Source organism: Shewanella sp. 4_MG-2023, assembly GCF_030548015.1.
Taxonomy (GTDB): Bacteria; Pseudomonadota; Gammaproteobacteria; order Enterobacterales; family Shewanellaceae; genus Shewanella.
The window spans coordinates 57,672-115,342 of the sequence record NZ_JAUORL010000009.1 but is presented as its reverse complement, the minus strand read 5'-3'; the positions used below and the strand labels follow the sequence as shown (position 1 = coordinate 115,342).

45 protein-coding genes and 1 pseudogene (1 of these 46 only partly in view) are annotated in these 57,671 nt (G+C 42.5%); 19 read left to right on the top strand and 27 right to left on the bottom strand.

The annotated features are described in order from the left end of the window. Positions 1-20: 20 nt before the first annotated feature. The 3 genes from Q4546_RS07155 to Q4546_RS07145 form a co-directional block, all read right to left on the bottom strand. Complete coding sequence (locus Q4546_RS07155; RefSeq protein WP_303445983.1) at positions 21-3,620, bottom strand: S8 family serine peptidase; 3,600 nt, start codon at positions 3,618-3,620, stop codon at positions 21-23. Between the two features lie 83 nt (positions 3,621-3,703). Then, positions 3,704-7,480 carry a S8 family serine peptidase gene (locus Q4546_RS07150; protein ID WP_303445982.1) on the bottom strand — a complete coding sequence of 1,259 codons (3,777 nt, stop codon included), beginning with the start codon at positions 7,478-7,480 and terminating at the stop codon, positions 3,704-3,706. Between the two features lie 206 nt (positions 7,481-7,686). After that, positions 7,687-9,771, bottom strand: a complete 2,085-nt coding sequence (locus Q4546_RS07145; RefSeq protein WP_303445981.1) for a winged helix-turn-helix domain-containing protein — start codon at positions 9,769-9,771, stop codon at positions 7,687-7,689. A gap of 782 nt (positions 9,772-10,553) precedes the next feature. On the opposite strand from Q4546_RS07145, the gene metK reads away from it, so the two are divergent. After that, positions 10,554-11,705: a methionine adenosyltransferase gene (metK, locus tag Q4546_RS07140; protein ID WP_102439707.1), complete on the top strand. Its 1,152-nt coding sequence runs from the start codon at positions 10,554-10,556 to the stop codon at positions 11,703-11,705. Positions 11,706-11,863: 158 nt separating this feature from the next. Here metK and Q4546_RS07135 read toward each other — a convergent pair whose 3' ends face one another. Then, entirely contained in the window at positions 11,864-12,466 is a 603-nt protein-coding gene (locus Q4546_RS07135; protein ID WP_303445980.1) for a flavin reductase family protein, read from the bottom strand. A 316-nt stretch (positions 12,467-12,782) separates the two neighbouring features. Here Q4546_RS07135 and Q4546_RS07130 point away from each other — a divergent pair, with 316 nt between their 5' ends. Next, positions 12,783-13,373 (top strand): GNAT family N-acetyltransferase, encoded by a 591-nt coding sequence (locus tag Q4546_RS07130; protein ID WP_157936101.1) that lies wholly within the window; start codon positions 12,783-12,785, stop codon positions 13,371-13,373. A gap of 47 nt (positions 13,374-13,420) precedes the next feature. Here Q4546_RS07130 and Q4546_RS07125 read toward each other — a convergent pair whose 3' ends face one another. From Q4546_RS07125 to Q4546_RS07115, 3 genes are read right to left on the bottom strand one after another with little or no spacing between them, the layout of a single operon-like run. Then, positions 13,421-13,786: a hypothetical protein gene (locus Q4546_RS07125; RefSeq protein WP_102439710.1), complete on the bottom strand. Its 366-nt coding sequence runs from the start codon at positions 13,784-13,786 to the stop codon at positions 13,421-13,423. A 50-nt stretch (positions 13,787-13,836) separates the two neighbouring features. Further along, on the bottom strand, positions 13,837-14,379 hold the full coding sequence (locus Q4546_RS07120; protein ID WP_303445979.1) for a GNAT family N-acetyltransferase: 543 nt from the start codon (positions 14,377-14,379) through the stop codon (positions 13,837-13,839). After that, positions 14,376-14,603 (bottom strand): hypothetical protein, encoded by a 228-nt coding sequence (locus tag Q4546_RS07115; protein ID WP_102439712.1) that lies wholly within the window; start codon positions 14,601-14,603, stop codon positions 14,376-14,378. Before Q4546_RS07115 ends, Q4546_RS07120 begins: the two co-directional genes overlap by 4 nt. A 193-nt stretch (positions 14,604-14,796) precedes the next feature. On the opposite strand from Q4546_RS07115, the gene Q4546_RS07110 reads away from it, so the two are divergent. Continuing rightward, entirely contained in the window at positions 14,797-15,213 is a 417-nt protein-coding gene (locus Q4546_RS07110; protein ID WP_102439713.1) for an META domain-containing protein, read from the top strand. A gap of 71 nt (positions 15,214-15,284) precedes the next feature. Here Q4546_RS07110 and Q4546_RS07105 read toward each other — a convergent pair whose 3' ends face one another. Both Q4546_RS07105 and Q4546_RS07100 read right to left on the bottom strand, forming a co-directional pair. Continuing rightward, the gene (locus tag Q4546_RS07105) at positions 15,285-16,622 is read right to left on the bottom strand and encodes a dicarboxylate/amino acid:cation symporter (RefSeq protein WP_102439714.1); all 1,338 of its coding nucleotides are present in this window, start codon (positions 16,620-16,622) and stop codon (positions 15,285-15,287) included. A gap of 196 nt (positions 16,623-16,818) precedes the next feature. Then, positions 16,819-17,040 (bottom strand): annotated as a pseudogene (locus Q4546_RS07100) (hypothetical protein); the annotation flags it as partial. A gap of 275 nt (positions 17,041-17,315) precedes the next feature. On the opposite strand from Q4546_RS07100, the gene Q4546_RS07095 reads away from it, so the two are divergent. Continuing rightward, a complete protein-coding gene (locus Q4546_RS07095) occupies positions 17,316-17,771 on the top strand; it encodes a GNAT family N-acetyltransferase (RefSeq protein WP_102439716.1) in 456 nt (151 codons plus the stop codon). 89 nt (positions 17,772-17,860) lie between these two features. On the opposite strand, the gene Q4546_RS07090 is transcribed toward Q4546_RS07095, so the two are convergent. The 3 genes from Q4546_RS07090 to Q4546_RS07080 form a co-directional block, all read right to left on the bottom strand. Continuing rightward, on the bottom strand, positions 17,861-19,228 hold the full coding sequence (locus Q4546_RS07090; RefSeq protein ID WP_102439717.1) for an L-serine ammonia-lyase: 1,368 nt from the start codon (positions 19,226-19,228) through the stop codon (positions 17,861-17,863). A 190-nt stretch (positions 19,229-19,418) separates the two neighbouring features. Further along, positions 19,419-20,711 carry a serine/threonine transporter gene (locus Q4546_RS07085; protein ID WP_102476924.1) on the bottom strand — a complete coding sequence of 431 codons (1,293 nt, stop codon included), beginning with the start codon at positions 20,709-20,711 and terminating at the stop codon, positions 19,419-19,421. 498 nt (positions 20,712-21,209) lie between these two features. Continuing rightward, on the bottom strand, positions 21,210-21,983 hold the full coding sequence (locus Q4546_RS07080; RefSeq protein ID WP_303445978.1) for a ribonuclease H family protein: 774 nt from the start codon (positions 21,981-21,983) through the stop codon (positions 21,210-21,212). Between the two features lie 102 nt (positions 21,984-22,085). On the opposite strand from Q4546_RS07080, the gene yjjX reads away from it, so the two are divergent. The 5 genes from yjjX to Q4546_RS07055 all read left to right on the top strand — a co-directional run bounded on the left by yjjX (position 22,086) and on the right by Q4546_RS07055 (position 26,906). After that, the gene (gene yjjX, locus Q4546_RS07075) at positions 22,086-22,643 is read left to right on the top strand and encodes an inosine/xanthosine triphosphatase (protein WP_102476923.1); all 558 of its coding nucleotides are present in this window, start codon (positions 22,086-22,088) and stop codon (positions 22,641-22,643) included. 81 nt (positions 22,644-22,724) lie between these two features. Then, complete coding sequence (locus Q4546_RS07070; protein ID WP_102439721.1) at positions 22,725-23,765, top strand: NADP(H)-dependent aldo-keto reductase; 1,041 nt, start codon at positions 22,725-22,727, stop codon at positions 23,763-23,765. A gap of 148 nt (positions 23,766-23,913) precedes the next feature. Then, a complete protein-coding gene (locus Q4546_RS07065) occupies positions 23,914-25,164 on the top strand; it encodes a cysteine desulfurase (protein WP_102439722.1) in 1,251 nt (416 codons plus the stop codon). A gap of 79 nt (positions 25,165-25,243) precedes the next feature. Then, complete coding sequence (locus Q4546_RS07060) at positions 25,244-25,690, top strand: SufE family protein (RefSeq protein WP_102439723.1); 447 nt, start codon at positions 25,244-25,246, stop codon at positions 25,688-25,690. Between the two features lie 34 nt (positions 25,691-25,724). Next, positions 25,725-26,906: a membrane dipeptidase gene (locus Q4546_RS07055; protein ID WP_303445977.1), complete on the top strand. Its 1,182-nt coding sequence runs from the start codon at positions 25,725-25,727 to the stop codon at positions 26,904-26,906. A gap of 1,025 nt (positions 26,907-27,931) precedes the next feature. Here Q4546_RS07055 and nqrF read toward each other — a convergent pair. The 7 genes from nqrF to cobA all read right to left on the bottom strand — a co-directional run bounded on the left by nqrF (position 27,932) and on the right by cobA (position 35,144). Continuing rightward, complete coding sequence (nqrF, locus tag Q4546_RS07050; protein ID WP_102438461.1) at positions 27,932-29,149, bottom strand: NADH:ubiquinone reductase (Na(+)-transporting) subunit F; 1,218 nt, start codon at positions 29,147-29,149, stop codon at positions 27,932-27,934. A 125-nt stretch (positions 29,150-29,274) separates the two neighbouring features. Continuing rightward, on the bottom strand, positions 29,275-29,883 hold the full coding sequence (gene nqrE / locus Q4546_RS07045; RefSeq protein WP_076540866.1) for an NADH:ubiquinone reductase (Na(+)-transporting) subunit E: 609 nt from the start codon (positions 29,881-29,883) through the stop codon (positions 29,275-29,277). Between the two features lie 5 nt (positions 29,884-29,888). Next, the gene (locus tag Q4546_RS07040; RefSeq protein ID WP_076540771.1) at positions 29,889-30,509 is read right to left on the bottom strand and encodes an NADH:ubiquinone reductase (Na(+)-transporting) subunit D; all 621 of its coding nucleotides are present in this window, start codon (positions 30,507-30,509) and stop codon (positions 29,889-29,891) included. Continuing rightward, a complete protein-coding gene (locus tag Q4546_RS07035; protein WP_102438459.1) occupies positions 30,509-31,279 on the bottom strand; it encodes a Na(+)-translocating NADH-quinone reductase subunit C in 771 nt (256 codons plus the stop codon). The genes Q4546_RS07040 and Q4546_RS07035 overlap by 1 nt, the downstream gene beginning before the upstream one ends. Further along, on the bottom strand, positions 31,269-32,486 hold the full coding sequence (locus Q4546_RS07030) for an NADH:ubiquinone reductase (Na(+)-transporting) subunit B (protein ID WP_303445976.1): 1,218 nt from the start codon (positions 32,484-32,486) through the stop codon (positions 31,269-31,271). The genes Q4546_RS07035 and Q4546_RS07030 overlap by 11 nt, the downstream gene beginning before the upstream one ends. Then, complete coding sequence (locus tag Q4546_RS07025; protein ID WP_303445975.1) at positions 32,486-33,847, bottom strand: Na(+)-translocating NADH-quinone reductase subunit A; 1,362 nt, start codon at positions 33,845-33,847, stop codon at positions 32,486-32,488. Before Q4546_RS07025 ends, Q4546_RS07030 begins: the two co-directional genes overlap by 1 nt. 484 nt (positions 33,848-34,331) lie before the next feature. Then, a complete protein-coding gene (gene cobA, locus Q4546_RS07020) occupies positions 34,332-35,144 on the bottom strand; it encodes a uroporphyrinogen-III C-methyltransferase (protein WP_102438453.1) in 813 nt (270 codons plus the stop codon). A gap of 238 nt (positions 35,145-35,382) precedes the next feature. On the opposite strand from cobA, the gene Q4546_RS07015 reads away from it, so the two are divergent. Continuing rightward, positions 35,383-36,282: a phospholipase A gene (locus Q4546_RS07015; RefSeq protein ID WP_102438451.1), complete on the top strand. Its 900-nt coding sequence runs from the start codon at positions 35,383-35,385 to the stop codon at positions 36,280-36,282. A 125-nt stretch (positions 36,283-36,407) separates the two neighbouring features. Here Q4546_RS07015 and Q4546_RS07010 read toward each other — a convergent pair whose 3' ends face one another. From Q4546_RS07010 to Q4546_RS06995, 4 genes are all read right to left on the bottom strand, one after another. Beyond that, a complete protein-coding gene (locus tag Q4546_RS07010; RefSeq protein ID WP_303445974.1) occupies positions 36,408-38,129 on the bottom strand; it encodes a hypothetical protein in 1,722 nt (573 codons plus the stop codon). A gap of 738 nt (positions 38,130-38,867) precedes the next feature. Continuing rightward, positions 38,868-39,641, bottom strand: coding sequence for a phosphoadenylyl-sulfate reductase (locus Q4546_RS07005; RefSeq protein ID WP_102476918.1), 774 nt, complete (start codon positions 39,639-39,641; stop codon positions 38,868-38,870). Continuing rightward, complete coding sequence (cysI, locus tag Q4546_RS07000) at positions 39,634-41,325, bottom strand: assimilatory sulfite reductase (NADPH) hemoprotein subunit (RefSeq protein WP_303445973.1); 1,692 nt, start codon at positions 41,323-41,325, stop codon at positions 39,634-39,636. The genes Q4546_RS07005 and cysI overlap by 8 nt, the downstream gene beginning before the upstream one ends. A 100-nt stretch (positions 41,326-41,425) precedes the next feature. After that, positions 41,426-43,210, bottom strand: a complete 1,785-nt coding sequence (locus Q4546_RS06995; RefSeq protein WP_102438443.1) for an assimilatory sulfite reductase (NADPH) flavoprotein subunit — start codon at positions 43,208-43,210, stop codon at positions 41,426-41,428. Between the two features lie 341 nt (positions 43,211-43,551). On the opposite strand from Q4546_RS06995, the gene Q4546_RS06990 reads away from it, so the two are divergent. From Q4546_RS06990 to Q4546_RS06970, 5 genes are all read left to right on the top strand, one after another. Then, complete coding sequence (locus tag Q4546_RS06990; protein ID WP_102438441.1) at positions 43,552-44,745, top strand: Re/Si-specific NAD(P)(+) transhydrogenase subunit alpha; 1,194 nt, start codon at positions 43,552-43,554, stop codon at positions 44,743-44,745. Between the two features lie 5 nt (positions 44,746-44,750). Beyond that, entirely contained in the window at positions 44,751-45,026 is a 276-nt protein-coding gene (locus Q4546_RS06985) for an NAD(P) transhydrogenase subunit alpha (RefSeq protein ID WP_102438475.1), read from the top strand. A gap of 5 nt (positions 45,027-45,031) precedes the next feature. Beyond that, a complete protein-coding gene (locus Q4546_RS06980) occupies positions 45,032-46,411 on the top strand; it encodes an NAD(P)(+) transhydrogenase (Re/Si-specific) subunit beta (RefSeq protein ID WP_076540751.1) in 1,380 nt (459 codons plus the stop codon). A gap of 203 nt (positions 46,412-46,614) precedes the next feature. After that, the gene (locus Q4546_RS06975) at positions 46,615-47,631 is read left to right on the top strand and encodes a sensor domain-containing diguanylate cyclase (RefSeq protein WP_102438439.1); all 1,017 of its coding nucleotides are present in this window, start codon (positions 46,615-46,617) and stop codon (positions 47,629-47,631) included. 218 nt (positions 47,632-47,849) lie between these two features. Then, positions 47,850-49,202, top strand: coding sequence for a MipA/OmpV family protein (locus Q4546_RS06970; protein WP_303445972.1), 1,353 nt, complete (start codon positions 47,850-47,852; stop codon positions 49,200-49,202). 106 nt (positions 49,203-49,308) lie between these two features. Here the strand turns inward: Q4546_RS06970 and Q4546_RS06965 are convergent, their stop codons facing one another. Continuing rightward, positions 49,309-50,343 (bottom strand): hypothetical protein, encoded by a 1,035-nt coding sequence (locus Q4546_RS06965; RefSeq protein WP_303445971.1) that lies wholly within the window; start codon positions 50,341-50,343, stop codon positions 49,309-49,311. Positions 50,344-50,348: 5 nt separating this feature from the next. Then, positions 50,349-51,779 carry a bifunctional D-glycero-beta-D-manno-heptose-7-phosphate kinase/D-glycero-beta-D-manno-heptose 1-phosphate adenylyltransferase HldE gene (hldE, locus tag Q4546_RS06960; protein WP_102531999.1) on the bottom strand — a complete coding sequence of 477 codons (1,431 nt, stop codon included), beginning with the start codon at positions 51,777-51,779 and terminating at the stop codon, positions 50,349-50,351. A gap of 103 nt (positions 51,780-51,882) precedes the next feature. Here hldE and Q4546_RS06955 point away from each other — a divergent pair, with 103 nt between their 5' ends. Then, positions 51,883-52,809 carry an LpxL/LpxP family Kdo(2)-lipid IV(A) lauroyl/palmitoleoyl acyltransferase gene (locus Q4546_RS06955; protein ID WP_303445970.1) on the top strand — a complete coding sequence of 309 codons (927 nt, stop codon included), beginning with the start codon at positions 51,883-51,885 and terminating at the stop codon, positions 52,807-52,809. Between the two features lie 206 nt (positions 52,810-53,015). After that, positions 53,016-53,981: a L,D-transpeptidase family protein gene (locus Q4546_RS06950; RefSeq protein ID WP_102438432.1), complete on the top strand. Its 966-nt coding sequence runs from the start codon at positions 53,016-53,018 to the stop codon at positions 53,979-53,981. 137 nt (positions 53,982-54,118) lie between these two features. Here the strand turns inward: Q4546_RS06950 and Q4546_RS06945 are convergent, their stop codons facing one another. After that, complete coding sequence (locus Q4546_RS06945; protein ID WP_303445969.1) at positions 54,119-54,358, bottom strand: hypothetical protein; 240 nt, start codon at positions 54,356-54,358, stop codon at positions 54,119-54,121. A gap of 64 nt (positions 54,359-54,422) precedes the next feature. Between Q4546_RS06945 and Q4546_RS06940 the strand changes: the two genes are divergently transcribed. Further along, positions 54,423-55,703, top strand: a complete 1,281-nt coding sequence (locus tag Q4546_RS06940) for a pitrilysin family protein (protein WP_303445968.1) — start codon at positions 54,423-54,425, stop codon at positions 55,701-55,703. Then, positions 55,700-57,313, top strand: coding sequence for a pitrilysin family protein (locus Q4546_RS06935; protein ID WP_303445967.1), 1,614 nt, complete (start codon positions 55,700-55,702; stop codon positions 57,311-57,313). Before Q4546_RS06940 ends, Q4546_RS06935 begins: the two co-directional genes overlap by 4 nt. Before the next feature lie 70 nt (positions 57,314-57,383). Here Q4546_RS06935 and Q4546_RS06930 read toward each other — a convergent pair whose 3' ends face one another. Continuing rightward, positions 57,384-57,671, bottom strand: the 3' portion of a protein-coding gene (locus Q4546_RS06930; RefSeq protein WP_303445966.1) for a GFA family protein. Its footprint extends 138 nt past the window's final position; the window shows 288 of its 426 coding nt (coding positions 139-426); its start codon lies beyond the right edge, outside the window; the stop codon is at positions 57,384-57,386.

The following is a 57,671-nucleotide window of genomic DNA, read 5'->3' as shown; positions in this document are numbered from 1 at the left end:
GTTTACAGTTAGTTTTTAAGCTATTTCTGAACACGTTTACGTTGGCGAATACAAGCCATGATAAGTAACATCATCCAACCCATACCCATAGCACCACCGCTACTGCTTTTAGTTGGTTCTTCGATTACCGGAGGTATAACTTCTGGCGCGGCTGCAACCGTGAGTGTGAACATGCTAAATGCTGATAACTCACCATCCGTTGCTGTCACTTTAATTTCAAATGTTCCCGCTTCAGTCAAGCTGCCAGATAAGCTCATGCCATCAATGCTTAATGTATCTAAGCCTGACACGCTATAAGTCAGAGTGTCATTTTCGGCATCAGCAAATACATCTGTTAAATCAACACTGAATGCAACACTGCCTGAGTCAGTAAGCTCAGTTTCAACATCGCTAAGTGGATTAGCCACTGTTGGAGCGGTATTAACAGGTACTTCAACTGGAGCCAAACCTTCAACTTTAATCAGTGTGCCACCAATGTTACGCACTAAATTTGACGTTGTCCCCAGTTCTAGTAAGCCGTAGTAAACCTCACCTTCTTCTAGCGGAGTTAAGGTTTGACTGTCATCAAGATAGCCATTAACTGTCATGCTGACATCAAACTCTTCGTCTTGGGCTACAGTACTTGGCGCATCAATGTCGAAACTGGCTTGAGAAGAATAATTAACATGAGTCACTCGCACTGTAACGTCATCAGGCTCATCAGCGACTGTGCCTTCATAGTTATGCGCAAGTATCCAGTAATTACCTGTGGTAGGTGTTGGAATAATACACTGTTCGTTAGAGTCAATTTCACCACTGATACACACTAATGAGTAATACAGTTCGCTTGCATCCGCTTTACCATCATTGTTCTCATCAATACCCACATATAAGTCCATGTCAGGTGAAGTTGTATCTGTGATTTCAACCACTAAACGTTTGGTATAGGGTTTAACAACAGTCGTTGTGGTAAATAACACCTCTTGATTGTATGCAGGGCTGTTACGCTCAACATCATTAGATGCACCGATCGCTGTGCCGCTAAAGCTTTGTGATTTAAATAAACCAAAGCCGTTAACTTGCAGATCATTACTACCAGATGTAACGATGTCATTGATCTCGATTGTATTATCTAGGTTGTTTAACTTAGCTGAAACGCTATCTACGATTTGCCCCGCTTTAAAGCCAATAGTGGCCTGTAAGTGAGTATCACTCATGTCATCAGCTGAATTCTTTAGATTAATGTAGCCATGCACCCATTCATCAACTAACTCTGCATTAGCGATAGCCTTGATCGTCAATACTTGAGACTCACCAGCGTTAAGTGCAAATGATGAAGGTGACACTTCAAAAGTAAAGCCATCATTTAAGTACTCATAACCCACTGTCCAGTTACTGCTTTTCGTCGCTGTGACTTTACGTGTCCAAGTACAATTTGAAATACACTCATTGTTAACCATCGAGCTTGTATTCAAATCACCTGGGTTACCGTCAATCGATGGGTTAGCTGCAAGATATTCTTCTTTAGTGATATCCATTAATAAACCCGCTTTTAGGGCATCATTAATACGGATACTACCGGCACCTTGAGTGAAGAAATCAGAGCGCTGTTTAACACCGTCATAGTCATCATCTTGGTAAGTCACCTGATAAGCTGTAGACATAATAGCCATTTGCGCTTGCGCAGGCGTCCATTGAGGATAAGCTGATTTGATCAAGGCAAGTGCGCCAGCAACATGCGGGCTTGCCATGGATGTCCCAGAGAATGACACATAAGGAATATGGCCAATCTCACCTTCAAATACTCTGTCCTCTGCATTTGCAGCATAGATATCCACACCCGGTCCAGCAATATCAGGAGCAAAAATATTCGGATATGGCAGGTTTGGTCCGCGAGAAGTAAATGCGCCGGCAATATCACCCAAACTATCATCAGTGCTGGTTACACTGGCAGCTATTGCTGCTTGGTGATCAGTCCCAGTTGCTAACCAGTCAGTCAATAATTGGCCGTCAACATCATTTAAATGAATAGCTGGAAGTACGTGGTTATCATCATTTACCGTATCTGCACCACCTTCCAGGTTAATCAAAATCATGCCACCCGCACCGGCGTCTCTGACAATAATACCTTTACGTACACGAGCGTTAAGGCCACGTTCACAGACAACAATTTGATCGCTAGTAAATGTGTCTGCTTCAAAAGGCTCAGTACACATAGCATTGGCTTCATCATAATCTTTAGCCTGAACCACCTTACCGGTAAAGCCTTTGGTAACACCACGGCCCGATAAATCAGCCAGAGAAGTGCCACCAACAGAGGTGAAATCAGTCAAACCTTTCTCGTCAAAACTCAGGTTATGGCTATAAGCTGCTACGGTTGTTACCCAAGGCGCATTACCAGGAGAGCCAATTGTGCTCGCTGTAGGTCCTGCGTTACCAGCTGCTGTTGCCACATGAATACCAGCTTCACGAGCATTTAGGAATGCCTCAGCGCTTACTGAATCCCACGGGTCAGTTGCAGAGCCGCCAACTGAATAATTAAGTACTTGCACGCCATTTTCAATGGCATGCTCAAGAGCTTGAATCGTAAATTCAGGGTAACAAGAGCCTACATCGTCACATACTTGGTAAGAGACGATATTGGCATGGGGGGCCACGCCACTAATCTCAGGAAACTCAAAGGCACTTTTTTCGGCAATGATATTGCCATCTTCTTCTTCCACTTGAAGGTAATAATTAACGTTTTTAACGACGTTACCTGCTGCCGTAGATGCCACATGTGAGCCATGTCCGTGGAAGTCATAACCCACTTTAGCTTTATCCGCTAGGTCATCATAACTTGGGTCATCTAGGTTATCTGCAACACTTGCCCGATAATCAACAAGCTCTGGATAACTCACAATACCAATCAGTTTGTTGTTACAAAATTCAGGGTATTGCTGACAATCGCCAAAGTATTGATTTTCGCCATTTGGATTAACAAATACATGGCCATCATCGCCCACTTTTTTGAATGAGGGATGCGTAGCGTTAATGCCGGTATCCATAATACCGACAATAATCCCTTCACCTTTGGTACCAGGGATATCATTGACACCTTGCCAAACTTTTTTGGCTCCGATAAATTCAGGTCCTGTAGAAGTCTGAATATAATGCATACCGACAGGTTCAACACTGTATACATCTTGATCTTTTTGGATGGTTTTAACTTCACTGGCATCAAGCTGCAGTGCAAATGCATTAGCAACTACTTGATACTGTTGTGTTGGCTTTAAAGTACGGTTAAGTTTACCGCTTAACCTTTGGGTAATTTGTGTCTGCTTTGACTCAAGGTAGCGTTTATAGCTCACACTGGCTTGAGATTTAAGATTTAATACGCCCGCTGTAGTTTTGTTACTTTGATTACTTTTGATGCTGGTTGCGGCATAGCCTGTAACCGAGCCATCGTAACTTGCTAGCGCGCTATCTTTTAAACGGACAAAGTACAGTCCGTCAGTACGCATTTTTCCGGCACGTTCTAGTTTTATTTTTTCTTGGCCAGGATTGATGCTGTTAAGCGGTTTGCCTGAATCAGCATGACTAGAAAATGCCAATACTGAACTCACAGCACTAAGAACCAAATATCTACTACTTAATTTCATTTGATAACCTATTATTCTTTTTATAAAGGGAAAGCCGAATTCGGCTTTCCCTACCAGGGTTAAACAAGCAAGTGTTTAGCCAGTTAGAAACGACGACGCAGTGCGATAAGACCTGCGAACAGCAGAGATAACATACCTAAGCTACCACCACTGTCTTTTTCATACGTTGACTCTACAGTTAACGTATGGCTCACTTCATTCACACCGTCAGAAGCCGTAACAGTTAGTTGATGACTACCTTCACTATCAAGTTCACCCGTGATTTGAGTGCCAGCGATAGCCAGTGCAGTAAAGCCTGAACCTTCAACTGTGTAGCTTAAGCTGTTACCTTCGACATCCATAAACAGTCCATCGATATCCATGGTAAAGCTTGCTGAATCGCCTTTTTTGAAGGTCAATTGAGGAGTCGGCATAGCAGCGGCAACGTCTTCATCAACTACTGGCGCAATATCATTCACGTCCGTGACCATCACCTTAATGCTTTCGGTTTCACCAACTGTGTTGCCTTTTTGAGCAAGGATTTTAAGTTCAAATTCTTGGTTATTCTCAAAATCAAGCGCTGATGGATTAACCACGTATAACTCATGAGTTTCTTGGTCAATCGCAAAAGGCGTACCTGTAACTGAATTAACGATATGCAATTCAAGCGGCTCAAAGTCTGTTGAACCGTAAGTAAAGAAGCCCTGAGTATCCAGCTCAATCTTTCCTAAAACAGTATTCATTTCAGCGCCTTCTGCAACGCTAAAGACTTGGTTAGCCTGTGCTTTTGCAACAATAGAACCATCATCATCTACCATTGCGTTATAGCCAATTTGCATAAAGTCATCGTTTACACTAACAACCATGAAATCTTTCGGTGCAGGGATCTGGCCGATACCACCTAAATCAGATGCGCCCACTGAAGCGATATAAACCTCTTCACCTGGTTGAGCAGTATAGGTTGGTGAAAACGCTAGCTCGCCAACTTCAGCATCTTGACCCATTGCCGCAAAACCAACATGAACAGAGCGGTCATTTGCTACATCGGTACACACATCCATGCCGGTAAACCAATCAAAGTAACAAGACTCTTCAACTGCATAATTACCACCTTTAATCGGGTTAAATTGTGCAATTGGTTCGTATTGTTCTTTACCTGTGTGGCGGTCGGTTTGAATATGGAAACCAAAGTTTTGGTCAAAATCTTCTACGCTATCAAGCTCGTGGTGATATAGGTCTTCAAGACAAACCTGAGAAACGATATTTTTGCCATTATTGGTAAAATACGTTGGTAGGGTAGATTCTTTCATACGACCATTTGGGTTGGTGTAGTCATAAGCAACGCTGTAATCAATTACATATGTCGCTGGTTGACCTTTGGCATTTAACGCAATACGTGGCTGGTTTACTTGCTGCGCTTCATCCCAAATGTAGCCATCTGAAAAACTCTCATTCCAACCATTTTCTAAAACAACCGATTCAAAAAATAGGTCATAAGCAAATAGCTGTGGGCCACGCTCTTGAAAGTTAGCCAGTGCCACATCTGCGCGGTCGAATAAGCTTACGGCAATATTTAGCTTCTTACCTGAAACCGTACACATGGCATCATCAAAAATAGCGCCACCAACAGCTTTGATTTTATGACCTTTAACATTTTCTAAATCAGGTCTAACGGTACGGTTTTGTAAAATTAACGGATAAGCTTGAAAGGTTGTTTCAGTCTTAGAATCATTAATGAATGAAGCCACATAACCTTGATAACTGCCATTACCAAACTCATCATCAGGGTATAATTCACGACCCCAAGCTAAGTGATTCCATTCTGTTTGGAAAGTGTCTGGGTTCCAACCTAAATAAGATGGAAATTCGGTTGCGTTTGGGCGTTTAGTAATCGAGGTGCTGTGACGCGCTTTTACCATCCAACCAAGGTTAAGCTCAGGCTTTCCTTCAGACATTAAGCTAATGTAACCATTTAGCTCAGTTGCTTTTAAGTTAGCGTCAGTATGATCCGCAGTGCTCATCAACGGCCATTGTGGCAGTTTATTAGCATCAACTATCATAGAGACAGGTATAACCACACTTGAATTAGCAGGGATATTCACTGATTCAGGCAAGTTAAGTGTTAATGCTTCATGGGCAGCTTTATCACCGACCATTTTAAACGATAAGCTGTAGGTCTGAGCGGTATCTGAGACATTGCGAACAGTGATATTCTTATGAACTGTTTTAGTATCTGCAATTTCATGCATACCAAATTGAACGTAAGGTTGATTTGAAGCGCTTTCCCAAGCCACTAAAGGCGAGCTGATTGCAGCATCTAAATCTTCAACACCATGACCGATAGAATAGATTTCAGCAGGGGTAATTTCATCACTTTCTAAAATACTATCGATATTAGCAGTGTTAGCTAAAACAGCTTTAATTTCAGCAGGACCAAAACCTGGGAACTGACTTTTAATCACAGCTGCAGCGGCAGCAATTCTTGCAGCACCTGCCATAGAGCCAGAGCGCATACCGTACTTAGCTGCAGTTTCATCTGCATTGGAAATATGCACCACTGGCTGATTGTCAGTGAAAGTGACAATTTCAGGCTTTAACGTTTGTGAGCCACGCACTGGGCCCATTGCAGCCCATTCAGGTACAACAAGTGTTTCACCATCGTCAGCATAGTTTACTGCACCAACAGTAATTGCCGAAGTCGCACTACCTTCTGCAGAAATCCAGTTACGGTGTTTAGCTTCAGCGTCACCATAAAGTGAATACTCAGCTAAATCTCCAGCATGAGTGACGACAGTCATACCTTGAGCTGATACACGTTCAATCATCAATTGCAGTAAGCTTACCGAGGCATTACCATCGATATCAAAGAATGCACCCGCGCCAGAAGCCTCTAGTAATGCAATATCGATACGGTCACTAATATCACCATCTTGGTTAGGGTCAAGAGCATGCTCAAAGGCTTGAACAAGTTTATCTAATGAAGGTCCTGACGCCGAAATATAAGTAGGGTCCCAACTTGCGCCCGATACGTTATAGACTTTATAAGCATGAAGTGATGCACCAGGTGCAAGTTGATGCACGATACTCGCAAGCTCTGTGCCCATACCTGTTGGATATTCCCAACCACTCCAATCCACATAGCTAAGATTTTGATCGATTGGGTTAGCGTCATTACCGTAGTTTTCGCTTGAAAAATCCCAACCACCTGCAACTACCGCTGTAGGGAAGCCGCTATATTCAATAGCGCCATTTTCTAAGGCTTCTAAATAACTGCCAGCCGGTGGAGGCGTTTCAGGGTCATTATTTTCGCCATAAACACCTGAACCACCAAATATTGGTAAAGTGTAATCAATACCGGTAGAAATGATTGCAACGCTAACACCAGCACCAGCCGATTCATTGCCAGTATATGGAGTCAGTAAGGCAACTTCTTCATCGGCCATTACCGTAGCATTTTGCTGAACAGACTGAGTCGCTTCAGTTTGCTTAACGCTGCTAGTATTGCTGGCACTGAAAATACGTTGCACTGCATCAAGCGCCTTAACTTGAGCAACTGAGCCGCTTTGCAGTTCAACATTGATTATATTCGCAACTAACCCTGAACGCGCTGTTAATATTGCCTGCGGATCAATGGCTTTAATTTGGTTGAATACTTGATCTTGTAATTTGCTAACTTCAGCAAGGCGTTGCGTGTAATCGCGTTTATCACCTTGGCGCTCGATAGCTGCGGCATTTGTTAAATATAGAGTATAGGTCGCGCGTTCTTGCTGCTGAGCGCTACCATATGCTGATACTGATTCGGTCTGAGCATTCGCATGTAGAGCACCCGACAGAATGGCGGTTGAGACGCATAATGCGAGCGTGCATTTATTAAATTTCATTTCCATTCCTTCACGTTATTTTTTGTTATTCGGCCTTTTTCAGGCTCTAACCAATTAATAACGTGCAAGGAACATTGTCACAACAACCTCAGATTCATTTAATACTCATATTTATATCTGCGCTTGTCTAGCTTATATCTTTTAATTATCTTTTTCATTTAAATACAGACACTTAACTACGAAAAACATAATACTAACAACACTAGTTAGAGGCGATAACCAACAACATCGGCCTCGTTAGCAACCTTTAATGTTAACAATAAAGACTGTTCATCAGCGCTTGATAAACCAAAAAACTTGCGCACTGTATTCGCTGGAAATGACATCACAGTTTGTATCTCGCCAGCAGCATTGATTCGTTGGATCAGGTCTTGTTTTACTGTGCGTTCGACGAAATATACAAAGCCATCTTCATAGTAAAATGAGCCAAAATCATATTTAGCTAAACGATCGGTAATCTGGCTAACTTCATTAGTATTGGCATCAAAACGCCAAATACCATTTAAATTAAACTTCGACATATACAGTATATCTGGGGACTCACCTTCAACAGCATAATTCCCTTGGCCAAACTTAATTGGCTGTAATTTATCATCAAGTGAATAACGATAAATGCCACTACTCTCATTTTCAGTGCCTTTAAAATAGATAGCCCTGCCATCTTTAGACCAACTGATGTTTTCGGCTGCAAGATCGCCAATATCAACTCTTTCAAATAGTTCCGACTGAATATTACCTAAATATAAGGTTTGTTTATCATTACGGTTGATGGTGACGGCAAACATCTCACTGGTAGGCGATACCCCCACGACCCCTGCATTCCCCATGCTTTTAGTCAGGTTTTTACTAGTGACTTGGTTATTTTTCCAGGTGGACCACAATTTTGAACGATTTGACAAAAATAAAATATCACCAGTCTTTTTTGAATAACGGGCATACATGTCTCGTGAAGATGAGGAGATTTTTCGCAGTACTTTTTGGTTTTGATAGCTCAGTTGTGCAATATACTCTTTTGAAATGTGCTCGCTAATAAATAGCGTCTCGGTCACATCGGAATAAGTGACGCTACTGATTAAGCCAGTAAATGGAATGGTATGCTGAACATTACCTAACAGATCAATTTTAGAAATCACTAAATTTGATCCTTCAATATGATTCACATAAAAGCTGTCATTTTGATAACTAAAGTCATAGTCAATAATACTGACACTATTCGCTATTAAATCAACAACATCACTTTCACCACGTTTTAATAGCAGGCTCATTTGAAGTGATGAACTTTTTTCTCTGATAAACGCAATTTCATCATTATTGGTCAATTGATGAGGCGAAAAGTCTACCTCGTTTTTACCGGGCTTGGTTAATTGTGTACTTTGCTTTGTCGACATCGAATATGAAAACAAAGCCACTCTATCAGTTAATTGCTTCGCAAAAATAAGTGTATCTTCATCATTTTTTGACCAGCTCAGTACTCGTTTAAATGGCAAATAAAAGCAGCCCTCAGTCACAAGATCATCGGTATTTTGCTGTAAATGCCTTACTCTTACTTGGCAAACACCACTAGCTAAAACTCGCACGTAAGCCAGTTTTTGATCGGACGGCGACCAAGCGGGAGAAGCTTCTTCACTATCGACAAACGAAATTAATTTCAGTGGCGAGTCATTGTTATTAAGCTCTTTAATATAAATTTTGCCCGGTTGCTGACCATTACGCCATTGCATCGCAAGGTATTTGCCATCATTGGACACGGCAATATGCTCTTCAACCCCTTCAAAATTGGTCACTTTACTTTTTATTGGTGACGCCAAAGCGGCTGCGGCTTCAGGCTCTGTAAAAGATTTGATAAATTGATAAGCGGAATAACTGAGTAGTATCACAAATGCGAGCACAAAAACTGCCAACACGGTATGTTTACGGCCTGCCTTTTTGTGAGTGATATCTGAAAGACTCGTCTCCTCATTAGCTGAAGAAATTAATGAAATCGGTAACACTAATTGGTAACCAAGTTTTGGTAATGTCAGCAGTAAATCAGCTTCAATATGTAAATCTTTAAAGGATTTTCGTATTAGCCATACTGAATTAGTGAAACCTTTTTCACCAACAGCTTGGTTACCATCCCAGATGGTATCAATTGCTGTTTGGCGAGAAACAATATGATCTGGACTATCAATAAACAGTTTCAGCAACTCAAACACTTTAGCCGACAACTTAATTGTCTTATCACCACAGCTTAAGGTCATTATGCTGCAATCTAACGTACACGGCCCTATTTGATACTGAAGTAATGCCATCAAGTCTCACCTAGTAATTTGTTATTATTATTATTTTCACTAGTCATCATAAATATAAATCAAATAAAAACCATTCTACGCACAAGTTGTTTGACACAAAATTAATTAAGCCACTGTTAATAAAAGAATTAACCAGTGTTACAACTTGTATCGAAATATAAACATTCACTTTATATAAATAAATATTATGAGTTATAGCTTGGTAGTATACAAAATAGCGTACCAGCTAACAATTAGGTTTACATTTATTTAACAAGCGATTTGTGTTGATATTGGCGCTTTTTTTAGTGATAAATGCTAAAGGCACAGCAGCATTATTTAAAATACAACTTACTTGTCTGATTTTATTCAATAAAGACACGAGGTTAACCACAGTATTTTTTCAGAGCTTAGCCTCTCTTAAGGCTTATCAAACTCTGTATAGGTACAATAAAGTGGAATCTTGCTGGTTTACATAAGGCTTAATGACCATATTTCTAGTAAGTCAATAAGGGGGCCTCTATTGATAAGCCCAAATCCACTGGCTAAATAAATTGTTTAATTTAGCATACAGCCTTAAAAAATATCACCACAAAAAACACATTAAACTAATACAATCATAAAGATAAGCACAACTAATTCCTAAACAAGCTTTTAGGTTGAATTTAATTATTTGCGGCATTGCACAATTTTTGACTTATTATCGTATTGGGGGGTGTTATCATTTTTAAATTCGACTAAAATAGACGTCTAGATGTAGATACCTCTACACGTTCAAATTCAAAAAGACGAGATTTCCCATTATGGCAAACCACTTGTTCACCTCTGAGTCGGTCTCAGAAGGTCATCCAGATAAAATCGCTGATCAGATTTCTGATGCAGTATTAGACGCAATTTTAGAGCAAGACCCTAAAGCGCGTGTTGCTTGTGAAACTTACGTAAAAACAGGCATGGTATTAGTCGGTGGTGAAGTCACAACTTCTGCATGGGTTGATATCGAAGAAATCACGCGTAAAACAGTGCGTGAAATTGGTTACACTCATTCTGATATGGGTTTTGATGCTGATTCTTGCGCCATTTTAAATGCCATTGGTAAGCAGTCTCCTGATATCAACCAAGGTGTTGACCGCAGTGATCCTGCAGAACAAGGCGCTGGTGACCAAGGTTTAATGTTTGGTTATGCCAGCAACGAAACTGACGTATTAATGCCTGCTCCTATTACTTACGCTCACAAACTTGTGAAACGTCAATCTGAAGTACGTAAAGATGGCACCTTACCTTGGCTTCGCCCAGATGCAAAAAGCCAAGTTACCTTTGCTTATGATGAAGGTAAAATTGTTGGTATCGATGCAATCGTTCTATCAACTCAACATCGTGAAGATGTTAGTCAGGAAGACTTAATCGAAGGCGTAATGGAAACCATCATTAAGCCAGTTTTACCATCACAGTGGTTAAACAAAGATACTAAGTACTTCATCAACCCAACTGGCCGTTTTGTTATTGGTGGCCCTGTAGGTGACTGTGGTTTAACCGGTCGTAAAATCATCGTTGATACCTATGGCGGCATGGCGCGTCATGGTGGTGGTGCTTTCTCAGGTAAAGACCCATCAAAAGTTGACCGTAGTGCTGCATACGCTGCACGTTATGTAGCGAAGAACATCGTCGCTGCAGGTCTTGCAGATCGTTGTGAAATCCAAGTTTCTTATGCAATCGGTGTAGCAGAGCCTACCTCAATTAGCATCGAAACATTTGGTACCGGTAAAGTATCAGAAGACGTATTAATTAAGTTAGTTCGTCAACACTTCGAACTGCGCCCTTACGGCCTAACAGCGATGTTGGATTTGGCTCGTCCAATTTACCAACAAACTGCTGCTTATGGTCACTTCGGCCGTAACGAATTCCCATGGGAAGCGACTGATAAAGCTGAAATCTTACGTGCTGATGCCGGTCTATAATTAGCCCTCATTACAGTATGTAAAACTAAAAAAACCGTCAATTGACGGTTTTTTTATATCTATAATTAGCTGATTGATTCAACTTGGACTATTTCGCTATAGTTTTATTTCGCTATAGTTTTATTTCGCTATCGTTCTGCAGAGCACATAAACGGTCACTACTTACGAGTAAGCTTAACCTTCTCTCTGATTAAGCAGTAATCACTGCCGGCCATTCTTCCTATGGCATCTAATTTGTCACTATCGATTCTAAAATCCTCAATGATGTCATCTTTAACATGAATAGCGACGACATTACCTAATATTAAATGGCCTGATAACGGTTCATTGCCCAAATCAATAATCTGATTAAGCTGGCACTCAAAGCTAATTAGCGCTTGCTTAACGAGACTCGGCTTAACTATAGATGCTGGGGCTTTTTCAATGTTGGCATACTCAAATTCATCTATATCCGCAGGAATATGATGGCAAGTTTCATTCATCACCGCTAAATCAGGATAGCTCACTGTATTGATGACAAATTCACCCTGTTGGCGAATATTAGTTAACGTATCCTTTTCCTGACCATCATCCATGCCCATAGGGTTGAAACACAGCACTGGCGGGTTAGCGCTGGCCACAGTAAAAAACGAAAAAGGTGCTAAATTGGCCACCCCATCAACAGAAATAGTGGAAACCCATGCGATGGGTCTAGGCGTTACTCCACCAATCAATAACTTATATATTTGTTGCTTACTTAACTGTTGTGGCGACAATAACATTAGGCTCTCGCAAATATTCTTAATAGGGTAAATCACATTCAACTTTAACAGTACTATGTCAGGTATGTACGCTGTATAGGTTTTAAAAATATGTTAACCCAACACATTTTGATCGGTTAAAGATGAAACTCCTTTGCAAGATATCAAACCGCTGTTCAGAATGACAATTGCTCAATTCTAACAAGGGAGTAATGAAGCGAGTCTTTTCTATCTAAGCCATCAATTAAACATTAAAATTGTGCCATCCAATAACAAAAGAATGAGCTTTCACCTTTCAGAACTTTATCGCTCTACATACTCAATAGGTAAAAATTTAATGCGTAAAACCCAATGGTTATTTGATGATGTCACTCAATTCAAAACGTCAATAGCACCAGCGATGACAGCCGGGCAACAAAAGTGCTGGTCAATGCTGAAACAGTTTTACAAACAACAGATGCCTTATTCAAAGCCAACAATGAAAGAAGATATAGCGGTGATCATGGCTCAAGATACTCAGTTACAGCAGTCGAATATTGATAAAGAAATGAATGAACCTGTTAATACAGTTTCTAGTGCCGCTATTGCTAAAGGAAAGAGTCGCAATAATCCTGACAATAGTATTATTGCGGTAGTAAGAATAAAGCCCATTGGCCAATATCAGTTGGTAACCGGCCTTGTCGTTGCTAGTGAGTATAGAGGCGGTGGACTTGCCCATACATTGCTAGCATTCATTGCTGAAAAACTAAAATGCGAGCAATGTTTTGTATTTTCCTTACCCCATTTAACCCAACTTTATCAAGAGCATGGCTTCAATGAGGTAAAACTGGCGACAAATGATATTCAACAACTTTATCTAAAACATCATTCACCACAAAAACCATTGGTGCTAATGCAGCTGCAGACTCAACTTTCTTCTAGAAAATAGTTTAAAAGCAACCGCTTGTTAAAAACTTCGCGTTAATAATCGTTTCGTTAACAGTGATCAAAATGCGCAGTTTCGACACACATAAAGGAAATCTGCTGTAATGATAAAACTGGTACATTCATCACTCGACCATTGTCAGTATCAAGTAGGTGATTGTCAGTACTCAGCACAATTTGCTCTTGATAACCATTTGAACGCCCGCATAAAATCCATTGGTCTTGCCATTTTACTGCATATATTGACTGAGCATTCCCGCTGGTTGTCGGCTGCTTATTAAGCTCAAATGCTTCACAATCCAAATCATTAGCCGCAAGCACACCCACTACAATTTTTAAATTCTCGAATGCTGATAGTCTTAACGACAAATAAGATGCAAATAACTCATTAAACAGCTGAGTTGTATTTTGTTCCATAGTGACCTCTTAAACCTCATCTTGATGTCTTTTTCGATGAGAGTACGATACTAATTAGCTAACACCAGTAAATAATAATCACGCTGCTGAAAGCCAAAATAATCGACCACTTCCATCGATGCCTTACGGGTATGTGCGGCAAAAGATAATGCATTATCTTCAGCAATGAAGGTGACCATATAAGGTAGCTTTTTGCCTACATGCCTTGCTAACTGACTAACCAGTTGTTCAAAAATACCTTGGCCGCGATGATTACTATGGATCCAAATAGGACCATATTGGCAACTGTTACTCTCAGATAAACGGCTATAACCCATTTCGATACTGGGTAAGCGCTTTAATATCGCTTGATAGATAGACCAAGATTTAAATAGGGACCAAGGGCCAGCAATAACATAACCAATAATCTTGCTATCGCAGCAAGCCAGCATTATCCAGCCTTGATTAATTAAGCTGGTAATTTGCGGCTCCGAAAAGTGTTGCCCTGCCATCTCCTGTCCATTTGCCCCTAGCTCATCATGCATATGAGTTAGCTCAAGCTGAGCAATTTCAGCGGCATCATCTCGTTGGGCTAATCGATAACTAACTTTCATTTATCTTGCTCATCATCAGTTGAGTTTACGGCTTGTTTTTGCGCCCAACTAAAAACCAGGGCTACCGGATAAGGCGCCATGATGACAAACCCAAGCCCAATTAAACACGCCACGACTAACATGCCAGAGACTTGACTAGCCACTTCAGTGAATAAATACAAACCAGCGCCGACGGCGACAAAAATCAATCCAACGGCATGCAAAATTTTAAAAATGTTACTCATTAAACTCACTCTTTTTGGCTAATAGCCTTATTGTATCGCCTTATCGGGCAGATTCGGCTGATTTAACATTTATTGATTAAATAAGGCGGTAATAAAATCAGTAAATTATCATTAATTATTATTCAAGATGAAAAAATCAATGTAACTCAGTATATACTATGGCTATTAACGACCCTATTTGGAAATGCCTCTCATGTTCAAACCTCTCCTCGGCGCGTGTTGTATTATTTTTGGACTCAGTGCTTGTCAAAGTGCGCCGCCTCCAGTTGAACAAGTCAATCTACTTGGCAGTTGGCATATTGAAACCGCGCTATCAAATCCTGTGATTGATAATAGCCCTGCACAAATTACCTTTGCTGAAGAAGGTAAATTATCTGGCAACAACAGCTGTAACCGCTTCTTTGGTGATTATAGCCAGCAACAAGATAAGCTAAGCTTAACGCCTGCAGGCACTACCAGAATGGCCTGTGTTGAAGTATTGATGCAGCAAGAGCAAAGTATTATGAAAGCAATGACGTTAGTCACCAATATCAAACAAGCGAAATCGGGTAAGCTATTACTAAAATCTCAAGATGGCGCCACCTTATTGGTATTGGCTAAACAAGATTAGCTTGCGATTAAACAAAAAAAGAGTGAAGCCATAGCTTCACTCTTTTTGTATCAATCGCTCACAGCATGATGCTAGCTAGGTATTTTTACCTGTGACTCAGTTTGTTGTAATTCAGTTTCTGCCTGCTGCACAATCATCGCAGACTGCTCCATATCCGCATTATAATGCTCAACATCAAGTTCATCTTCAGAGCGAGCAATCATAGTCGTTGCCACTAAGTCTCCTGAAACGTTAACCACTGTTCGCGCCATATCTAATATTCGGTCGATACCGGCAATAATTGCCACACCTTCAAGTGGTAAGCCTACCGTTGTTAACACCAAGGTCAACATCACTAAACCAGCGCCAGGCACACCCGCAGTGCCAATTGAGGCTAAAGTCGCGGTAAGAATAATCGTTATGTATTCAACCCAAGTTAAATCCACCCCAAATGCCTGAGCAACAAATAACGCAGTTACGCCCTGATAAAGCGCTGTGCCATCCATATTAATGGTGGTTCCCAGTGGCAATACAAAGCTTGAAATCTTTTTATTCACACCTAAGTTTTCACTGGCACACTTCATGCTCGCCGGCAGGGTTCCTGCTGAACTTGAAGTGGTAAATGCCACCGCCATCGCATTAGCAATGCCTTTAAAAAACTGCAGCGGATTGAGTTTGCCAAACACAGTTAATACTAAGCTGTAAAAACCAAGAATATGTAATGCACACCCCAAATAAACCGCTACAATGACTTTAATTAGCGGCAACAACATCTCTAAGCCATACTCACCTGCAACCCAAGCCATCAGGCCAAACACGCCATAAGGTGCTAACTTCATCACCATGTCAGTCAGCTTGTACATGGCTTCTGCTAAGCTTTCAAATAGCTTAATCGCAGGCTTGCCACGCTCGCCGATTAACACCAGTGAAATACCTAATGCCACAGCAAATACAATTACCTGCAGAATTTGACCACTGGCTAGTGCCGCGACAGGGTTAGTCGGCACAATATTAATCAAGGTATCCATTAAGCTTGGCGCTTGCTTTACATCGGCTGCAGCTGCAGCCCCTTTAAGACCAAGACCTGCACCAGGCTGCATGATATAACCGACAAGCAGGCCAATACTGATAGCAATCGAAGTGGTACCTAAATAAAAGGCAAAAGACTTAAAGCCAATTCGGCCCATTTTCGCCGTATCCTGCATCGAGGTCACACCAACAATGAGCGAGCAAAATACCAAAGGAATAATTAACATTTTGATGGTATTTACAAACAAAGTACCAATGGGTTTTAAATAGTTGGCATCTTCACCTAGGCTTACCCCAGTAATAATACCTAGCACCATACCTATGAGGATTTGTAACCACAAAGGAACTGACATCCAGCGAGACCAGGCCCGACCAAGAAGTGAAGGAGCATGTTTTGACATGATTTAAAACCCTGTAAAATTGATAGTTGAGTAATTAAGTACGCTGCTTATGATATGACTAACGAATGCACCGCTAAAGGTGGCATATATCACGATAAAAATCGGCGACGCATACTAGCATGACACCTCAACTACATTAGATGATCTAGGTCACCTTATAAGGTCTATACACTATAAATTACAGGGTTTAAGCGCATTAAGCTTCAAAAACAGTTTCAGCCTCATCAGTACCGACCTTTAGAGTATAAAGTGCTGCCGGAGGTCGCTCCCTTTCAATTAAGTAACTCCAGTAATCATCATCAAATCCCGCGAGAAAATTATTGCCCTCGCCACGTGATTTTAAGATTAACCACCACCAGACCATGCCCCAACAGCCAAAGGTGACTATGGTGAGCAAAAAATGCAACAAATGATTAATCGAAGGCTGTGTAAGCGATCTGACTGTAGTAGCATGAGCTAAGTGAATCCTATTAGGGTGGCTAAAATATCGCCTAACCCTAAATTGATAGCGTCGGTAAATCGATGAGCTGACAGCTTTATTAGCCTGAACCGTAGAATTTAATCCTGATTGACATTGAGCATGTGGCTTTGCCATAACTGCCCCCAAAAACAAAACAAGTATAATTATTAAGCATAGCAGCTTAGACTTTAGTCGAATAAAAATTAGCACTATTTTTATATCAAGGAGCCACAATGAAAATAAGAAAAGGCCAACTATCAGATTTATCAGCATTAGTTGAATTTAACCAAGCCATGGCAATGGAAACTGAGCAGCTTCACTTGGATAATGAACAGCTCACTAAAGGGGTGAGCACTATGCTAAGCAGCCCAGAAAAAGGCTTTTATTTAGTGGCTGAGATAGATGGTGACATCGTGGGTTCATTAATGGTCACCCTTGAATGGAGTGATTGGCGCGCAACTAACTATTGCTGGATCCAAAGTGTGTATATACGCCCGCAAAACCGCCGCCAAGGAATATATGGCAAACTTTATCAGCAAGTTAAAGCAATGGCTGAGGACATGGGCGGCGCGGCCAGTTTCAGATTATATGTAGAGCATGATAATCATGCCGCTCAGCAAACCTATAAGGCACTCGGCATGGAGCAAAGCCATTATTTGATGTTTGAACAGCTTCCAGAAGCTCACTAATCAGCGTCAACTATCAAAAAATCTCAATAAAAAAGGCTTTCAAATGAAAGCCTTTTTATTGAGTTCAAGCTGTTATCTCAAACTAAAAATTAAGCACAAAGGTTAGTCACTTTAATGGCTAAGCCGCCTTGACTGGTTTCACGGTATTTAGAGTGCATGTCTTTGCCAGTCTCATACATAGTCGCGATCACTTTATCTAAGCTTACTCTAGGCTCTGAATTACGACGAAGCGCCATACGTGAGGCATTAATCGCTTTAACCGATGCTATGGCATTACGCTCAATACAAGGCACCTGCACTTGACCTGCGACTGGATCGCAAGTTAAGCCAAGGTTATGCTCCATGCCAATTTCAGCCGCCATACACACTTGTGAAGGTGAGCCGCCCATTAACTCAGCTAAGCCCGCCGCCGCCATAGAACACGCCACACCCACTTCACCCTGACAGCCCACTTCAGCACCAGAGATTGACGCATTACGTTTATAAAGCGAGCCGACTGCCGCTGCTGCTAAAAAATAACGACTGCATTCTTTAGGGCCAACCTTTTGAATAAACTTATTATAGTAAGCTAATACCGCAGGAATAATCCCAGCAGCGCCATTGGTTGGTGACGTCACCACGCGGCCACCAGCAGCATTTTCTTCGCTCACAGCTAAGGCAAATAAGTTAACCCAATCAATTATTTCCATTGGATCATTACTTAAACGCTCACAGCGTAATAACTCACGATGTAACGCTGGCGCTCGACGTGACACTTTTAGCGGCCCCGCTAACACCCCTTCAGTATGACAGCCCTTTTCAATGGCGTTTTGCATGGTTTTCCATACTAAACTAAAGCCAGTGTACATCTCTTCTTCAGTGCGAAAACACAGCTCGTTTTGCTTCATCAAGCCGCTGATGCTTAAACCTGACTCTTTGCAGTGGGCCATGAGTTCATCGGCAAAATTAAAGTGATAAGGTACTTTTACCCCATTAGAGTGAGTTTGATTAAACTCAGCTTCATCAACAATAAAGCCGCCACCGATTGAATAGTAGGTATTTGAGTAAACACGCTCATCGCCAATCCAAGCATGCAACTTCATCGCATTTTCATGTAATGGCAGCGTTTCAGGATGAAACACTAATGCATCTGTAGGAAACGCCACATGATGAATCGCATCACCAATGATAATTTCTTCGGTTTTAGCCACTTGAGCAATGAAATGTTCAATAGCTTCAATATCCACAGTTTCAGGCTCATTACCGGCTAAACCCATAATAATAGCGATATCAGTATGATGACCCTTTCCCGTTAGTGAAAGAGAACCATAAACATCCACGGTAAATTTAGTAATTTGTGTTAGCTGTCCTTGTTCAATTAAATCATCAACAAACCGATTAGCCGCTTTCATTGGGCCTACGGTATGCGAGCTTGATGGCCCAATACCAATCTTAAAGATTTCAAATGCACTAAACATAGATGTACCTCAACACTTTTGTATCTAAGCGCGCGGTTTTGGCTATCATGTCAAATCAACATCGATTGTAGTTAATCAGTTGAGTTAACTTAATTCACTTGGACCAAAACAACACACTAAAACAGCAAAGATAAAACAGAAAAGAGGAGCATCAAAGATACTCCTCTACTACAGCAAAACTTGAATTAATTTAGCTCATTAAGCCAAATAGAATCGCTGTCATAGCCAGTAAACCAGCAATAACCACAAACACATTACTAATGCGGCCACGGTAAGCTTTTAGCGCAGGTACTTTATGGACAGCATACATAGGCATTAGATAAAGGATTGCAGCAATAATCGGACCGCCCAACGCTTCAATCATGCCTAAAATGCTTGGGTTAATAACCGCAACAATCCAGATGCTGAAGAACATGAAAGCCAAAATGAATTTATTTAGCTTAGCCTCTGATACTTCTTTATTACTGCTACGTAATTGCTTAGTGATCATGCCTTTTAAACCTTCAGTCGCCCCTAAGTAGTGGCCAAAGAAAGAAGAAATAATCGCAATAAACGCAATAATAGGGCCAAAGTAGCTCACAAAACCACTTGAGTGAACATTGGCTAAGTAAGACAAAATAGCTAAGTTTTCACTCTTTGCTTCAGCAAGTTGCGCTGGGCTTAATGATAAAACACAAGAGAACACGAACAGCATCACGAAGCCTACAAGCATCATTGAGGTGTTACGTAAAATCACATCTGCTTTTTTAGCTGCATTGTTGCCATGCTCACGCTTAAGTGACACAGAGAATTGTGAAATTGCAGGAGAATGGTTAAAAGCAAAGATCAATACTGGAATAGTTAACCAAACAGTACCAAAAAACTCACCTGCCGATGGCACCACTTGCAAAGCATCCATTTTCCAGTCAGGAATTAAGTAAAATGACATAAATGCCAAAATCGCAACCAGTGGGTAGACTAAAAATTGCGTCACTTTCAGCATGAATTTTTCACCCGCAACCATCACTGACATCATGCCAATAATAAGTAATGCCGATAATAAAAAACGTGGCGGTGAGGCAAAGCCAAGCTGGTGAACAATAAAGCTATCAACTGTGTTAGTAATACCAACACCATAGATAAGCACAATAGGAAAAATAGCAAAGAAGTATAACAGCGTGATCGCTTTACCCGCATTAACGCCAAAGTGCTCTTCTACCACTTGAGTAATATCACTACCCGGATTCTTAGAAGAGCACACAAAGCGAGATAAACCGCGATGAGCAAGGTAAGTCATAGGTCCAATAATAACGGCCATCATGACTAAAGGCCAAAAACCGCCCATACCCGCGTTAATAGGTAAAAACAAAATACCGGCGCCAACAGCGGTGCCAAATAGACTTAACATCCACGTAGTATCTTGACGACTCCAGCCTTTAACTTGAGTTTGCTCACCTTGAGTTGCTACAGCAACATCCTGCGCACTGATTGAATCTCTTTGCATGGAATAACCTTTGAGGTAACTAATTTGGCGCGGAGAATACAGTGTTCTTATTTGAGAATAGTGACCTAGTTCATTTTTTTGATCCCACACAGCAATAAGAGAGGCGCAATGTGCGCATGATCAAATATTAACTTGGTTACTAATACAGCTTCATTAACAACAATTAATTTAATTGCCAACATTAGATACAAATGATCAACTGCGAATGTACTGCAAAGTCACAAGCCAAAGGGGTTTAAACACTAATAACCTAGTGAATACTTGACTATTTCAATCAAGTAACTCAAGGTTTTTCGATGATAAAATAGCCTTATCACTGTCGAAAGGGAAACGAGAAGGTTAGCTTGAAATAGAAGATTAGCTTGAAAAAGAAAGTTAGCTGGAAATAGATAAGTAAGCTAAAAGCAAAGTTAATATTCACCCAGCAAAGCGTCGAATTTACATTTTTACAGCGGTAAATTCGACTCAACTGAAGTTATATACGATATAACAATATCGCTAGCCCGTTCTTAAACTTAATATGGCGGCGACATCCAGCGCCTTGTCATATTTGACAAACCCAGTCAGTTTTTTATCAATGGCATAAATCGACATACGGTCGGCCAATTCATTGCCTTCAATCCCCACATGAGCGGCAACGTGTTCAATCTCCATATCATCTTTAATGGCATCATAAAGTTCATGAGCCTGCTTAATGACTTCAAGATTGGCGATATCACCGGCAGTCTTGCGTTTCCAGCCTTTTGACTTCCAGCCATAAGCCCAATTAGTGATGCAATTAATCGAATATTGGGAGTCACTGAGTATTTTAACCGTTTGATTAGCCTTAATGGCCTTTTGTGCCACTAATATCGCTTGATAAAGCGCATTCAATTCGGCGCTATTATTGGTGCCATTGGGATTATATAAACCAAACCACAACTCAGCGACTGCGCCATTACGGTAAATCGCCATGCCTGAGCCCGCTTTACCAGGGTTGGGCTCACAGCCGCCATCAGTGAATATCATCACCTCATGAGTGGATAAATCAATCTTAGCTTTGCTGGTCGATGTTGTTTTAGTCGCAGTGCTAGCTTTACTTTTCGCGCTAAAAGCCGCTTTACCTATACTTTTACTTGCCGATGCGCCAAATGCCGCTTTAGCCTCTGCTTCAGTCGGGAAAGATTTGTATTTTGCTTGGGGAAATTTATCCACCTGCTTCTTGGTATAATCCCAACTGGTAAAAATGCCGGTCTCACGCCCTGCCCAAACCACATAAAACTTCTTCGCCATAATGACTTCTCTATAAAATCGCTTAAGATACTCAATGCGCACCAGTTTAGCGTATGACGTAGCAAAATCACCAACTGTTCAGTAAAACTTGGATACTAATTTATGCCTCAAGCACCATTAACGATTATTGTCGGCTCAAATAACCCCGTAAAAATCAATGCCGCCAAAGTGGCCATCAGTCAGTATTTTCCTGATCGTAAAATCAATTGCAGCGGCATGCATGCGCCCTCGTTAGTGGCCGATCAACCCATGACAGATGCAGAAACCAAATTAGGGGCCATTAATCGCGCCCAGTTTTGCCAGTCGCAATACCAATCAAATGCCCAAGAGGCTGACTTTTTTATCGCGATGGAAGGCGGTGTTGATAATTTTGACCATGGCCCTGCGACATTTGCTTATATGGCCATCATTCATAAGCAACAACTATCAGTTGGTCGCAGCGCGCTACTGCCATTACCCACTCAAGTTTACCAAGCGCTAGAGCAAGGTGAAGAGCTGGGCCATGTTATGGATAAACTCTTTAATACCCACAACATTAAGCAAAAAGGCGGCGCAATTGGATTACTCACTCACGGCTTAGCAACCCGCGAAAGCATTTACACCCAAGCGATTATTTTAGCGATGGCGCCTTTTATGAATGCTGAATTTTTCAACAATTAGTTTACCCATAGGAATAAGTTACTTTGTTTTATGGATAAAGATTGCTAACTTCGAAGTAACTCGTTTCCATAGGAGAATTAAATGGAATATCAACGCATAGCGCATTCTAGCCTTGATGTTAGCAAGATTTGTCTTGGTACCATGACATGGGGCGAACAAAATACCCAAGCCCAAGCTTTTGCACAAATGGATTACGCCATTGGTCGTGGAATTAACTTTATTGATACCGCTGAAATGTATCCTGTGCCACCCAGTGCTGACACCCAAGGTGAAACTGAGCGCATTATTGGTCACTACCTTAAACAAAGAGGTAATCGCGATAATTTAGTCATTGCATCAAAAGTGTCAGCTGCAGGCCCTAAAAGTGATTTTGTTAGACCAAACATGGCCTTAGATTGGGTCAACATCCACCAAGCGGTTGATGCATCACTAGAGCGACTACAAGTCGATACCATTGATTTATATCAGCTGCACTGGCCTGATAGACACTGTAATTACTTCGGTGAGCTACTTTACGACCAACTGGATGATGAACATCAAACCCCTATTTTAGAAACCTTAGAAGCATTAGCTGAAGTCATCCGCCAAGGAAAAGTGCGCTATATCGGCGTGTCCAATGAAACCCCTTGGGGCTTAATGCAATACCTTCGATTAGCTGAAAAGCATGGCTTACCCCGCATCGTCAGTGTGCAAAATCCTTATAGTTTGCTTAATCGCAGCTTTGAGGTGGGCATGTCTGAAATCAGCCACCGTGAAGAATTGCCTTTGCTGGCCTACTCGCCTTTAGCTTTTGGCGCATTAACAGGTAAATATGAAAATAATCAGTGGCCTGAAAACGCCAGATTAACGTTATTTAAGCGCTTTGCCCGCTATAACAGCACAGCAATGGCAATTGAAGCTACTCAAGCTTATGTGGATTTAGCCCGTGAGTTTGGTTTGTCGCCAACCCAAATGGCCTTAGCCTTTGTTAATTCAAGACGCTTTGTCGCTTCAAACATTATTGGCGCTACCAATCTTGAACAGTTAAAAGAAAATATCGATAGCCTTGATGTTAGTTTGTCCGCAGAGCTTATTGGCCGCATCAACGAGCTGTCTAACCTTTATCGCTTGCCTTGCCCATAACAAGTGTGAATAACAGGGGTTAATAAGACCTTTTGCCAATCAGCATATTGATGCTTGCAATAAGCGCTACAATCTATGAAGATCGTAGCGCTTTTCTTATGCTGAAGCGATAACTTCAGCGATTCATCATTAACTTAACGAGCTTTCAATGACAGTGCCTGTGGATACCGTTTTAATTAATAATGCCTTTGATCACCAAGCTATTCGATCTCAGTTTCCAATATTGGATCAACAGCTAGATGATAATCCATTGTGTTATTTAGATACGGCAGCCACCAGCCAAAAGCCTGTTAGTGTCATTGAGGCAATGACTCAGTATTATCAGCATGATAACGCTAATGTGCATCGCGCCGCCCATCAGTTATCAGCCAGAGCCACAGCCAACTATGAACACGTTCGTCATCAAGTTAAGCAATTTATTAATGCTAGCCAAACTGAAGAAGTTATTTTCACTCACGGCACCACTGAATCGATCAACATGGTCGCTGCAGGCTTAAGCAAACAGCTTAAAGCTAATGATATTATTTTAGTTGATAGCGCCGCCCATCACGCCAACTTAGTACCATGGCAACAATTGGCCAAAAATACCGGCGCTGTGGTTAAACCCATTCCACTGAATGAGCATTTATCCATTGATATCAATGCCTATTCAGCACTGCTTAGTTTAAAACCTAAGCTTGTGGCCATAAGCCATGTGACCAATGCGCTGGGGTCGGTAAATGATGTCAGCCAATTAGTTGAGCTTGCCCAGCAAGTAGGTGCACTCACTCTTGTTGATGGCGCTCAGGCCATCGCCCATATCGATGTCGATGTACAACAAATTAACTGCGACTTTTATGTGTTTTCAGGCCATAAAATGTATGGCCCCACTGGCGTTGGGATCTTATACGGCCGTTATGCCGAGCTCGATAAGCTTGAACCGCTGCTAACAGGCGGCGAAATGATAAAGTCGGTGAGTTTTGAAGCTACCACCTTTGGGGAACTGCCCAATAAATTAGAAGCGGGCACCCCAGCGATTTCAGCGGTTATCGGTTTAGGCGCAGCAATTAGTTTTATCAATGGACTGCCAAAAGCTGAGTTACTGGCCCATGAGCAAAGCTTACTGAACTATTTGCAAAATGAACTCAGAAACTTAGGCGATATAACCCTTATTGGTGCAACGCCGCATAATATTGGCGTGGTTGCGTTTAACTTGGCACAAGAGCATCATCAAGATGTTGGGATACTACTTGATCAACAAGGCATAGCCGTTCGTTGTGGCCACCACTGCGCCATGCCATTAATGCAGCAGTTAAACATTAAAGGTTGTTGCCGAGCATCCATTGGCCTCTATACTAATAAGCAAGACATTGACCTGTTTATCGCGGCGCTGGGTAATGTTAAAGATCTACTGTTATAGCCTGATGTTTTAGCCAGGCTTTTTAACCTTAGCTTTATAGCTGCAAATACTCTCCACCACCTGATAGTAAATTGAGAAAATGACTAACCAATTACCACAACCCCAAGAGCACTGTTTTAAACCGCTAGATAATAAGGTCGCACAAGCCGTCAGCGCGATTGAGTCAGCAAGCAACTGGCAAGATAAATACCGTCAAATCATGCTGGTTGGTAAAGCCCTACCGACACTTGATGATGCCTTTAAGCTAGAGTCAGCCCAAGTAAAAGGCTGCGAAAGCCAAGCGTGGCTTTACCATAAAGCGATTGATGGCAAACATTTTTTTTGTGCCGACAGTGATTCACGTATAGTTAAGGGTCTAATTGCTATACTGTTATATGCAACTCATACAAAAACCAGTGCCGCCATTAGTGCATTTGACTTAACTGAGTATTTTGAACAATTAGGACTTAGCGGCCAATTAAGCCCCTCTCGTACCAATGGGCTTACCGCACTCGCCAATGCAATTAAGCAATACGCCGCAAACTAATCAATAATGATTACGAGCGTTAAAAGGAATAACAATGTCTGAAAGCGCTTGTAACCAAAACAGAAGAACCCTACTTAAAGGGATCGCTGCAACCAGCTTACTTTGCCCGCTGTATAGCACTTCTGTGTTTGCCGCCTCCAAAAAGCGCCTCTATATTGATGGTTTATCATTTCTGCCCGAAAACCTAGCAGATGTTCGCGAATCAAAACTTGATGCTTACATCTGTGATATCTCCGCTATCGAAACTATTACACAGCCCGATGGCACCACCAATTACAAACGCACCTACCAAGCCTGTATTGAAAGTATAAAACAAGCTAAAAAAGTGGTCGATGATAACCCTTCAGTTTTATTACAAGGGCTAACAGGCAACGACATTGCCAAAGCCCGAAATGAGCAGCGCACCGCGGTGTACTTTCAAATCCAAGGCGCTGACTGTGTTGAAGCCGATGCCGATAACGCTAACAGTGGCGATAAGCCTTGGCCACAACTAGACCAATTTCACAAACATGGTTTACGGGTGCTGCAATTAACCCACCACTACGGCAACCGCTTTGCCGGTGGCGCATTAGACAATGATGGCTTTCAAAGCCTCAATAAGCCACTGACCGCTGATGGTAAGGCATTAATCGCCGAGCTTAATCGTCACAATATTCTTATCGATGTCAGTCACTCAAGTCCGCAAACCGCACTGGATACCGCTAAAGTCTCCACTAAACCCATAGTGCAAAGCCATGGCGCTGTGCGCTCCATCGTCAATAATGCTCGCTGCTCACCCGATGAAGTGATCCGCGCTATTGCCGACACTGGCGGTGTGTTTGGTATTTTCATGATGAGCTTTTGGCTCACCAATAAGCCTGTGCCGAGTATTGATGATTATATTCGCCAACTTGATAGGGTCGCTAGACTGGGCGGCATGGATGCAGTAGCCATTGCCAATGACTTTCCCCTGCGGGGACAAGAAAACTTACTGGCGTTAAATAACAATAACGCCGAAGGGGTAAAACAATACCTTGGTTGGTGGCAAAGTCTTGCTGATAAAAATGTATTAGGCTTTGACCATACCCCAGAGCATGTGGTTATCCCAGAACTTAACCATATCGACAGAATGAGTCGCATTGACGATGCACTGGCCAAAGCACGTTATAAGTCGAGCGACCGAGATCGTTTCCTCGGTGGCAACTGGCAAAGAGTGCTTAAACAAGTGTTGGTTTAATTTGCATCAGATTTAAGTTGTTGGTTTGCTTTCTGTATTTCCAAACTCCGTTTGGATTAACGTTGTGGCGCTTCGTTCACACCTGATTTATTTTTTTAAATATTTCCAAACTCCGTTTGGATTAACGTCGTGGCGCTTCGCCCACACCAGATTTAGGCTGTTGGTTTCCTTTCTGTATTTCCAAACTCCGTTTGGATTAACATCGTGGGTTTTCCACCCACACCCGACCAAAAGGGTATCAACAGCAATACCCTCTTGGATCACCCTGCCGCCCCTAACGAAAAATGCTGAAAAGCGCATAGTTTTCGATGGGGATCGATCCAGCTTTTAACTTCGTTTGTAGACTGCTTCGGTCTTATTCGAAAATGCTAACGCTTCCGATGGTGCATCCCTGCACCGCGAAAGCTATGCTCACATCCATGTGAGCATCACGCTATTTTCTTCAACGTCCTCAATTCAAATTGAGTCTTTTGGATTTTTAGCTTTATATCTTTTTAATCTTTTTAATCTTTTACTTGGCACTAATACAGTCAAATCGAAGAAGCAATAATCCCAGTGTAGATGCAGCAGCGAGCTTCCAAAACATGGATGTTTTGGCAGAGCCTACATGGATGTACTTGCGGCGTCTCGCAGTTGTATCTGCACATAAGCCTGCGGCAGGCAATTGGTTAAATCGAAGTTATGGTCTACGTAAAAAGTGCCAATATAAATGGAGAATAGAGTTGGTGGTCATGAAACATTTTGCCCCCTTTTTAATTTAGTCTTTAATCACAGGAGATGTTAACCATCACAATTTGACCTCATTTCACTTATGCATGTAATCTGTTATCAATATAAAAATAGCAGCGATATAAGGGAGGGTTACACCTTGAACCTAGCTTACAAGGTAAACATCAAGATTTTAAGCTCGACAAACTCTAGACTCGATAAATTTTAGACAAAAAAAGCTGAAACCTAGGTTTCAGCTTTTTTGTTTTGAAACGCTTACTGTTAGTTAGCTTACTTTGAACATTAGTAACTAAACACTAGCCACCAAAGTCATCTAGCAAGATATTTTCTTCTTCAACACCTAAGCTTTCTAGCATGCTGATCACAGAGGAGTTCATGATTGGAGGGCCACACATGTAGAACTCACAATCTTCTGGCGCTTTGTGATTCTTAAGATAGTTTTCCAATAATACCGTATGAATAAAGCCGGTATAGCCGGTCCAGTTATCTTCAGCTAAAGGCTCTGACAAAGCTACATGCCATTCAAAGTTGTCATTTTCAGCGGCTAAGGTATCAAAATCATCTTGGTAAAAAATCTCTCGCGCTGAACGCGCCCCATACCAAAAAGACATTTTACGTTTCGTTTGCTTACTCTTAAGTTGATCAAAAATATGCGAACGCATCGGCGCCATACCTGCACCACCACCAACAAACACCATTTCTGCGTCTGTTTCTTTGACAAAAAACTCACCGAAGGGCCCTGAAATAGTTACCTTGTCGCCAGTCTTTAGATTAAAGATATATGACGACATTTGCCCTGGTGGTAAATCATTGCTTGGCGGCGTAGCAATACGCACATTCAGCATGATGGTGCCTTTTTCGTCGGGGTAGTTCGCCATTGAATAAGCACGCAATACATCTTCATCAACGGTTGAAACTAGGCTAAATAAGTCGTACTTATCCCAGTCATCACGATATTGCTCAGGAATATCAAAATCAGCGTATTTCACCTCATGGGCAGGGGCTTCAATTTGAATATAACCACCGGCTTTGAAATGAACATCCTCCCCTTCAGGGACTTTCAGCAGCAGCTCTTTAATAAAGGTCGCTTGGTTGTCATTAGAAACTACCTCACATTGCCACTTTTTAACCCCAAAGATCTCTTCATCCACTTCTAGTTCCATGTCGGTTCGCACCGCAACCTGACACGCTAACCGGCAGCCTTCTTTGGCTTCTTTTTTGGTGATGTGGTCAAGCTCTGTGGCTAAGATATCACCGCCACCTGATTTCACTGTGACCCGACATTGGCCACAGGTGCCGCCACCGCCACAGGCCGATGGAATAAAAATACTGTTGCTCGCCAGTGCGCCAAGCAGTTTATCACCAGCAGGTGTGCACACACTTTTGTCTGCATCACCATTAATGCCGATGGTGACATCACCCGTACCCACCAATTTGCTTTTGGCGAATAAAATTATCATTACCAGCAAACTTACCACTATGGTAAACATGCCTATGCCAATTGCCATTTCCATTAAATGCACCTTCTCAACAGTTGCTGATAACAAGCAGTCTCATGGGTCAGTTTTACCAAAACCACTGATTCAAGCATGAGTGAGTCATCTATAAGCGAATTCAAATTTGTTTGCATTTTCACGCCTTACAAAGTGATGCCAGCAAATGACATAAAACCTAATGCCATTAAACCTGTAGTAATAAAGGTAATGCCAATTCCTTGCAGCCCTAGTGGGATAGCATGAAATTTCATCCGTTCACGCAGCCCGGCGAGTAAGACAATGGCCATCGCCCAGCCCACTGCACTACCTGCTGCAAACACCACAGATTCGCCTAAGTTATAATCACGGTTGGCCATGAAAATAACCCCAGCAAAAATGGCACAGTTCACCGTTAGTAGCGGTAAGAAAATACCTAAAGATTGATACAGAGTTGGAATGTACCTTTCTAAAAACATCTCCAAAATCTGCACTAATGCGGCAATCACCCCAATAAAGGTAATTAACTGTAAGTAGCTTAAGTTAAGCTCAGGGAAGCCTGCCCATGCCAGTGCACCTGGCGCAAGGATATTCACGTAAATCAGCTGATTTACCGGTACGGCTAATACCATCACCACAATCACTGCAATGCCCAAACCAAATGAGGTTGAGACCTTTTTAGACACCGCGAGGAAGGTACACATGCCTAAGAAAAAAGACAGTGCCATGTTGTCGATAAAGGCCGCTTGAATAAATAAATTAATATAGTGTTCCATTGCCATTATCCTCTCTTACGCTGCACAACATTGATCGCCCAAATCATCACGCCGATCAAAAAGAATGCGCTTGGTGGCAAGGTGAACATTTCATTGGCAAGATACCAACCACCGTTTTCGATAGTGGTAAATATCTCTTTGCCAAATAAGGTTCCGCGTCCTAGTAGCTCACGCACAAAGGCGACACTTAATAAAATCACCCCGTAGCCCATGGCATTACCTAGCGCATCAACAAATGCCAAATGCGGTGGGTATTTCATCGCAAAGGCTTCTGCGCGGCCCATGATGATACAGTTGGTAATAATCAAACTGACAAATACAGATAACTGCTTTGAAAGCTCATAAGCCACGTCCTGCAACACCATATCAACGATAATTACCAAAGAGGCAATCACGGTCATTTGCGCAATAATACGCACGCTGCTAGGGATAAAATTGCGAATGCTCGAAATGATCACATTGGAGCACACTAAAACAAAGGTCACCGCCAGTGTCATTACCAATGCGGTTTGCATTGAATTACTCACAGCCAGTGCAGAGCAGACCCCTAGCACTTGCATCGCCACTGGGTTATTGGCAAAAATCGGTGAGGTCAGAATTTGTTTAGTTGAGATAGTCGTACTCATTATTTCGCCTCCGTAGTGGCAAACTGGTTAAGAAAGGTTTGATAACCTTCTACACCAAACCAAAATTCAACCGCACGTTGAATGCCCATGCCCGTTCGGGTTGCGCCACTAACGCCATCAACACCGTGAATATCGCCAGCTTTAGCACCGCCTTTGATAACCTTGATGGAAATTTTGCCTTTATCATCAAATAGCTGCTTACCTTTCCATAAGTCAGTCCACTGGGGATCTGTTACAAAATCAGCAATACCAGGGGTTTCACCGTGTTCGTAGAAAATAATATTCTCAACGGTATTTAAATCAGGCTTAAGGGCTAAATAACCATAAATCATCGACCACAGTCCTTTACCATAAATGGGCATCACCACACTGGATAATTGACCATTAGCGTCAAAGACTTCAAATACGCGGATATTATCCGCACGGCTTTTAATTTTGGCGGTATCTTTTTTAGGTTTTGATGATGTATCTGGGTTTATCGCTGCCATACGCTCATCAAAATCAAGTAGATTGTCATGATCAACAAACTCACCCGACTCTAGATTGACCATTTTAGGGCTTACTCTTTGTTCAAATAATTCCCTAAAATCGCCGCTGCTGATATCAATATTGGCGGCCCGTAATACAAACTGCTGCACTTCATCACGCTTTTTAACCAGCTTACGTTCTTTTAAAATTTCAGCGGTACCGGTGATCATAAACGAACAGACTAAACTCAGGCTGATGATAAAAATCATCGTGCCAGCTATGCTATCTTTCTTAAAGGCCATGGCGTTTTAGTCTCCGTTTAATGTTGGCACGAGCCACCAGATAATCGAATAATGGCGCCCATAGATTTGCGAACAATATCGCCAACATGATCCCTTCAGGCAATTTCACGTTCAACACCCGGATCAGCACCGTCATAAAGCCAATTAATGCGCCATAGGCGTATCGACCACTGCGGGTATATGAGGCGGTCACTGGATCGGTTGCCATAAACATCATCCCCAGTGCAAAACCACCGGTAACTAAATGCCATGTCCACGGCATAGAAGCCATAGAGCTTTTCGCAGGTCCAACTAAGTTAAACAATATTGCTGTAGCGATCATGCCGAACATAACCCCTGCAACCACTCGCCAATCTGCCACTCGAGTTAGCAGCAATACACCGCCGCCAATCAAAATAGCTAAGGTGCTGGTTTCACCAATAGAGCCTGGAGTGAAGCCTAAAAATGCATCCATCCATGCAGGATCTGATAAGGCGCTAATCCAGCTAACATCGGCAAACATATTCGCGCGACTGGCTGCAGCTTGGGTTAAGGTGGTGGCACCTGAAAAACCATCAGCAGCAACAAATTGGCTTAAGGCTGCGACTTCTGTGGGGTAGGCAAAATAGATAAAGGCATAACCGGCTAACGCTGGGTTTAAAAAGTTATAACCCATGCCGCCAAACATTTCTTTGGCTACGATAACCCCAAAGGTCACTCCTACAGCAATAATCCATAAGGGTGTCGATACCGGCACTATGATAGAAAACAGTAATGCTGTAATAAAGAAGCCTTCATGTAATTCTTGGCGCCGCACTTTGGCAAAAACCACTTCCCACACTAAACAGACAAACAAGGTCATTAGGTAAATTGGCACATAATAACTCGCACCATAAGCCATTAAGCTGACAAAACCTGATTGTTCGGTTAACTGGCCAAACAGCATTGAAAACAAGCCAGCCTGCCAAGCCTCAGGTTGAGTTGCCCCAGCCATGATGGCAATTTGCGCTTGTAAGCCTAGGTTGTACATCCCAAAAAATATGGCGGGCAGTAAACACATACCCACAATATGCATGGTACGTTTTACATCAATGGCATCACGAACATGCACTTTACCTTTGGTACTGCGGCCACGAGCAATCCACAAGGATCGCAAGTAACTTTTCATCGAGTCGCCATGAGCATAATAGCGATCTTGATGATCCGGTTTCTTTTGTTGCTGACTCATTAACCTTCCCTCTCGATGATATCTAGGCAAGCACGTAACTCTTTACCAAAGTCATACTTTCCGGGACAAACAAAGGTACAAAGTGCTAAATCTTCTTCGTCTAATTCTAAAGCGCCTAATAGCTGTGCTTCATCGGTATCTCGCACCACCAGATCTCTCACCAACAAGGTCGGTAAAATATCCAAAGGCATAACGCGGGCAAGCTGACCAAAAGCCATCATCGCACGAGGAGAGCCACCTGCATGGGTGGTAAAATCAAACAGTTTTTTAGTACGGCTAAAACCTGACATCATGATACCTGTCAGTGAGAACTTTTCTTTATTACGGCGCACCCAAGGTAATAACTCGTGACGGGCGTTTTCAGTTAGTACACAAACTTGATTATGATAACGACCTAAATAGTTATAAACCCCAACTGCGGTATGGCCACAAAGTACGGAGCCCGATACCACCCGTGAGTGAATATCTTCAATTTCATTTTCGACTAGCTCACCCAAGTCTGCCCCTAATTGGGTCCGCACTAACCTTGGTTTTAACACATTGGGTCCAGCAAATGACACCACTCGCTCATTAAATAGCTCACCGGTTTGAAACAGCTTGCCAACGGCAATCACATCTTGATAGCCAATATGCCAAACTACCCGCTCAACACTTACTGGATGCAGCAGATGGATATGAGTACCCACCAGCCCAGCGGGATGAACGCCGCCAAATTGATATGACTCAACTTGAGCTAAATCATGGCCGGGTAACGCCTCACCTTGATCATGACACAGCATCACTTTACCATCGGTTAACCGGGTTAGTGCCTGCATTCCCACAGCAAATGCTTGTGGCTGCTCAGCGATAATCACGCGAGGATCGGCCGCTAACGGATTACTGTCCATGGCGGTCACAAAGATTGCCGATGGCCTAGTATCTAACGCGGGAATTTTTGAGAAAGGGCGGGTTCTTAATGCCGTCCATAACCCACTGTTAACCAGATTGGTTTGCACCGCTTCGCGGGATAATGCCAAAACATCATCGCTAGTAGCAAAACTCACGGCTTCATCGCCTTCGCAACGGATCACCACTGATAATAGCACCCGTTTTTCGCCCCTGTTTATGGCAATCACTTCGCCACTCGCAGGGGCAGTAAAGGTCACTCCGGCAATCTTTTTATCTTGAAAAAGCGCTTGGCCTTTTTTAACGATATCACCTTCTTCAACCAACATAGTCGGCTTTAAACCAACATACTCTTCGCCTAATATGGCAACTCTGGTTGGCTTTGCTGTGACGTCGATTATTTGTTGCGGCTCACCCGCGATAGGCACATCGAGGCCCCGTTTAATTGTTATAACCTGATTTGAGGATCCAGCCATTACTTGTAACCTTTAAAATTCAGATACCACATAATAAATAGATTTGTGACCTAAATCCGCTATTGAGGTCACACCTTTTAAATGAATTGTGAAATAAATGTACTAATAACACCTAAATTCGACCAAAAACTTGAACCAAGACCGATATTCAATTTCAAAACAGGAACTAAAGCACAAAAAACAGCATCTAAAACGCTACCCAATGCTGAACTACCCCATGTATCACAATTTAACATAGACACAGTTCACATTAATCTCAATAAAAGCTGTATAAGAATTACAGAAATCAAAATTTGCTAGGTAAGCACTGAGATAATAATTAAGTTTGAAGCAATAAGAATGACAAATATGGGATAAGTATGAAATGAACATGTTAATGGCAAGCCTGAGCAGCTAAAAACAAAAAATGGCCAAGACTGTCGTCTTCGCCATTTAAATTCATGCGGTCAAAATTATCGGTAAATATAGCTTAAGATCAAATCCGCTAAATACTCACTTGAGACTGAATTGGTGCAGCTGAGTACTCTTGAGGATTAAACCAATTGAGGCTGTCTGCCAATGACACCACCTCACCGATAATCATCAATGCTGGCATTTGCAAAGCAGGATCTGCAGCCAGCTGCGATAACTCACTTAACTTACCGATAAAGCGCTGTTGAGATGCGGTCGTCGCCTTAGAAACAATAGCCACAGGCGTATCACCATCACGGCCACTACTCATTAATCCATCACGGATAATCTCTGCGTTCAAAATGCCCATATAAACCACTAAGGTATTATTTGGATTTGCATAACCTTGCCAGTCCATCGGCCGACTTTGTAATTGGCAATGACCAGTAATAAACGTCACTCCTTGAGCAAAATCTCGGTGGGTTAATGGAATGCCAGCATAAGCAGCTGTGCCACTAGCAGCAGTAATACCGGGGACAACCTCAAAAGCAACCCCTGTTTCTGCTAAGGTTTGCAGCTCCTCACCGCCACGACCAAAAATAAACGGATCACCACCTTTAAGGCGTACCACGTTTTTGCGAGTGTAAGCTTTTGTCACCAGTAACTGATTTATTTCATCTTGCCCAGCACTATGCTTGCCAGCACGTTTACCCACAGCAATTTTTTCAGCGCTTTGTGGGATTAAATCTAAGATGTCTTGGCTAACGAGGGCATCGTACAGGACAGCATCGGCTTGCTTTAACACCCGATAAGCTTTGAGGGTGAGCAGCTCAACATCTCCAGGCCCTGCACCGACTATCCAGACTTTCCCTTTGGCCCCTTGACCCGGTATCGAAACCAATTCCATTTTTCAAAACCCCACAATGTTTACTTAGCATCAAATATAGCCCTTTATATATTCCATATATAATAGATAATACTTAGCTTTTATTCCATTTAGTTATATGAGACCTATTAAGTGGCATTTAAAAACCTTGGTAAACTAGCTGCACAGTTACCATACAAAGCCCAAGCTCAAATCATCAGTACTTTTCATTTTTAACCATAGTGTTAGTCTAGAAAAATATAATTAAAGGGAGCTTTTAATGAAACCAACATGGATCCGATTATGGTTTAGCGCAGCCATTGGTTTAGGAGTAAGCCAAGTGGCTTTAGCTGAAGACTCACTCGTTGATGAAAGAGTAAAAGACGAGCTTAAAACTTCAGAGGAGCGCTTTGTCATTACCCCCCATAAAGTTAATTACATTTTGCCATACACCTATAATGACAACCCTAACACTGACCCATATACAAACTTTACAACCAATGACGACAATGAAGAAGTCATCGATAACGCTGAGGCTAAGTTTCAGATAAGCTTTAAATTCCCGCTGTGGTATAACGTTTTTGGCGACAATGGCCACCTCTATTTCGCCTATACCAACCAGTCTTACTGGCAAGTCTATAATAAAGAAATTTCCTCCCCTTTTAGAGAAACTAATCATGAACCGGAAATGTTCATGCTATTCAATAATGACTGGCAAGTGGCAGGGTTAACAAATTCGTTTTGGGGTGTAGGGGCTGTGCATCAATCTAATGGTCAATCTGGTTCACTTTCACGCAGTTGGAATCGAATTTACGGCACCATGGTATTTGATAGAGGCCCTTTTGCATTAGGTCTAAAGGCGTGGTGGCGGATCCCTGAAGATGAAAAAGCAACACCCAGCTCGCCTGAGGGTGATGACAACCCCGATATTGAAGACTATATGGGCAACTTTGAGTTAACAGCCGTCTATGGCCTTGATGAGCATATGTTTACCTTAATGGGGCGCAATAATTTACAACACCCAAATAAAGGCTCCATTGAGTTTACTTGGAGCTATCCGATATTAGGCAATTTACGCTTATATACCCAGTACTTTAATGGCTATGGCGAAAGTATGATTGACTATAATCATCATAATCAGCGCATTGGGATCGGGGTTTCGATTGGTGATATTCTTTAAAATAGGCCATCACAAACAATAAAAACAGCCATAAAAACAACAATAAAAACAATAAAAAAGGTGAAGCTGCAGTTATATACAGTTCACCTTTTTTGTTATCAATACCCGACTAGCTTGTTAGCAACTTAGTAAGCTTTACTATCACCGCGAGTAGAGATTGAAATACCTTTATCGGTAATATCCAAGTTTACCTGCATGCGCATGTCATAATCTTTGAGCATTTCTAGTTCTTCTGGCACTTGCTCACCGCTTTCTTCAATGAGTGAAAATACCGGTTTCAGCACTTTTTGATAATCAATCGACATATTCGCTAAGCCATTAGCGACCAGCGGTTCTTTAGCCAGTTTATTAGCTAAGTCTTCACCTTTATCGCCACTGTAAATCACAATGTGCTGATCTTTAATAGCCATTTGAGCGCTTACCCCCATTGAAGGTGGCAGCATTAGCAATGAAGACACATCGATGGGATCACCATTAGTCTCCAGTTGAACTTGGGCTAACTGAGGCACAAATGGCTTAATCATGTTTAATAGCATTTCTGGGTTTTCAGCCGATAAGCTAATCAGTGCATCTAGGTGCTTAAAGCCAGGCTCACCATTTTCGTCAGTTAACGAAAAGTCGACTATGGTGGCACTCATGCCCTTAACCCCATTGGCCATGCCTGTCATCATGCCAAGCATTGCCGGATTTTGGCCGCTGATTTCATATTGCATTTGCGCTAGTGCTTCACACTGATAACTGGGCGTTTGTAAATCTTGCCAAATTTCAGTTAATGCTGGTGCTAATTGCGCCGCATCAAGCCCCAGTGCTATGGACATGGCATTGTCAGTTAGGCTATTAGTGAAACTAGGAATAAAACCACGCATTTTATTAAATGCACCTAATATCACTTGGTTGTTAGATTCAACCACCATTTGGGCATCAAACTGCGCTTGTTTACGGCTAACATTAAATGCTTTTAAGCCCATAACCGTGCGCGGCCAATTTGTAGCGATAGCATCAAGCTCTGTTTGACACTCAGCCGTTTTAAACTCTGCAAAAGGATCACTGCCAGTGCCATCTAACTCGCCTAATTTAGATAACTGTTTAGCCAGCATATTGCCATCAGTTGAGGTTAATCCTTTCACTAATTCCACATGGTTTATAAAGCTTATACTGTCGTTTAAAAAACCATGAGTCTTAATGATATCTTCAACAATGCCACTGTCACTAATTGGATTATCAACTTTGGATAATCCCAGCGCCGTTGCTAATAATTCTGGTTTATTGAAGGAGGTATTTAAGGTTACTGTTAACCAGCCATCTTGCTGGGCAACAACTAAATCAATCGATTCATCGTCATCAATAAGTGAATAAGCACGATACTCAAGGCCTTCAATGGTTGCCGTGGTGTGGGCTAAACCGCTTTCTTCTGACGCTTTGTCCAATACTTTCCAAATAGCCTGTTCATCAGTGACTTGCACCTTAAAAACAGGCAACGCCCCTAGCGTGTAGGTATATGACTCAATCTTGGCAGGCAAACCAAAGGTTGTTAAAAACAGTTCAGGGTCTTCAAGGCTAGTTAAATAACTTTTATATAAACTGACAAAAAATCCCTCTTGGGCACTTGAATATGGGCCAGCCTGCTCAATTTGCTCTAGTTGGGCAGCACCGTTTTGCCCCATAGGCATTGAATACAAATAATCTTCTAACGGAAACGGGGTGAGTTGTCCTGAAAAAAGTAAGGTATCTGCTGGGATATACGCGAGCATGTCGTTATCAGTTGTGGTGACACCATCGTTGTTCGATAGCATGTATGCGCCTGCACCAGCAGCGGCAATGGCAACTGCGATAGCCAGTTTTTTCATTTATTTGTGCTCCATAATTCACATGTAAGTAATAACAAGTCACTCTTCCTTGAGAGTAAATGCTTAGTTAATGCCGATAACTCAATTTGATCAAGCATAGCGATAACTTAGCACACTTTTAATTTGCAAATAAAATAATGCCTCGATAAAAGTGGCTTGGGGTTTGATAAGCAATAACCGAGTTAAGCAATTGTTTATAAGGTTTAAAAGTCTAATAAAAGGTTAAGCAGGTGCCAAAAAGATAGGATAAATAAACCATGAAGATAGCGATATCGATGAAAGGTTGGTTTCTCGGCTAGCCAATGATGGCTAACCGAGATAACCAAATGGATTATGCTTACGCTAGCAAGCCAATCACTACACACTCGTTTTACGAGCGAGGCTTTGGAGGTACGTGGCGTGCAAAAACATGCCTAAAGTGTCGACAAAACCATCTACGGGAACTTCTAAATTTAGACTATAGAATTAACAAATGCCTAATTGTTTTTGGCTAAATATCACGATATAAAGCAACAGAGGTAAATATCAGTCATTGGTTTTAATACTTTGGTCGAAAGCAATGTTACCTATTAATAATAAGCGCTCGCATTAGCAGTAAATATTAACCTTAGCGACCCATATGTTGCGTTCAACATCCCTATTGACACTTTTATTGAATCCCAAAAATATTAAACTCAAAAAAATATCAGCCTCATTGGACTGATATTTTTTATAACCAAATGACTAACCTGCAATTGGCTAAATTTCGTAATGTAATCCACATTCACGCTTCAAGCCATTAAAACGGGTTTCTTCTTCGCTCATGCCAAGCTCAAGCGGCTTGCTTGAGTGAGTATCACCCACAGACACGTACCCTTGCTCCCAAAGTGGATGATAAGGTAATTGATGCTCAGTGAGGTACTCATGGACATCTTTGTTACTCCAATCAATGATGGGCAGTAGCTTATATTTATCACCATGAATAGCTAAAATGGGCAGCGCTTCACGGCTACTGGCTTGCGAGCGACGTAGCCCGGCAAACCAAGTGCCGACATTTAGCTCAGCCAAAGCACGTTGCATAGGCTCCACTTTATTGATGCGATTATACTTTTCTAAGCCTTCGAGATCTTGCTCCCAAAGCTTACCGTAACGGGCTTCTTGCCATGCAGATGACTGCTGGGCGCGAAATACCTGTAGATTTAAATCTAGTCTTTGGGTTAACTCATCAATAAATTGATAGGTTTCAGCAAACAAGTATCCTGTATCCGTCAATATCACCGGAATATCTGTCTGCGCTTGGCTTACCATATGCAACATAACCGCCGCTTGAATACCAAAACTTGACGATAAAGCATGTTCGCCAGGCAAAAAAGCTAATCCCCAAGTGACTCGCTCTTGCGCGGTTAAATCGGCTAAAAAGCGATTCACTTTTTCTAGCACTATTTTTTGCTCAGACTTGGGAGCTGATAATAGTGCTTGCAACTCATTGTGATTAATCATCGTAATGACCTCTGTTGCTAACCCGTTAGCCATGAAAATCTACAGCGGCATCGTTCACGGCTTTAATTATGCCAAAGCGAACTGTAAAGTTACCGAAGGTTTCACCTGCATCACGCTCAAGTACATACAAGCCGAATAATCTGTCTAACTCAGCTAAAATTTCAGCTTCTTGAATATTCTCTTTGTACATTTTATTAAGGCGTGTGCCTTCAAAGCTTGCACCTAAATACAAGTTATAACGTCCAGGCGCTTTACCTACTAAACCAATTTCGGCTGCGAACGGTCTCGCACAGCCATTAGGGCAACCTGTCATTCTCACCACAATGGCTTGCTCGCTAATACCATGCTTAGCTTGCAGCGCATCAATATGGTCAATAAACTCTGGGAAATATCGCTCCGCTTCGGCCATGGCTAATGGACAGGTAGGCAGCGCCACGCAGGCAATTGAATGGCCGCGGGTTTGACTGATAACCTTGCCAAAAAAGCCATGCTTACGGGCTAAATCTTCAATCGCAGCTTTATCTTCTTCTGCAACCCCAGCAATAATCATGTTCTGGTTAGAGGTCATTCTAAAATCACCTTTATGGATTTTGGCGATTTCTCTTAAGCCTGTTTGCAGCGTCTGACCAGGTTCATCTTTAATACGACCACTTTCAATGAACAAGGTTAAATGCCAGTTGTTATCTAAGCCTTGAACCCAACCATAACGGTCACCGCGATCGCCAATCACTACCTCACGTTTAGGTTCAAAACTCACCCCTGCACGCTTTTCAACTTCTGCTTTAAATTCTGCAACGCCATGATCGACAATGGTGTACTTCAAACGTGAACGCTTACGATTGACACGGTTACCCCAGTCACGCTGAACTGTCATAACAGCTTCAGCGAATTTAATCACATCGTCAGTTTTAATAAAGCCAAAATCATCCGCTAGACGTGGAAAGGTTTCCACTTCACCATGAGTTGAGCCCATACCGCCACCAGCAACTAAATTAAATCCGACTAACTCACCCGCTTCAGCGATGGCAATAAAACCTAAGTCATTGGTATAAACATCAACATCATTGTCTGGGGGTACTGCTACAGCCATTTTAAATTTACGTGGCAAGTAGGTTTTACCGTACACAGGTTCGTGAGTTTCAGTATCAAGCAGCTTTTCTTTATCTAACCAAATTTCAGCATAGGCGTGAGTATGAGGCAATAAATGATCTGACAACTCTTTAGCCACTGCATAAGCCTGTTGATGTAACTTAGATTCAACAGGGTTTGGGTTACACATTACGTTACGGTTAACGTCACCACAGGCCGCAATAGAATCTAACGCCGCTCTATCAAGGCCTTGGATCAGCGTTTTTAAATTACGCTTTGGAATGCCGTGATATTGAAAGGTTTGACGGGTGGTTAAACGAATACTGTTTGATGTCGTTAGCGTTGATGAGATTTTATCCACATCCAACCATTGCTCAGGACTACAAATACCACCTGGTACACGGGCTCGTAACATGAAACTGTATAAAGGCTCTAGTTTTTGTTCTTTACGCTCATTACGTAAATCACGATCGTCTTGCTGATAAAAGCCGTGGAATTTGATCAACTGCTGATCGCCATCACTAAACGAACCGGTAACTTGGGTGTCTAAGCCTTCTTTAATGGTGCCGCGCAGGTAATCACTGTCGGTTTTTAAATATTCATTTACTGCTAACTTTTGCTCACTCATCCTGTGGCCTCTATCGATGCTTTTATGACGCTGGTGATATCAAATCACCAGCGTGTATATTATTTTCGTTATGCTTATTTCGAACTCATGCGGTATTCATTTAGTAAACGTCTTTTTGATAACGTTTCGCACTGCGCAACCCTTCAAGGTAATCCTCAGCGCCCTGCGCATCTAAACCACCATACTTAACTGCGACATCTAGTAAGGCTTGATGGACATCTTTTGCCATACGCTCTGCATCGCCACAGATATAAAAATGCGCGCCATTTTGTAGCCATGCCCAAATCGCTTCACCTTGCTCTGCAATCCGGTGTTGCACATAAATTTTATGTTGTTGATCACGTGAGAAAGCCACATCGAGGCGCGATAAATCACCCGCTTTTAGGTACTGTTGCCACTCAACTTGGTATAAAAAGTCTTGCTCAAAATGCGGATTACCGAAAAATAACCAGCTATCGCTGTTAACGCCGTCTGCTGCACGTTGTTGCATGAAGGCTCTAAAAGGCGCCACACCAGTGCCAGGGCCAACCATAATAACTGGAGTGTCGCTATTTTCTGGCAAACGAAAATGCTTATTCGGTTCAACGTAAACCTTAACTTGCTGACCTTCTTCTGCAGATGCTAAGAAGTGCGAAGCGCCGCCAAAACGCGCTTGACCCGCACGCTCATCTTCAACCAGTGCCACGGTTAAATGCACTTCGTTTTCCACTTCCGCTTGGCTAGAGGCAATTGAATATAAACGCGGTGTTAATGGGCGTAATAAACTTACTAAGGTTGCGGCATCGATTTTTACTGGATACAAACTGATTAAATCAGCTAATTGATGACCTAATACAAACTGGCGAGTTTGCTCTTTATCTGCAGCAATCGCGCTAAGCTCTGCATTCCCCGCAAGCTCTGCCCATGCCGTCACAAGACCCGGGTAAAGTTGGGTTAGCTCTTTTTTATCTGTTAATGCTTGTTGTAGCGATAAGGTATTTTTACTGACCACAACTTCAGTTGACGGGTCTAATCCTAAACCGCTAATCACTTCAGTGACTAAAGCCTCGTTATTGGTAAACCAAATACCTAAGGCGTCACCCACTTGATAACTGATACCAGATTCGCCTAAATCGATTTCCACGTGGCGAACATCACGATCAGAATCACGACCGGTAAGCTTTTGACTTAATAACACTTCTGCTTCATAAGGATTTTGCTTGGTAAATTCGCTTTCACCCGCCGCTTTGGCGCTATCAATTGACACCACGCTGGCACTGCTAGTTTCAACTAATGGCTCAACCGCTGTTATTACCGACTCAAGCCATTGCTCTGAAGCTTCTTCGTAATCAACATCACACTCAACTAACGGCAATAACTCTGTTGCACCTAAAGCAGATAAGCGTTCGCTGAAGTCTTTACCGGTTTGACAATAAAACTCATAGCTTGAGTCACCCAAGGCCAAAATTGAAAAGTTAAGTTGATCTAACTTAGGCGCTCTTTTTGAAGCAAGGAACTTATGTAATTCAATAGCATCATCTGGCGCTTCACCCTCACCGTGGGTACTCACCACCGCGATTAAAATGGTTTCTTGCTTTAACTGACGCACATTGTAATCAGCCATCGAGCTTAAATTAACCGTAAAGCCTTTAGCGGATGCCTTTGCAGCTAACTCTTTAGCGATACCTTGACCATTACCCGTTTGACTACCAAATAAAATTGTCACAGTTTGCGCTGCACTAGCCTCTGGCGCACTTGCTGTTTGCCCTTGATTTGAAGATGCAGCCAAATAGCCACTAACCCAAGCTAATTGCACCGCAGATAATTCAGAAGTGAGCTGTTTTAGCTTGTCGACTTGTCCTTGAGACAATGGCGATGCGAATGAAGAAAGTTCTTTTAACAACATTGGAGAGCCCTATAACAGTTTAATATCATCAGATTACTCCGATTCTTTAAAACCAAAAAAGACTAAATGTTGATTCTTTATTCCATTAAGGAATATGCAAAGCTGCATTTTTAAGCTACAAAAGTGTGGTCTAGTGCAAACTTTTGGGTCTGAACTCGGTAAAAATGTGATTTAGCGCATTATTTACTTGTTTCAAACCTAATAATTGCCAGAATGAAGCACCTAAAAAAATGTGCACCATAAAAAGGCACTTAGAAAAAATGAGTATTTAAAACAAAGTTGTATTAAATACTCACACGACCCGACCCTTCCCTATTTACACTAACTAAGAGGTTGTCCTTTTGAAATTAGGTCTACCGAAAGAGAGTCACCCAGGTGAGTTACGCGTTGCGTTAATCCCTGCCAATGTGACCGCATTATTAAAAAAACAGCTACAAGTGATCGTAGAATCAGGCGCTGGACAAAACGCAGGCTTTACCGACGACGATTATGTCAAGGTAGGCGCCACTATTGCTTCATCACGAGCAGCGCTACTGAATGAAGCTGACATCATTACCGTGGTGAACTGTAAGGGTGAGCAATTCGATGAAATTAAAGCGCTAATCAAGCCTCAGCAACTGCTGATTGGCATGATGGACCCGCTGATTAACCCGCAAAATGCCCAAGCAATTGCTGACACGGGTGCCAGCGCGATTGCCTTAGAACTTATTCCACGTATTACCCGTGCCCAAAGTATGGATGTGTTGTCATCAATGGCAACGATTTCAGGCTATAAAGCTGTGTTACTCGCCGCCCATAAAGCGCCGCGTTTATTCCCAATGATGATGACAGCTGCTGGGACATTAAAACCCACTCGCGCCTTTATTATGGGTGTGGGTGTTGCGGGACTTCAGGCCTGCGCCACAGCTAAGCGTCTTGGCGCCGTTGTCGAAGCCTATGATATTCGCCCTGCGGCGCGCGAGCAGATTATTTCTGTTGGTGCAAAACCGGTTGAGCTTGATATTGAAGCCGAAAACACTGAAACCAAAGGCGGTTATGCCACCGAGCAAAGTGATGACTTTTTAAAGCGTCAACAACAAGCGATGGCGAATGTGTTAGCACAACAAGATATTGTGATTACCACTGCAGCCATTCCAGGCCGTAAAGCCCCTGTGCTTATCACTAAAGAAATGGTTGATGGCATGAAAAACGGCACCATCATTGTTGATTTAGCGGCTGAATCAGGTGGTAACTGTGAATTAACCCGCGTTGATGAAGTTATTATGCACAACGGCGTGATGATCTTAGGGCCATCTAACGTACCTAGCACTGCAGCGAATCATGCCAGCCAAATGTATGGTAAAAATGTCGAGAACTTACTGAACTTAATCGTCAGTAAAGAGGGTGAACTGGTTCTTGATTTTGAAGATGAAATCGTCAGAGACACTGTTGTTGCCCATGGCAAAGAAGTCACCAGTGCTCGCCTAAGAGATTTATTGGGTCTTGCGCCTTTAGCAACGCCTGAAGCTGACACCAGTGTAGAGGAAAAAGCATAATGGATATGACCTTACTATTATTACTGACGCTTTTTGTCGTCGCAGTATTTTTAGGTGTTGAGCTGATCACTAAAGTGCCACCGACACTGCACACGCCATTAATGTCTGGTTCGAATGCTATTTCAGGTATTTCACTGGTAGGCGCCCTACTGTCAGCAGGTTCTGGCGGTGGCATGATAGTGAATGTACTTGGCTTTATCGCCGTAGTGCTGGCTACCATCAATGTGGTCGGTGGTTACATGGTCACCAACCGTATGCTAGCTATGTTCAAGAGGAAATAGACTCAATGACAACAATTATTTATTTGGCTTACCTTGTTGCCGCAGTCCTGTTTATTCTTGGTATTAAAGGACTGACAAAACCTAAAACAGCGGTTCGTGGCAACCAATTATCAGCCATGGGTATGTTTATTGCTGTGGTGGTAACCCTATTTGACCAAAGCATTCTTAGCTATGAGTGGATCATTGCCGGCGTACTATTAGGTGGCACCATTGGTGCAGTGATGGCGACTAAAATTAAAGTCACCGACATGCCGCAAATGGTTGCACTGTTGAATGGTTTTGGTGGTGGTGCTTCACTGGCCATTGCTGCGGCAAGTTTCCTTGACCCGACTGCAGCTACTAGCATGGTGGCGTTAATTTCTATCGGAGCGACCATTATTATTGGTGCAGTTACCCTTTCAGGTTCATTTGTGGCTTTTGCTAAGCTGCAAGAGCTTATTTCAGGTAATCCAATCAAAGTCCCAGGTAATAAAATCCTTAACGCGCTGCTGCTGATCACTGCGTTTGGCTTAGCCATTGCGCTAGTCATTAACCCTGCTAACGTCAGCTTAATGTATGCTTTAGTGGCTGTGGCAGTGGTCTTGGGTGTGTTATTAGTGGTGCCAATTGGCGGCGCTGATATGCCGGTTGTTATTGCACTACTGAACTCCTATTCTGGTATCGCCGCGGCAACGACTGGTTTCATTACAGGTAATACGGTATTGATTATCTCAGGTTCACTGGTTGGTGCATCAGGAATTATCCTCACACAAATCATGTGTAAAGCCATGAACCGTTCATTATTTAACGTCTTATTCGGTGTGATGGCTGAAGGCGGCGAGAAAGTCGATGCAGATGAAATTTACGCAGGTAAAGTAAAATCAACTTCGCCAGATGAAATTGCCATGATGCTAGAAACCGCTGAACGTGTGGTTATTGTCCCAGGTTACGGTTTAGCCATGGCGCAAGCACAGCATGCAGTACGTGAGCTCGCTAACGTTTTACAAGAGCGTGGAGTCGATGTGAAGTACGCGATTCACCCTGTTGCTGGCCGTATGCCTGGCCACATGAACGTGCTACTTGCAGAAGCTGAAGTGCCTTATGAACAGTTAGTTGAAATGGATGAGATTAATCCACAATTTGCGCAAACGGATGTGGCGATTGTCATTGGTGCCAATGATGTCACCAACCCAATGGCACGTGAAGATAAAGGTAGCCCCATCTATGGTATGCCAATTCTAAACGTCGATAAAGCCCGCACCGTGGTGGTAATTAAGCGTTCATTAAGCCCAGGGTTTGCAGGTTTACCTAACCCATTATTTGCCATGGATAATGCACTTATGTTATTCGGTGATGGTAAAAAAGGCATTGTTGAGCTGACGCAAAGCTTAAAAGAAGCTGATTAATTTTCAACATGTTAGATATACCCCCTAAAAAGGCCGCTTAGCGGCCTTTTTATTAATAAGCGCTTCATTTCTATCATTGGGAGAATAAGTTATCAATAATCATACATTCTCATTCTTGACGAATTTATGAGTAAAATGTACAAAGGATATACCGATTGCTTTTCAAGCTTTAGCTCGTTTTAACACAAGGATGATTTTCTCAGATGGACCCATTGGCTTCACAAATTCAACAGCTCACAGCTCAGTTAAATCAACTCACCCAAGAGAATGATTTACTTAAGCAGAAACTAAAGCTGTGTGAAGAGAAGCTCTCAGCAACACTCGATGGCACAGGCTTGTGTCTGTGGGAGCAACATATCCCTTCTGGCGATCTGACCATTTTCAATCAAGAATGGGGCGCATTGCTGGGTTATACCCTCGAAGAGCGAGCGGCAAATATTTCTAGCTGGAAAAGCCATTTACATCCTGAAGATAAAGACTGGGTCATCAAAGCTTTTGAAGATCACCTCACAGGTAAAGAAGAGGTTTATCGCGCCGTTCATCGAATGATCCATAAAAATGGCACCACCAGCTGGGTTTCAGATCGGGGCCGTATCGTGGAATACACCTCAGATGGACACCCCTTAAGGATCATGGGCACCCATATCGATATTACCCAAGAAAAACGCTATGAACTCGACTTAGCCCGCCTTGCCCACCAAGACCCTCTCACTGACTTACTAAACCGCGCAGCTATTGAAAAAGCTTACTTGCAGATGCAGCAAGAGAAAGACTTTAACTCAGGTAGTTTATTATTTATCGATGTTGATAATTTTAAAGGCGTTAACGACAAATATGGTCATCATTTTGGTGATTTAGTCCTAGTCGAAATCAGTAATACTCTTAATCATTATTGCCAAACCTTAATCTCAAATAATAACGTCAGCATCGCTAGGCTCGGTGGTGATGAATTTGTGATTATTACCTCAACTGCTGATTTCGCGACTATCAGCCTGCTGGCCCAGCAATTAATCAAGCACTTTACCCGATTACAAACAATCGAAGAAAAATCAGTATCACTAGGGTTAAGCATTGGTATTAGAGGCTTTGATCAGCAAGACTCATTTACCCAAGTTTGTAAGCAAGCGGATAATGCCATGTACGGCATAAAACAATCGGGTAAACATAATTATTCATTTTCCCAGCCATGTTTAGAGCCAAAAGTTCAGCACATTGGCTAGGGGTTGTTGATGTGTCGAGATCAATGTGGAACACCAAAGTTCAGCTGCCGCTAAAGTTAAAAAATTGCTACAACAGCGACGATCTTCATTTTTGACAATATCTACATGCTATAATCCTGAAAATAATATAAAAATTAGTGTTTACTTAGCTTTTTACCACCTCTTATCCTGCTAGGTAATAAAAATTATTGTTGATAAAGATTAATGGTAAAACCTCTATGCCTAAAACGTCCTCTTTACTTACCGCATTTGTTTGCTTAAGCACATGCTCTTTTTCTGTCATCGCTGACAATGACCAAACCAAAACGGTTAATCCACCAAGCAAAGCTGAGTCTCATGCAGATGTAGAATACTTCCCATCAACCTGGGGAGTTGGCATTGGTGTGCGTAAAGCTGATATTCCTTATGCCACTGAAAATGATGATGTCTATGACGTCATGCCATTGATTGAATTTGAAAATGATTATTTTTATTTAAATGGCTTAGAGGGCGGGGTTCATTTATGGAAAAATGATGAACATCAAGTCAATATTTATAGTCGTTTTCGGTTCGTTGACATCCCTAAAGAATATCAAAATCAAACCCAATCTGACGCCTTTGATTTTGGTTTTCAATACCGCTTTCAAAAAGACGGCCTAGAAGCTGATGTTGCCATCATGAGTGATGGTAACAAGCGCATGTATGGTTACACTCGTACTCAATACCACTGGCAAGGCGGTGATTGGCAATTAAATCCTTATGCCGAATTCCAATGGAAAAGCAACGATTTCAATGAACATTACTATGGCTTAGAGCTAGCCGATCCCGGTGCTGGATTGGCTTTTTCAGCAGGGGTTAATGCTCGCTATCACCTTGCCAGTAATTTATACCTATTGGGTAACTTTGGGGTAACCCGCCTTGAAGATGATATTTATCACTTGCCCACCATTGAAAATCAATATCAATTTGAGTCCTTCTTAGGCTTTGGCTTTTTCCCTGATAATAAAAGGCCCAATACCAATCCAGTCCCTAAAGAAAGTGGCGAATTTTTAAGAGTCGCACACGGCTGGGCAACGCCTTCAAGCTTGAATGACATTTTAACCGGGAATGCCAAAGGCGATCGTTACAACAATCAAATGACCTCCCTTTTCTATGGTATCCCACTCAGTAATAGCTTATTCAACTTACCCATTGATTTATACTTAACAACAGGTGCTGTTTGGCATCATGATTCTGAAGTACAAGATAACTTAGCTGAAGGTGTACTTGCAGTTAAAGCCTTTTACACCATAGATTTAGGCTGGCGTTTTCGGATCGGGGTTGCTGAAGGGTTATCTTATGTCTCTGATGTCACCTACATTGAAGGCAGCGAACTTGACGAAAAAGATTATCGACCCTCAAAACTATTAAATTACTTAGACTTTTCATTTGATGTTAACTTGGGAGATGTGTTCAACCACGCCCCAATGAAAAACGCATGGCTAGGTTATAGTATTCATCATAGATCAGGGATTTTTGAAACCAGCTCAGCTTTTGGCCGCATCAAAGGTGGCAGCAATTACAACTCGGTTTATCTGCAGTGGCATTTTTAACTTAAAAACATTGCCATAAAAAAACAGATTGTTAGTACATTTAAAAGCGACTTAATTAGTCGCTTTTTTATAACGTTTAAGCTCGAGGTTACAGTACTAATCAGAGTTATAACTTATTGTGCTCAGCCTCTTTGTTGACTAATTGCGCCGCCTCAGAGAATTGCTCAACCAACCACTTATGGGCCTTATCCTCGCCCATTAACATGACTAATGTCGGGGAAATAACCTCAATAAGTCGTTGTTGTCGCCAAAATATATATTTAGGTAGCGCCAGCGTTGCACCTCGGCCAAATGTGCGTTGCACTAGGCTGGAGATTTCAGCAATTTCAGTGTCATCAAATCGCGCTAACTGCGGAAATAGTGTGGCAATAAAGTCACTGTAGCGATCAAATTCTTGTATGTCTTTAAGTTGATATTGGCTCAATAACCATTGCAACTGCGGTGAGCTCCAATGGCTCATATTATGTCGATTGTTAATCAAATCCATATTACGGCGATGAAACTGCTGCCAAGCTAAATCCAAATTAGGGTGCGTTTGCGCAATACGCCACACTAAATACATGTCAGCCAACCATTCATGCTGATAGGCAGACAGCGTACTGGGAAGTACATCGCCGATTAAGGCAATATTCTCTAAATGCCCTACTTCATGCCATAGGGTTAATTTAAATTGTTCTAACAGCGCTAACCGATAGGTCAACCCATTTACAGAGGACATCGATTGGGTGAGAGGCAGCTTAGTGCTGACGATAATAATGCCGGCTATATCATGGTGATTAACCGCTAACACCATCGCGGTTTTAGCACCTAAATGAGCGCTGATTTGCGTGTCTTTCGGTAATTGGTTCACTACCTCAACAGGTAACGCATTCAAGCAGTTCGGGTAATGGCTTTCATCGCACACGATTGCCTGCTTGTTACTAATAGAGATCCAACTAAATGAGCTTGAGTAATAGGGGGTGATGGTGGGGGCGAGTGCGGTTTTTATCTGAAAAGGCAAGTGAGTATCAGCCAGCAATGGCTGACTGATCACTAGGGTACAGATTAAAACGGCACTCTTTACAAAAACACTCTTTAAAACGGCATTTTTTAAAACGACACTCTTTAAAACAGCACTGGCCATTAAGTACAGTGCCCGCATATTCACTACTTGTTAGCCATGATATTTTCAATAATTGCCGTGGTAGAGACGCCGTCTTCAAACCCAAGAATTTCGACACTACCACCAGCTGCTATCACTTCTTTACCACCGGCCACTTGTTCGACTTTATAGTCACCACCTTTAACCAACAAATCTGGTAATAAACGGCTAATAACTCGCTGCGGAGTATCTTCACTGAAAGGAATAACCCAATCAACTGACGCTAATCCCGCTAAAACAGCCATACGGCGATCAACTTGATTCACTGGGCGACCATCACCTTTTAAACGCTTCACTGAAGCATCATCATTAACGGCAACAATTAAACGATGGCCCAATTCTTTTGCTTGCTGCAGATAGCTTACGTGGCCTGCATGTAAAATATCAAAACAGCCATTGGTCATGACTACCTTTTCGCCGCGAAGACGCGCTTGCTCAATGGCGTAAGCTAATTGATCTTCAGTCACCACGCCAAAGCCTGACTCGCCTTGATTTAAAGCTAAGGCCCCAATGAGTTCAATTCGGGTTACTGTTGCGGTACCTAACTTAGCCACCACCACGCCTGCAGCAATATTAGCGATAGAACAAGCCTGTGCTAACGAGCTACCCGCTGCCAGCGAACTTGCTAATGCTGAAATAACCGTATCTCCAGCACCTGTCACGTCATAGACTTCACGGGCAACTGTTGGGATATGCAGTTCAGCATCATCATGACTAATCAGCGTCATGCCTTTTTCAGAGCGGGTCACCAAAATAGCAGTAAAATCGTTATCTTTAATCAGCTTTTTGGCTTTTTCGATTAAGTCAGCTTCACTGGTTACTGGGCCCACAACCGCTTCAAACTCGCTCATATTAGGGGTGATTAACGTCGCACCGCGATAGCGTGAAAAATCACTGCCTTTAGGATCTACCAGCACCTTTACGCCTTTAGCGCGGGCTTTAGCAATAAAGTCGATTGGCGAGTCAATCGCACCTTTGGCATAGTCAGATAACACCAATACATCGACGTTATCTAACAGCGCTTCACTGCTATTTAATAAACTTTCGCTATCAGCTTTAGGGTATTTTTCTTCAAAATCTAAGCGGATAAGTTGTTGATTGCGAGAAAACACTCTTAATTTGGTAATCGTTGGTTTATCAGCAACGGTTAACCAGCGAGGTTCAACCCCTTGGGCTTGAACACCAAGGGTTAACGCTTTAGCATTTTCGTCATTACCGACAATACCAGCAAGCTCAACTTGACCGCCAAGGGCAGCAATATTTAATGCCACGTTAGCAGCGCCGCCGGGACGGTCTTCTATTTGATTGATGTTAACTACAGGTACTGGCGCTTCTGGTGAGATTCGACCAGTAGGGCCAACCCAATTACGGTCAAGCATGACATCGCCGACCACTAAAACACGGGCTTTTTCGAATGCAGGAAGAGATACCTTCATAGTAAACTTATTCTTTTGCTGATATTAAACCGTGATTGTACCTAATTTTGCTCTAAAATTAAGTTAGAATAGCAACTAATTTTGATTTTTGGATGAGTTCCTCGTGGTAGATAAAGCACAATTTTCCTCGCATTTATTGCACCCAAAGCATTGGCCATTATGGTTTGGTGTTGCTCTTATGAAGCTGACCCAGCTATTACCGCTTCGCTGGCAAATGACACTTGGCAAGGGTTTAGGCCGTTTGGTTTTAAAACTTGCTGCGAGTCGCAGACATACTGCAGAGCGCAATTTTCAGCTGTGTTTTCCTTATATGCCAGCACAAGAACGCGAGGCACTGCTTAAGAGAAACTTCGAAGAAACCGGTAAAGCCCTATTCGATACCATCAACGCTTGGTGGTGGTCTGATGAAAAAGTGCAGCAGCATATGACCATTAAAGGCGATGAGCATGTGCGCAATACCCTAGATAATGGTCAAGGCGTCATACTGTTTGCAGTGCATTGCTTACCGTTAGAAATGGGCGCGAGAATGTTTGGCCAGTTCCAACCGGGGATAGGCGTTTACCGCCCTCACAACAATCCCGTGATGGAATACTTACAAGTCAAAGGCCGCCTGCGCTCGAATAAAGGCTTAGTACCAAAACGTGATTTACGTAAGATGGTAAAAAGTTTAAGAAACCCAGATGTGATCTGGTATACCGCCGACCAAGATTTTGGTCGCTCAAGTGCAGTATTTATCCCGCTATATGCCGTACCCGATGCAGCGACTATTACTGGCGCTACCACCTTAGCGAAATTAGGCCGCGCCAAAGTATTACCCTTTTTTGTCGAACGTAATAATGATGACACGGGTTACAATATGGAAATTTTAGCGCCACTTGATAACTTCCCCGGTGAAAATGAGCTCGAAGATGCCATTCGTGGCAATAAGATCATTGAACAATTAATTGATCGTAATCGTAATCAATATATGTGGCTACATCGCCGTTTTAAAACCCGGCCAACCAGAGAAACCCCCTCTTTATACAAATAGCCAGCAGGGTTAACATTTACTGTAAAATGTCACTGGATAGCGACCATAGCTTGAAATAAGCGCAAAAATGATCAAGTATCCAGTGATAAAAATAGCGAAACTTTAGTTTAAGTTTTCATCAGATGTTGAGATTTATTCTGCAGGAGCACTGATAACACTCACCAAAGCCATTGTGATCATCACTCACATAGGAAAACATCCACCTTATGATTAAGTCTTTTTGCGCCAAATTGATTGTTGTTTCTACCATGCTGTTTAGCGTCCAAGTGGTGGCGGTAGAATATGCTTTACCCGCTAAAGACAGTCGTTTAATTGGTGAAAATCAATATTATGTTGTACCTGAAGGTAAATTAACCCTAGAAGCCATTGCAGATCAGTTCCAACTCGGACTGAGCAATATGCTTGAAGCCAACCCAGGCGTTGACCCATACTTACCTAAACCAGGTAGCACCTTAGTGATCCCCCATCAGTTGATCCTACCGGATGCACCGCGTAAAGGCATCGTGATTAACAGTGCTGAAATGCGCCTATATCACTATAAAAAAGGCACCAATATTGTTGAAGTACTCCCAATTGGTATTGGTCAAGTAGGCCGTGACACCCCTGAAAATTGGGTGACTCAGGTTTACCGTAAGCGGGCTAACCCAACCTGGACTCCCACTAAGCGTACCCGCGAAATTTATGCAGCCAGAGGCGAGACCCTTCCCGATGTGTGGCCAGCAGGTCCAGATAACCCAATGGGGTTGTTTGCCTTATATGTAGGTAATTTATTTGCGATACATGGCACGAATGCCTCTTTCGGTATTGGCCTGCGCGTCAGTCAAGGCTGCGTCAGGTTACGTGAAGATGATATTGAGCATCTATTTAACACAGTGCCAGTTGGCACCCGAGTGCAATTTGTTAATCAACCGATTAAAGCCACGGTTGAGCCCGATGGTAATCGTTATTTAGAAGTGCATCAGCCATTATCTGAGACCCAAGAGCAATTTGATTCATCTGAGCCACTTCCATTGACCTTAAATAAAAAAATTACTGCTGTTGTAGCTAATGCTGACACTGACTCATTTGTACTAAAACGCTTACTAGAGCAGCGCACCGGTATACCTACTCGAATTAACAGCATGCAACAGGCAAAAAACCAAGACATGGTTAACCCTGTCGATTCAGAATAGCCGCTCAATAGCCAGCAGCGAATAACAATAAGTCATTTTGTTAAACACCTATATTCAAGCACTTACCATATGAATATTTCATTGATAAGTGCTTGAGCTCTTTATCAATACTCAGTAACCTAAATCAAGGGTTCACTTTATACACTGGGTAATAGATTGAAAGCCATCACTGCCATTTCTGCTTTACTATCAGTAACCTTGCTATCAATAACCTTGAGTGGCTTCATCAGCCCAGCTATTGCCAGTTCCCCCACATCACTATCTACATCACTATCTACATCACTATCTACATCACTATCTACATCACTATCTACATCTACATCTACATCAGCGTCATTGACCGAATCAAGATCAATAGCCCAGCAGTGTGACCTCACTGACGGTATAACTAAGCTTCAAATACTTGAACAGCAGATCGCCCTCAGTGAACTGGATAATGGTTTGATTATTCGCCAAGTGAATTTACCCAGTCTCAATACGGTGGCCATTGCCTCGCAATTTAATGTGGGCTCCCGTAATGAGCAAACAGGGCAAACGGGTTATGCGCATTTATTTGAGCATTTACTGTTTAAAGGCAGTAAAAATGCCCCCGATGAAAGCTACCCACAACAAATGAGCGCCCTTGGAGCACGTTTTAACGCCAGTACCCACTTCGACTACACCAATTATTATGTCACTATTCCAGCTCAAGCCTTAGAGCAGAGCCTGTTTTTAGAGTCCGACAGATTTATTCAACCGCAACTGTCAGAAACCACGGTCAAAAATCAGCAAGGCGCGGTGTTAGAAGAAATGGCCACCAGCATTGATAACCAACCCTACATTCGAAAGGCAATGGAGTTTCTATTATCGCAAGTCAAAGGCAGCCAATATGGTCATGCCATCATTGGCAGTAAGCAAGATGTTCAAGGCGCTAGCGCAGCTGAACTCATGGCATTTCATCAGCGCTATTACCGCCCAGATGCCATGCAAATATCCTTGGTTGGCCAACTCAATGACCGAAGTGCTGACTGGCTAACAAAGTACTTTGGCCACTGGCAAGCTCCCACTCATCCGCAAGATAAATTTAGCAAAATCGATCTAGGTACAAAGACTAACGCTATCCACGCTGAAATCATCGATACTCGCGGTCCATGGCCTGCATTACTGCTGGCTTGGCATACGGTAGGAAGACAAGGTAGCGACTTTGAGGCAATTTCATTACTGCAAAGCTACCTGTTTCAAAATATCGCTAATGCATTAACCCAGGCAAGCCTTGCCAACCCGCCCCATATGCTCAGTTACTCGGTGCCGTTAACCATGGAAAATCACGGCGTCACCAATCTGGTATTAGTGCCCAGAGCCAACACGTCATTAGATGAACTTAATCAATTAGTTCGCGACATTCTAAGTAAAGTTGCCAGCCAAGGTATTGAGCCTAATGTATTGTGCCAGCTTAAAAGTATTGCCCTTAATGACGCTCTGATTAACTTTACTGATAGCCAACAATTGGCTATTCATTTATCAAATACCGCCAGTCGAGATAAATACTTACCCCTGACTCAGCCATGGCAGCGTATAAACCAAGTCAGTAGCGATGACATTAAAGCGGTCACCCAGCAGTACTTTATCGGCCAACAGGTTCGCCTTGATTTACTGCCGCCCTGGTACATTCGCTGGGGGAAAACCTTACTTGAATGGTTACCCCAAGGAATGACTGAATCATTAGAAGAGTGGGCATTATGAAAAAATTCCATTCAACCCGCTGGGCAAAATTGGTCGGCTTATTTATCTTTATCTGCTCACAACAGGGTTGTCAGCATGCACCTATCAGCTTCACTCCTGCACAGCCGCCCAATTTAGCTAACTATGACGATTTACCCGTATTCGGTAGTGAAAAAACACAATTGCAATTAAGCGTAATACCCTCGCCGCAAACCATGTCATTGACTGCAAATAGTTTTTTACATCAATGGTCATCAACAGCAGCCCCCTTTGCCCAGCAAGGACATCAGCTATACTTAGTCGGCATATCAACTCAGACTGCCATTGCTAACCCCGATATTATTATCGCAGCCTTCAAACAACGGCAAAAACACATGGCCAATACTCAAGTGCTAACCGCCGTGCAAGCAGCCTGTTATGACAGCATGCGCTTTAGGGCCAGCCTGCACAGTATCGGCATCAGTATTAATTGTATGGCAACCACAAAGCTTAAATCGGCACTACTGTGGCAGTTTTGGGATAACCAAGCGGTGAATGAGGTCAATATTGCCACTATCAAACGCAATCTTAAATTGAATAAGCACATAGGCGCTTTCACTGGTAGCGAAATAGATCTCGCCTTTAGAAAGCAATTACTGGGCAGCCAACACCCTTACAACCAAAACATCAATAATAACGCTGTGATTGATGAGTTAACCCATTCCAGCTTATCTGCATTGCACACTGAGCTGCGACAACAGCTGCAGTGGCACTTGTTTGCGCCACAATTTAGCCCGCAATTAACCAATACAAAAGCGCAAACCTTAAAAGCAAATACCGTAAAAACGAATAGCTTAAAAACGAATAGCTCAAAGACTCAAATAGCTCAGCACGTCACATCGCTGCCGAGTTGGCTATTAACAGAAAAGCCAGATTCAAGTCATTCAGCTTTCGATTCAAGCGCTCAAACAAGTGCTAAAGCAAGCACTATAAATTCAAGCACAGTTGAAACCAGCACTGCAAAGGATAAAATCCTTTATATCATTGATGCGCCAGACACTGTGCAGACCCAAGTCAGAATTGGACTCGTCACAGCTACAGCTGATGCGACAGTGCAAGATGCCAATACTTGTCAGATGATTGCCGCGCTATTAGGTAGAGGTTATTCAGGGCGGTTATTTTATGATTTACGTGAAGTGCGCGGCTTAAGCTATGGGGTTTATGGCCGCTGCGTCAATGCGCCATTGAGTCAATATATGTATTTTTATGGCAGCAGCGCGTTAGAAAACGCTGGCGCTTTTATAAAAGGAATCTTGGATCATTTAAGCCTTATCACTGAGCAAACGGCCTCTCAAAATGAAATCAATGCCACTGTGACCTACTTACAGGGTAAGCAACAACTTAGCCTTGATAGACCCTTTGGCAAAGAAAGCCTCTACATCCGTCAATTATTAAGCGGCCAAACCACGGCTGAATTTAGCCAAGGGATGAAGCAACTTCAACAACTGACTCCGATGCAATTATTGCAACAGGCCAACACCTTGAGCCTAACCACGCCTATCGTAGTGCTGCGCGGTGATGCCGACAAAATCAGCGCAGACCTACAGCAAAAACTGCCCACATGGGAGCTTAGGCAGTTAGAGCCTGATTAACTGTATTTGAAGCGAAAATTAGCCGTATTTGAAGCAACAATGAACAGCAGCTGAAGTCGATCAAAATCAATCAACTGCTTCTTTCATATTGATAACGCTGACAATCGTCGACAATATTAAGCCAGCTAACCTGATTTTGAGTATAAATGTGGTAATTGGGTTTCACTGAACTTGGCTTATCAAGGGATGCGATGGTTAAAGTGTAATAATCAGGATCGCGGCGGTCTCGATAACTCATAGTACAGCCACACTGAGCGCAAAAGCCCCTTAGTATATGCTCAGAAGAGGCATATTCAGTCACTGCGCCAGCGATCCAGCTTATCTGCTCAAACTTAAAGTCCATCCAAGCTTGAAACAC

Excerpts from the sequence above, each read along its gene's own strand:
- Q4546_RS07155 (WP_303445983.1), bottom strand. The coding sequence starts at position 3,620 with ATGAAATTAAGTAGTAGATATTTGGTTCTTAGTGCTGTGAGTTCAGTA.
- Q4546_RS07150 (WP_303445982.1), bottom strand. The coding sequence starts at position 7,480 with ATGAAATTTAATAAATGCACGCTCGCATTATGCGTCTCAACCGCCATT.
- Q4546_RS07145 (WP_303445981.1), bottom strand. The coding sequence starts at position 9,771 with ATGGCATTACTTCAGTATCAAATAGGGCCGTGTACGTTAGATTGCAGC.
- metK (WP_102439707.1), top strand. The coding sequence starts at position 10,554 with ATGGCAAACCACTTGTTCACCTCTGAGTCGGTCTCAGAAGGTCATCCA.
- Q4546_RS07135 (WP_303445980.1), bottom strand. The coding sequence starts at position 12,466 with ATGTTATTGTCGCCACAACAGTTAAGTAAGCAACAAATATATAAGTTA.
- Q4546_RS07130 (WP_157936101.1), top strand. The coding sequence starts at position 12,783 with ATGCGTAAAACCCAATGGTTATTTGATGATGTCACTCAATTCAAAACG.
- Q4546_RS07125 (WP_102439710.1), bottom strand. The coding sequence starts at position 13,786 with ATGGAACAAAATACAACTCAGCTGTTTAATGAGTTATTTGCATCTTAT.
- Q4546_RS07120 (WP_303445979.1), bottom strand. The coding sequence starts at position 14,379 with ATGAAAGTTAGTTATCGATTAGCCCAACGAGATGATGCCGCTGAAATT.
- Q4546_RS07115 (WP_102439712.1), bottom strand. The coding sequence starts at position 14,603 with ATGAGTAACATTTTTAAAATTTTGCATGCCGTTGGATTGATTTTTGTC.
- Q4546_RS07110 (WP_102439713.1), top strand. The coding sequence starts at position 14,797 with ATGTTCAAACCTCTCCTCGGCGCGTGTTGTATTATTTTTGGACTCAGT.
- Q4546_RS07105 (WP_102439714.1), bottom strand. The coding sequence starts at position 16,622 with ATGTCAAAACATGCTCCTTCACTTCTTGGTCGGGCCTGGTCTCGCTGG.
- Q4546_RS07095 (WP_102439716.1), top strand. The coding sequence starts at position 17,316 with ATGAAAATAAGAAAAGGCCAACTATCAGATTTATCAGCATTAGTTGAA.
- Q4546_RS07090 (WP_102439717.1), bottom strand. The coding sequence starts at position 19,228 with ATGTTTAGTGCATTTGAAATCTTTAAGATTGGTATTGGGCCATCAAGC.
- Q4546_RS07085 (WP_102476924.1), bottom strand. The coding sequence starts at position 20,711 with ATGCAAAGAGATTCAATCAGTGCGCAGGATGTTGCTGTAGCAACTCAA.
- Q4546_RS07080 (WP_303445978.1), bottom strand. The coding sequence starts at position 21,983 with ATGGCGAAGAAGTTTTATGTGGTTTGGGCAGGGCGTGAGACCGGCATT.
- yjjX (WP_102476923.1), top strand. The coding sequence starts at position 22,086 with ATGCCTCAAGCACCATTAACGATTATTGTCGGCTCAAATAACCCCGTA.
- Q4546_RS07070 (WP_102439721.1), top strand. The coding sequence starts at position 22,725 with ATGGAATATCAACGCATAGCGCATTCTAGCCTTGATGTTAGCAAGATT.
- Q4546_RS07065 (WP_102439722.1), top strand. The coding sequence starts at position 23,914 with ATGACAGTGCCTGTGGATACCGTTTTAATTAATAATGCCTTTGATCAC.
- Q4546_RS07060 (WP_102439723.1), top strand. The coding sequence starts at position 25,244 with ATGACTAACCAATTACCACAACCCCAAGAGCACTGTTTTAAACCGCTA.
- Q4546_RS07055 (WP_303445977.1), top strand. The coding sequence starts at position 25,725 with ATGTCTGAAAGCGCTTGTAACCAAAACAGAAGAACCCTACTTAAAGGG.
- nqrF (WP_102438461.1), bottom strand. The coding sequence starts at position 29,149 with ATGGAAATGGCAATTGGCATAGGCATGTTTACCATAGTGGTAAGTTTG.
- nqrE (WP_076540866.1), bottom strand. The coding sequence starts at position 29,883 with ATGGAACACTATATTAATTTATTTATTCAAGCGGCCTTTATCGACAAC.
- Q4546_RS07040 (WP_076540771.1), bottom strand. The coding sequence starts at position 30,509 with ATGAGTACGACTATCTCAACTAAACAAATTCTGACCTCACCGATTTTT.
- Q4546_RS07035 (WP_102438459.1), bottom strand. The coding sequence starts at position 31,279 with ATGGCCTTTAAGAAAGATAGCATAGCTGGCACGATGATTTTTATCATC.
- Q4546_RS07030 (WP_303445976.1), bottom strand. The coding sequence starts at position 32,486 with ATGAGTCAGCAACAAAAGAAACCGGATCATCAAGATCGCTATTATGCT.
- Q4546_RS07025 (WP_303445975.1), bottom strand. The coding sequence starts at position 33,847 with ATGGCTGGATCCTCAAATCAGGTTATAACAATTAAACGGGGCCTCGAT.
- cobA (WP_102438453.1), bottom strand. The coding sequence starts at position 35,144 with ATGGAATTGGTTTCGATACCGGGTCAAGGGGCCAAAGGGAAAGTCTGG.
- Q4546_RS07015 (WP_102438451.1), top strand. The coding sequence starts at position 35,383 with ATGAAACCAACATGGATCCGATTATGGTTTAGCGCAGCCATTGGTTTA.
- Q4546_RS07010 (WP_303445974.1), bottom strand. The coding sequence starts at position 38,129 with ATGAAAAAACTGGCTATCGCAGTTGCCATTGCCGCTGCTGGTGCAGGC.
- Q4546_RS07005 (WP_102476918.1), bottom strand. The coding sequence starts at position 39,641 with ATGGCTAACGGGTTAGCAACAGAGGTCATTACGATGATTAATCACAAT.
- cysI (WP_303445973.1), bottom strand. The coding sequence starts at position 41,325 with ATGAGTGAGCAAAAGTTAGCAGTAAATGAATATTTAAAAACCGACAGT.
- Q4546_RS06995 (WP_102438443.1), bottom strand. The coding sequence starts at position 43,210 with ATGTTGTTAAAAGAACTTTCTTCATTCGCATCGCCATTGTCTCAAGGA.
- Q4546_RS06985 (WP_102438475.1), top strand. The coding sequence starts at position 44,751 with ATGACCTTACTATTATTACTGACGCTTTTTGTCGTCGCAGTATTTTTA.
- Q4546_RS06980 (WP_076540751.1), top strand. The coding sequence starts at position 45,032 with ATGACAACAATTATTTATTTGGCTTACCTTGTTGCCGCAGTCCTGTTT.
- Q4546_RS06975 (WP_102438439.1), top strand. The coding sequence starts at position 46,615 with ATGGACCCATTGGCTTCACAAATTCAACAGCTCACAGCTCAGTTAAAT.
- Q4546_RS06970 (WP_303445972.1), top strand. The coding sequence starts at position 47,850 with ATGCCTAAAACGTCCTCTTTACTTACCGCATTTGTTTGCTTAAGCACA.
- Q4546_RS06965 (WP_303445971.1), bottom strand. The coding sequence starts at position 50,343 with ATGCGGGCACTGTACTTAATGGCCAGTGCTGTTTTAAAGAGTGTCGTT.
- hldE (WP_102531999.1), bottom strand. The coding sequence starts at position 51,779 with ATGAAGGTATCTCTTCCTGCATTCGAAAAAGCCCGTGTTTTAGTGGTC.
- Q4546_RS06950 (WP_102438432.1), top strand. The coding sequence starts at position 53,016 with ATGATTAAGTCTTTTTGCGCCAAATTGATTGTTGTTTCTACCATGCTG.
- Q4546_RS06935 (WP_303445967.1), top strand. The coding sequence starts at position 55,700 with ATGAAAAAATTCCATTCAACCCGCTGGGCAAAATTGGTCGGCTTATTT.